The sequence below is a fragment of the Domibacillus iocasae genome, assembly GCF_001750285.1.
GTDB classification, from domain to species: domain Bacteria; phylum Bacillota; class Bacilli; order Bacillales; family Domibacillaceae; genus Domibacillus; species Domibacillus iocasae.
Map to the genome: position 1 here is coordinate 57,672 of NZ_MAMP01000002.1, position 57,671 is coordinate 115,342.

Annotated in this window: 56 protein-coding genes, 1 pseudogene and 1 riboswitch (2 of these 58 cut by a window edge); of the genes and pseudogenes, 16 read left to right on the forward strand and 41 right to left on the reverse strand. The window is 43.8% G+C overall.

The window, feature by feature from the left end:
- A protein-coding gene (locus tag BA724_RS01575) for an MBL fold metallo-hydrolase (protein ID WP_069936956.1) crosses the window boundary here: on the reverse strand, nucleotides 1-788 show its 5' portion. It extends 67 nt beyond the left edge of the window; only the first 788 of its 855 coding nucleotides appear in the window; the start codon lies at nucleotides 786-788; its stop codon lies off the left edge, out of view.
- Nucleotides 789-875: 87 nt separating this feature from the next.
- Nucleotides 876-1,049, reverse strand: a complete 174-nt coding sequence (locus BA724_RS18415; RefSeq protein WP_169818473.1) for a hypothetical protein — start codon at nucleotides 1,047-1,049, stop codon at nucleotides 876-878.
- A gap of 190 nt (nucleotides 1,050-1,239) precedes the next feature.
- On the opposite strand from BA724_RS18415, the pseudogene BA724_RS17750 reads away from it, so the two are divergent.
- Nucleotides 1,240-1,482, forward strand: a pseudogene (locus BA724_RS17750) (SDR family oxidoreductase); the annotation flags it as partial.
- A gap of 211 nt (nucleotides 1,483-1,693) precedes the next feature.
- Here BA724_RS17750 and arsC read toward each other — a convergent pair.
- The 8 genes from arsC to BA724_RS01615 all read right to left on the reverse strand — a co-directional run bounded on the left by arsC (nucleotide 1,694) and on the right by BA724_RS01615 (nucleotide 9,443).
- Nucleotides 1,694-2,113: an arsenate reductase (thioredoxin) gene (gene arsC, locus BA724_RS01580; protein WP_069936957.1), complete on the reverse strand. Its 420-nt coding sequence runs from the start codon at nucleotides 2,111-2,113 to the stop codon at nucleotides 1,694-1,696.
- Between the two features lie 15 nt (nucleotides 2,114-2,128).
- Nucleotides 2,129-3,427 (reverse strand): arsenic transporter, encoded by a 1,299-nt coding sequence (locus tag BA724_RS01585; RefSeq protein WP_069936958.1) that lies wholly within the window; start codon nucleotides 3,425-3,427, stop codon nucleotides 2,129-2,131.
- 16 nt (nucleotides 3,428-3,443) lie between these two features.
- Nucleotides 3,444-3,791 (reverse strand): ArsR/SmtB family transcription factor, encoded by a 348-nt coding sequence (locus BA724_RS01590; protein ID WP_069936959.1) that lies wholly within the window; start codon nucleotides 3,789-3,791, stop codon nucleotides 3,444-3,446.
- 101 nt (nucleotides 3,792-3,892) lie between these two features.
- Nucleotides 3,893-4,780: a PepSY domain-containing protein gene (locus BA724_RS01595; protein ID WP_069936960.1), complete on the reverse strand. Its 888-nt coding sequence runs from the start codon at nucleotides 4,778-4,780 to the stop codon at nucleotides 3,893-3,895.
- A 3-nt stretch (nucleotides 4,781-4,783) separates the two neighbouring features.
- Entirely contained in the window at nucleotides 4,784-6,133 is a 1,350-nt protein-coding gene (locus BA724_RS01600) for a sensor histidine kinase (RefSeq protein ID WP_069936961.1), read from the reverse strand.
- 4 nt (nucleotides 6,134-6,137) lie between these two features.
- Nucleotides 6,138-6,815, reverse strand: a complete 678-nt coding sequence (locus tag BA724_RS01605) for a response regulator transcription factor (RefSeq protein ID WP_069936962.1) — start codon at nucleotides 6,813-6,815, stop codon at nucleotides 6,138-6,140.
- A gap of 13 nt (nucleotides 6,816-6,828) precedes the next feature.
- Nucleotides 6,829-8,262, reverse strand: coding sequence for an SLC13 family permease (locus tag BA724_RS01610; protein WP_069936963.1), 1,434 nt, complete (start codon nucleotides 8,260-8,262; stop codon nucleotides 6,829-6,831).
- Nucleotides 8,259-9,443, reverse strand: coding sequence for a glycerate kinase family protein (locus tag BA724_RS01615; RefSeq protein ID WP_069936964.1), 1,185 nt, complete (start codon nucleotides 9,441-9,443; stop codon nucleotides 8,259-8,261). Before BA724_RS01615 ends, BA724_RS01610 begins: the two co-directional genes overlap by 4 nt.
- 216 nt (nucleotides 9,444-9,659) lie before the next feature.
- Between BA724_RS01615 and katA the strand changes: the two genes are divergently transcribed.
- Nucleotides 9,660-11,114: a catalase KatA gene (katA, locus tag BA724_RS01620; protein WP_141719844.1), complete on the forward strand. Its 1,455-nt coding sequence runs from the start codon at nucleotides 9,660-9,662 to the stop codon at nucleotides 11,112-11,114.
- 239 nt (nucleotides 11,115-11,353) lie between these two features.
- Here the strand turns inward: katA and BA724_RS01625 are convergent, their stop codons facing one another.
- On the reverse strand, nucleotides 11,354-12,076 hold the full coding sequence (locus tag BA724_RS01625) for a glycerophosphodiester phosphodiesterase (protein ID WP_069936966.1): 723 nt from the start codon (nucleotides 12,074-12,076) through the stop codon (nucleotides 11,354-11,356).
- Nucleotides 12,077-12,300: 224 nt separating this feature from the next.
- The gene (locus tag BA724_RS01630; protein ID WP_069936967.1) at nucleotides 12,301-13,497 is read right to left on the reverse strand and encodes a class I SAM-dependent rRNA methyltransferase; all 1,197 of its coding nucleotides are present in this window, start codon (nucleotides 13,495-13,497) and stop codon (nucleotides 12,301-12,303) included.
- Nucleotides 13,498-13,608: 111 nt separating this feature from the next.
- Here BA724_RS01630 and BA724_RS01635 point away from each other — a divergent pair, with 111 nt between their 5' ends.
- Nucleotides 13,609-14,892 (forward strand): purine/pyrimidine permease, encoded by a 1,284-nt coding sequence (locus tag BA724_RS01635; protein WP_083255999.1) that lies wholly within the window; start codon nucleotides 13,609-13,611, stop codon nucleotides 14,890-14,892.
- Nucleotides 14,893-15,306: 414 nt separating this feature from the next.
- On the opposite strand, the gene BA724_RS01640 is transcribed toward BA724_RS01635, so the two are convergent.
- From BA724_RS01640 to BA724_RS01660, 5 genes are all read right to left on the reverse strand, one after another.
- Nucleotides 15,307-17,454, reverse strand: coding sequence for a type IA DNA topoisomerase (locus tag BA724_RS01640; protein ID WP_069936968.1), 2,148 nt, complete (start codon nucleotides 17,452-17,454; stop codon nucleotides 15,307-15,309).
- Between the two features lie 103 nt (nucleotides 17,455-17,557).
- Nucleotides 17,558-18,277: an MBL fold metallo-hydrolase gene (locus BA724_RS01645; RefSeq protein WP_069936969.1), complete on the reverse strand. Its 720-nt coding sequence runs from the start codon at nucleotides 18,275-18,277 to the stop codon at nucleotides 17,558-17,560.
- A gap of 58 nt (nucleotides 18,278-18,335) precedes the next feature.
- Nucleotides 18,336-19,736 (reverse strand): N-acetylmuramoyl-L-alanine amidase, encoded by a 1,401-nt coding sequence (locus BA724_RS01650; RefSeq protein WP_245676114.1) that lies wholly within the window; start codon nucleotides 19,734-19,736, stop codon nucleotides 18,336-18,338.
- A 101-nt stretch (nucleotides 19,737-19,837) separates the two neighbouring features.
- On the reverse strand, nucleotides 19,838-20,740 hold the full coding sequence (locus BA724_RS01655; protein WP_069936970.1) for a catalase family peroxidase: 903 nt from the start codon (nucleotides 20,738-20,740) through the stop codon (nucleotides 19,838-19,840).
- A gap of 101 nt (nucleotides 20,741-20,841) precedes the next feature.
- Nucleotides 20,842-21,642, reverse strand: a complete 801-nt coding sequence (locus tag BA724_RS01660) for an alpha/beta fold hydrolase (RefSeq protein ID WP_069936971.1) — start codon at nucleotides 21,640-21,642, stop codon at nucleotides 20,842-20,844.
- Between the two features lie 125 nt (nucleotides 21,643-21,767).
- Between BA724_RS01660 and corA the strand changes: the two genes are divergently transcribed.
- Both corA and alaP read left to right on the forward strand, forming a co-directional pair.
- Nucleotides 21,768-22,718, forward strand: coding sequence for a magnesium/cobalt transporter CorA (gene corA / locus BA724_RS01665; RefSeq protein ID WP_069936972.1), 951 nt, complete (start codon nucleotides 21,768-21,770; stop codon nucleotides 22,716-22,718).
- A 497-nt stretch (nucleotides 22,719-23,215) separates the two neighbouring features.
- Entirely contained in the window at nucleotides 23,216-24,619 is a 1,404-nt protein-coding gene (alaP, locus tag BA724_RS01675; RefSeq protein WP_069936974.1) for an alanine permease AlaP, read from the forward strand.
- A gap of 150 nt (nucleotides 24,620-24,769) precedes the next feature.
- On the opposite strand, the gene BA724_RS01680 is transcribed toward alaP, so the two are convergent.
- Nucleotides 24,770-25,216: a DUF4385 domain-containing protein gene (locus tag BA724_RS01680; RefSeq protein ID WP_069936975.1), complete on the reverse strand. Its 447-nt coding sequence runs from the start codon at nucleotides 25,214-25,216 to the stop codon at nucleotides 24,770-24,772.
- Between the two features lie 123 nt (nucleotides 25,217-25,339).
- Between BA724_RS01680 and BA724_RS01685 the strand changes: the two genes are divergently transcribed.
- Together BA724_RS01685 and BA724_RS01690 are read left to right on the forward strand one after the other, a co-directional pair.
- Entirely contained in the window at nucleotides 25,340-25,819 is a 480-nt protein-coding gene (locus BA724_RS01685; RefSeq protein WP_069936976.1) for a hypothetical protein, read from the forward strand.
- Nucleotides 25,820-25,852: 33 nt separating this feature from the next.
- Complete coding sequence (locus BA724_RS01690) at nucleotides 25,853-26,596, forward strand: YqjF family protein (protein ID WP_069936977.1); 744 nt, start codon at nucleotides 25,853-25,855, stop codon at nucleotides 26,594-26,596.
- A 12-nt stretch (nucleotides 26,597-26,608) separates the two neighbouring features.
- Here BA724_RS01690 and BA724_RS01695 read toward each other — a convergent pair whose 3' ends face one another.
- From BA724_RS01695 to zwf, 3 genes are all read right to left on the reverse strand, one after another.
- Nucleotides 26,609-27,583: a Gfo/Idh/MocA family protein gene (locus BA724_RS01695; protein ID WP_069936978.1), complete on the reverse strand. Its 975-nt coding sequence runs from the start codon at nucleotides 27,581-27,583 to the stop codon at nucleotides 26,609-26,611.
- 163 nt (nucleotides 27,584-27,746) lie between these two features.
- On the reverse strand, nucleotides 27,747-28,646 hold the full coding sequence (gene gnd, locus BA724_RS01700) for a phosphogluconate dehydrogenase (NAD(+)-dependent, decarboxylating) (RefSeq protein ID WP_069936979.1): 900 nt from the start codon (nucleotides 28,644-28,646) through the stop codon (nucleotides 27,747-27,749).
- A gap of 16 nt (nucleotides 28,647-28,662) precedes the next feature.
- A complete protein-coding gene (zwf, locus tag BA724_RS01705; RefSeq protein WP_141719845.1) occupies nucleotides 28,663-30,120 on the reverse strand; it encodes a glucose-6-phosphate dehydrogenase in 1,458 nt (485 codons plus the stop codon).
- Between the two features lie 240 nt (nucleotides 30,121-30,360).
- Here zwf and BA724_RS01710 point away from each other — a divergent pair, with 240 nt between their 5' ends.
- From BA724_RS01710 to hxlB, 3 genes are all read left to right on the forward strand, one after another.
- Entirely contained in the window at nucleotides 30,361-30,735 is a 375-nt protein-coding gene (locus tag BA724_RS01710; RefSeq protein WP_069936980.1) for a winged helix-turn-helix transcriptional regulator, read from the forward strand.
- A gap of 168 nt (nucleotides 30,736-30,903) precedes the next feature.
- Complete coding sequence (gene hxlA, locus BA724_RS01715; RefSeq protein ID WP_069936981.1) at nucleotides 30,904-31,545, forward strand: 3-hexulose-6-phosphate synthase; 642 nt, start codon at nucleotides 30,904-30,906, stop codon at nucleotides 31,543-31,545.
- Nucleotides 31,545-32,090: a 6-phospho-3-hexuloisomerase gene (gene hxlB, locus BA724_RS01720; protein ID WP_069936982.1), complete on the forward strand. Its 546-nt coding sequence runs from the start codon at nucleotides 31,545-31,547 to the stop codon at nucleotides 32,088-32,090. The genes hxlA and hxlB overlap by 1 nt, the downstream gene beginning before the upstream one ends.
- A gap of 45 nt (nucleotides 32,091-32,135) precedes the next feature.
- On the opposite strand, the gene BA724_RS01725 is transcribed toward hxlB, so the two are convergent.
- Both BA724_RS01725 and BA724_RS01730 read right to left on the reverse strand, forming a co-directional pair.
- A complete protein-coding gene (locus BA724_RS01725) occupies nucleotides 32,136-32,879 on the reverse strand; it encodes a YqcI/YcgG family protein (protein ID WP_083256005.1) in 744 nt (247 codons plus the stop codon).
- Nucleotides 32,880-33,107: 228 nt separating this feature from the next.
- Nucleotides 33,108-33,587 (reverse strand): DinB family protein, encoded by a 480-nt coding sequence (locus tag BA724_RS01730; RefSeq protein WP_069936984.1) that lies wholly within the window; start codon nucleotides 33,585-33,587, stop codon nucleotides 33,108-33,110.
- 181 nt (nucleotides 33,588-33,768) lie between these two features.
- On the opposite strand from BA724_RS01730, the gene BA724_RS01735 reads away from it, so the two are divergent.
- On the forward strand, nucleotides 33,769-34,911 hold the full coding sequence (locus tag BA724_RS01735; protein WP_069936985.1) for a zinc-dependent alcohol dehydrogenase: 1,143 nt from the start codon (nucleotides 33,769-33,771) through the stop codon (nucleotides 34,909-34,911).
- Between the two features lie 223 nt (nucleotides 34,912-35,134).
- Here the strand turns inward: BA724_RS01735 and BA724_RS01740 are convergent, their stop codons facing one another.
- From BA724_RS01740 to BA724_RS01750, 3 genes are read right to left on the reverse strand one after another with little or no spacing between them, the layout of a single operon-like run.
- Nucleotides 35,135-35,383, reverse strand: a complete 249-nt coding sequence (locus BA724_RS01740; RefSeq protein ID WP_069936986.1) for an HPr family phosphocarrier protein — start codon at nucleotides 35,381-35,383, stop codon at nucleotides 35,135-35,137.
- A gap of 11 nt (nucleotides 35,384-35,394) precedes the next feature.
- On the reverse strand, nucleotides 35,395-36,921 hold the full coding sequence (locus tag BA724_RS01745) for a tripartite tricarboxylate transporter permease (protein WP_069936987.1): 1,527 nt from the start codon (nucleotides 36,919-36,921) through the stop codon (nucleotides 35,395-35,397).
- A gap of 20 nt (nucleotides 36,922-36,941) precedes the next feature.
- The gene (locus BA724_RS01750) at nucleotides 36,942-37,388 is read right to left on the reverse strand and encodes a tripartite tricarboxylate transporter TctB family protein (RefSeq protein ID WP_069936988.1); all 447 of its coding nucleotides are present in this window, start codon (nucleotides 37,386-37,388) and stop codon (nucleotides 36,942-36,944) included.
- A gap of 266 nt (nucleotides 37,389-37,654) precedes the next feature.
- Here BA724_RS01750 and BA724_RS01755 point away from each other — a divergent pair, with 266 nt between their 5' ends.
- Together BA724_RS01755 and BA724_RS01760 are read left to right on the forward strand one after the other, a co-directional pair.
- Nucleotides 37,655-38,695, forward strand: a complete 1,041-nt coding sequence (locus tag BA724_RS01755; protein WP_069936989.1) for a Bug family tripartite tricarboxylate transporter substrate binding protein — start codon at nucleotides 37,655-37,657, stop codon at nucleotides 38,693-38,695.
- A 29-nt stretch (nucleotides 38,696-38,724) separates the two neighbouring features.
- Entirely contained in the window at nucleotides 38,725-39,513 is a 789-nt protein-coding gene (locus tag BA724_RS01760; RefSeq protein WP_245676115.1) for a class I SAM-dependent methyltransferase, read from the forward strand.
- Nucleotides 39,514-39,741: 228 nt separating this feature from the next.
- Here BA724_RS01760 and BA724_RS01765 read toward each other — a convergent pair whose 3' ends face one another.
- Both BA724_RS01765 and BA724_RS01770 read right to left on the reverse strand, forming a co-directional pair.
- Nucleotides 39,742-40,437, reverse strand: coding sequence for a response regulator (locus BA724_RS01765; RefSeq protein WP_342669981.1), 696 nt, complete (start codon nucleotides 40,435-40,437; stop codon nucleotides 39,742-39,744).
- Nucleotides 40,438-40,461: 24 nt separating this feature from the next.
- On the reverse strand, nucleotides 40,462-42,048 hold the full coding sequence (locus tag BA724_RS01770) for an ATP-binding protein (protein WP_069936990.1): 1,587 nt from the start codon (nucleotides 42,046-42,048) through the stop codon (nucleotides 40,462-40,464).
- A 184-nt stretch (nucleotides 42,049-42,232) separates the two neighbouring features.
- Between BA724_RS01770 and BA724_RS01775 the strand changes: the two genes are divergently transcribed.
- Nucleotides 42,233-43,081, forward strand: a complete 849-nt coding sequence (locus tag BA724_RS01775; RefSeq protein ID WP_069936991.1) for an STAS domain-containing protein — start codon at nucleotides 42,233-42,235, stop codon at nucleotides 43,079-43,081.
- Nucleotides 43,082-43,325: 244 nt separating this feature from the next.
- Here the strand turns inward: BA724_RS01775 and BA724_RS01780 are convergent, their stop codons facing one another.
- From BA724_RS01780 to uraD, 12 genes are all read right to left on the reverse strand, one after another.
- The gene (locus BA724_RS01780; protein WP_069936992.1) at nucleotides 43,326-44,576 is read right to left on the reverse strand and encodes a pyridoxal-phosphate-dependent aminotransferase family protein; all 1,251 of its coding nucleotides are present in this window, start codon (nucleotides 44,574-44,576) and stop codon (nucleotides 43,326-43,328) included.
- 13 nt (nucleotides 44,577-44,589) lie between these two features.
- On the reverse strand, nucleotides 44,590-45,834 hold the full coding sequence (locus tag BA724_RS01785) for a Zn-dependent hydrolase (protein WP_245676116.1): 1,245 nt from the start codon (nucleotides 45,832-45,834) through the stop codon (nucleotides 44,590-44,592).
- Nucleotides 45,835-46,114: 280 nt separating this feature from the next.
- Nucleotides 46,115-47,134, reverse strand: a complete 1,020-nt coding sequence (locus BA724_RS01790; protein ID WP_069936993.1) for an ABC transporter substrate-binding protein — start codon at nucleotides 47,132-47,134, stop codon at nucleotides 46,115-46,117.
- Nucleotides 47,135-47,159: 25 nt separating this feature from the next.
- Nucleotides 47,160-48,014, reverse strand: coding sequence for an ABC transporter permease (locus BA724_RS01795; RefSeq protein WP_425388970.1), 855 nt, complete (start codon nucleotides 48,012-48,014; stop codon nucleotides 47,160-47,162).
- Between the two features lie 6 nt (nucleotides 48,015-48,020).
- The gene (locus BA724_RS01800) at nucleotides 48,021-48,812 is read right to left on the reverse strand and encodes an ABC transporter ATP-binding protein (RefSeq protein ID WP_083256001.1); all 792 of its coding nucleotides are present in this window, start codon (nucleotides 48,810-48,812) and stop codon (nucleotides 48,021-48,023) included.
- A 186-nt stretch (nucleotides 48,813-48,998) separates the two neighbouring features.
- Nucleotides 48,999-49,508: a (2Fe-2S)-binding protein gene (locus tag BA724_RS01805; RefSeq protein WP_069936996.1), complete on the reverse strand. Its 510-nt coding sequence runs from the start codon at nucleotides 49,506-49,508 to the stop codon at nucleotides 48,999-49,001.
- Nucleotides 49,474-51,729, reverse strand: coding sequence for a xanthine dehydrogenase subunit D (gene pucD / locus BA724_RS01810; protein ID WP_069936997.1), 2,256 nt, complete (start codon nucleotides 51,727-51,729; stop codon nucleotides 49,474-49,476). The genes BA724_RS01805 and pucD overlap by 35 nt, the downstream gene beginning before the upstream one ends.
- 22 nt (nucleotides 51,730-51,751) lie before the next feature.
- The gene (locus tag BA724_RS01815; protein WP_069936998.1) at nucleotides 51,752-52,606 is read right to left on the reverse strand and encodes an FAD binding domain-containing protein; all 855 of its coding nucleotides are present in this window, start codon (nucleotides 52,604-52,606) and stop codon (nucleotides 51,752-51,754) included.
- Nucleotides 52,524-53,216 carry an NTP transferase domain-containing protein gene (locus tag BA724_RS01820; protein ID WP_069936999.1) on the reverse strand — a complete coding sequence of 231 codons (693 nt, stop codon included), beginning with the start codon at nucleotides 53,214-53,216 and terminating at the stop codon, nucleotides 52,524-52,526. The genes BA724_RS01815 and BA724_RS01820 overlap by 83 nt, the downstream gene beginning before the upstream one ends.
- Entirely contained in the window at nucleotides 53,213-54,217 is a 1,005-nt protein-coding gene (locus tag BA724_RS01825) for an XdhC family protein (protein ID WP_069937000.1), read from the reverse strand. The genes BA724_RS01820 and BA724_RS01825 overlap by 4 nt, the downstream gene beginning before the upstream one ends.
- A 70-nt stretch (nucleotides 54,218-54,287) precedes the next feature.
- Nucleotides 54,288-54,644, reverse strand: coding sequence for a hydroxyisourate hydrolase (gene uraH, locus BA724_RS01830; RefSeq protein WP_069937001.1), 357 nt, complete (start codon nucleotides 54,642-54,644; stop codon nucleotides 54,288-54,290).
- Nucleotides 54,632-55,144 (reverse strand): 2-oxo-4-hydroxy-4-carboxy-5-ureidoimidazoline decarboxylase, encoded by a 513-nt coding sequence (uraD, locus tag BA724_RS01835; RefSeq protein WP_245676120.1) that lies wholly within the window; start codon nucleotides 55,142-55,144, stop codon nucleotides 54,632-54,634. Before uraD ends, uraH begins: the two co-directional genes overlap by 13 nt.
- Nucleotides 55,145-55,340: 196 nt before the next feature.
- Here uraD and BA724_RS01840 point away from each other — a divergent pair, with 196 nt between their 5' ends.
- Nucleotides 55,341-56,957, forward strand: coding sequence for a PucR family transcriptional regulator (locus tag BA724_RS01840; protein ID WP_069937002.1), 1,617 nt, complete (start codon nucleotides 55,341-55,343; stop codon nucleotides 56,955-56,957).
- Between the two features lie 32 nt (nucleotides 56,958-56,989).
- Here the strand turns inward: BA724_RS01840 and BA724_RS01845 are convergent, their stop codons facing one another.
- Entirely contained in the window at nucleotides 56,990-57,400 is a 411-nt protein-coding gene (locus BA724_RS01845) for a hypothetical protein (RefSeq protein ID WP_069937003.1), read from the reverse strand.
- Nucleotides 57,401-57,512: 112 nt separating this feature from the next.
- Nucleotides 57,513-57,612: riboswitch (purine riboswitch) on the forward strand.
- Between the two features lie 41 nt (nucleotides 57,613-57,653).
- On the opposite strand from BA724_RS01845, the gene BA724_RS01850 reads away from it, so the two are divergent.
- On the forward strand, nucleotides 57,654-57,671 hold the beginning of the coding sequence (locus BA724_RS01850) for a 5'-deoxyadenosine deaminase (RefSeq protein WP_069937004.1). 1,320 nt of this gene lie beyond the right edge of the window; only the first 18 of its 1,338 coding nucleotides appear in the window; its start codon is at nucleotides 57,654-57,656; its stop codon lies beyond the right edge, outside the window.

Below are 57,671 nucleotides of genomic sequence, written 5' to 3' on the forward strand. Positions count from 1 at the left end.
TTTTCCAACTCTTTGGATAACTCTTCTCCCGCCATCGGCAATCCATGTCCCGTAACGGCCACAGCCGGTTTCAAGCTTGATAACTCCTGCACAGATTCCTTCGCAGCTTTCCAATCAGTGGTAAAGTACCGTGGCGGTCCACTCACTTCCTGTTTTTGTGTTAAGACTTTATAAAGAGAATCTTGTTTAACTGTTACAAATGCGTCTCCCGCCAGCAGCGTCCTGTCTTTTTCTCTAAACAAGGAAATGTGTCCCGGTGAATGCCCGGGGGTATGAATCCAGCGAAAATCCGGCAGATGCGGCACCGTTCCATCCATTGGCAGCTTCCGTACATTGCTTCCTAAATCGACCGGTTCATTTGGAAACAGCGAAGACATTTTAGCGACCATGCCTCCTTCTACGGTTGGATCTGGTTCAGAATAACTCGTTTGCCCTGTTAAAAAAGGAATTTCCAATTCATGTGCATAAACAGGAACTTCCCAATGCTTCACTAACTCAATAATTGCCCCTACATGGTCGAAATGACCGTGTGTCAGGATAATGGCTTTCGGGCGGCTGTTTGCGCCAAAATATTTTTCGGAAACTGAAACGATCTCGTTTGCAGAACCAGGCATTCCGGCATCAATTAATACAAATTCTTTTGTTTCCGGATTTCCAGCCAAACAAATATTGACGATTTGAATTGTATGACAGAACAACTCCGGCAGTACTTCAATCGACTGGCCGCTTTTTATAGAAGTAGCGGGGACAGGTTTATAATCACTGCCATATTTCATATTTTGGTCCATTTTTTATCCTCCATTATCATAAATGACTAATAGATAGTATTCCTCTTTTTTGATGGACTATTTACGGGGAATTTACAAGCTCATTCTTCAAATAATCGTATAGGACCAATCATATCTCGGATTACAGTAATAGGGGGGTCTCGAACCCGCTTTAGGCACATGATAAGTGGAAGGGGCCGCCGTATAGACGATCTCTTCTTTTTCATCTGACTCGTTTACCAGCAACAGCTTTACTTCATAATCAACTTGACCAGAATGCATGATATTGCCTCCCTCCTGCTTCGTCTTTCCTTACTTTATTCAAATACCCCGCCAGCTTGCGTCTATCCCGAAAAAATTCATTTTTATCAAAATCTTTTATTGAAGCTGCGATTCATCGACAGCAGACATCCATCATACATAAAGTGATGTCAGCTCTTATTTATTGTAAGGAGGAATTGTCATTTCAAATATTGACATCGTAGAAAAGGCCATTAAAACATTTGGAAAGCTTGATATTCTATGTAACCACGTGGGGATCCAGTTTCAGCAATTAAGCCTGCTTGATATTACGGATGAACAATTTGATGACACCTTTAAAGTAAATATTTATTCCCACTTCTACACAACCCGGGCCGCCCTTCCATACTTAGAGGCAGGTAGTTCGATTATTAATACATCCTCCGTTGTCGCGTTTATTGGACATAAAGAACTCAGAGTAAAAGAGGATTTCTAAAAGCCTATTATCCACTCGGTATGCTGGCCTAGTATGAGTGAACGCCGATATATTTCTGATTGCGCCGGAAAGATATATACCAACGCCGAAAAACCCAGTTTTTCGGCGTTAGCGAGAAAAGGTGAATAATAAGAGGCTGTCCCCAAAATCCAGATGTACTTGATTTATAGGACAGCCTCTTTCATTTTAATTATTCTCCTGTTTTTGCAAATCGCTCAATCCGCTCTCCAATTTCGTCACGGACGCGCTGAAATACCGCCCATTTTTCTTCGTCTGTTCCCTGCGCTTTTGCCGGATCATCAAATCCCCAATGCTCGCGTCGAACAGATGGCGGTGTCACCGGACATTTATCTGCCGCGTCGCCGCATAATGTCACGGCAAGTGTCGCGTTATTTAAGATGTCCGGATCGATAATATCCGATGTTTGATCTGAAATGTCAATACCTACTTCGTTCATTGCTTTCACAGCGTTTGGATTTAAGCCATGTGCTTCAATACCGGCGCTTTTCACAATCCATTCATCGCCTAAATATTTTTTCGCCCAGCCTTCCGCCATCTGGCTCCGGCATGAATTTCCTGTGCATAAAAAGTAAATCGTTTTCTTTGACATGTAAATCCTCTCCTTTTATAAAATGATCAGTAACCAGATATACAAGCCGACAAGTGTGATAAAGAGTGTCGGAATGGTTAAAATAATCCCTGTTTTTAAATAAGTGCCCCATGAGATTTTCACGCCTTTTAAGCTTAATACATGCAGCCATAGAAGCGTCGCAAGAGAACCAATTGGGGTAATTTTCGGCCCTAAATCCGAACCAATCACATTCGCGTAAATAAGCGCTTCACGAATCGGCCCGGCCGTATTCGTATCAGCAATCGCCAGCGCATCGATCATGACGGTGGGCATATTGTTCATGACCGATGACAAAATCGCCGCGATAAAGCCCATTCCGATTGTGGCTGCGAATAACCCTTGGTCGGCTGTCGCTTGAATCATATCAGACAAAACGGCTGTTAAGCCCGCATTTCGCAGGCCATACACGACCACATACATCCCGATCGAGAAAAAAACAATTGCCCACGGCGCACCTTTTACGACAGCTTTTGTATGAACAGCGGGGCTTTTTCTTGCCATCGATAAAAAGAAAATGGCAACAATACCCGCAATGATCGACACTGGAATGTCCAGCGGTTCACTTGCAAAATAGCCGACAAGAAGCACGCCGAGCACATACCAGGACAAGTGAAACATTTTAATATCCTTAATGGCGGATGCAGGTTCCTTCAAGTCAGACAAGCTATAGTTTTTCGGAATGCTTTTGCGGAAAAACAAGTACAGTACTAAAATACTGGCACCTAATGAGAAAAAGTTCGGCACAATCATCCGTGACGCGTATTCAATAAAACCGATGCCGAAAAAATCCGCCGAAACGATATTGACCAGGTTGCTGACAACAAGCGGCAGTGACGTCGTATCCGCAATAAATCCGCTTGCCATGATAAAAGGAAAGACCATTTTTTCTTCAAACTGCAAGTTGCGCACCATTGCCAATACGATCGGTGTTAAAATCAGCGCCGCACCATCATTGGCGAAAAGCGCTGCGACGACCGCACCAAGCAGAATGACATATATAAACATTTTCACGCCATTTCCGCCGGCGGCTCTCGCCATATGTAACGCCGCCCATTCAAAAAAGCCGATTTCATCTAAAATAAGCGAAATTAAAATAAGAGCGACAAACGTTAAAGTCGCGTTCCAGACAATCGATGTCACATCGATCACATCGCCAAAATCAACAACGCCGACAATCAAGGCAGCCGCTGCCCCGATGCATGCTGACCAGCCGATCGACAACCCTTTTGGCTGCCAGATAACAAGGATAAGTGTAACTAAAAAAATAAGAGATGCTGCAATAACTGAAAACAAAATTTCTTTCTCCTTTCTACTCGCAGGAAATGCGCCGTCCTTGCGCTTCCAGCTCTCCAAACCGTTCCTGTTGATCCGGCAGGTGATTCAATAAATCTTCAATAAGCTTGGCGTATTCGCTATCCGGATTCAGCGAATAAAAAATCCATTGACCCCGGCGTGTTTCCTGGACGATGCCTGCATCTTTCATTTTACGTAAATGCTGGCTGATGGCTGGCTGGCTCATATCAAATAGTGCCGTAAACTCGCAGACGCAGCACTCATGTGACTGAAGCATCTTCATCATTGTTAAGCGGGTTTTATCGCCCAGCAATTTTAATACGTGCGCTGTTTTTTGAACATTCAATGTTATACCAGCGTTCATGATCATTCCTCCTGTCTTGAATCATCATATAATAATGTGCTTATATAAGCAATTGCGAATATAAAAACCCATTCAACATAACTGAATGGGTTTTTATGAAGTCAATCATCATCGTCTTGAGCATCGTCCCCGTCGTCCTGATCATCCTGATCATCCTCGTCATCCTGTACCGGAGCGGATGGTCCGGAGGCTGGGGTTGGTTCCGGATCTGGTTCTGCTTTTGGCATAGCAGCCGGTGCTGATGGAGCATTAACGGGTTTTGATTCTGGTTCAACAGGCGCTTCCTTTTTTACATGGTTAAATCGCGAAATAGACGACACTTTTGCGGTAGCAGCCTGGACATATACGTGAGCGCCTCCACCATCATTTTCCACTGTCACTTTGTAATGATCGCCTGAGTTTGTTTCAACCGTTTCAATCCTGGTGACATTTCCATCCACTTCACGAGCGGCGGCCTCTTTCGCAGTTAGTTCTGAAACAACAGATGGTTTTGCTTCTTGCGGGACCGACATCGCGTCCGCAACTTTGATTTCATCAGATGAGACAGTTTCTCCCGTTTCCAAGTTGAAGACAAACCGGTAGTTTGTTCCATTTTTATCCACTATTGCTTCCGCTCTCGGTTCTCCATCACCCGTTATATCACTAATCGATGTAACTACACCATTTGAATCTCTGCTAATTTGTTCTCTCGCTTCATCAAGTGTCAATGTGGTTTCGCTCTTCTCAAGCAGCTTTACATTGCTAACTTTTTTCGACTGTCCGTCAACAGACAATGCGTAGGTACCTTTATCATTTTCAAGCACAATTTCATATACCTGCCTGTCTTTATTCCACTCGATTGACTGGACTTCACCGTCATACGTTGATACGGCGAGCGATTCTGCTTCTGCTTCTGACACCGCTGCCGGACGTTCAACGATATATCCCTTATATAAAACAACAACAAGACCAATAAAGATAAACGCGATCAAAAATAATTTCATCTTCATTCTTTACGCCTCCGATTTGGGCAAAAGCACAGTAAAGACAGATCCTTCCTTTTCCATGCTGCTCATCTTAATCATGCCGCCGTGCTGCTCGGCAATGCGTTTCGCAATTGACAAGCCAAGCCCGGAGCCACCCGTTTTTCTGCCTCTCACTTTATCCACTCGGTAAAACCGGTCAAATATATATGGCTGCGCTTCTTTCGGAATGCCAATGCCGTAATCCTTTACTTGAAGCTGAATGACCTCATGATCCTGATTGAGTGACACGTGAATGACGTCGTCGCTGTATTTCCTCGCATTATCAAGCAAGATTATCAGCAATTGTACGAAGCTTTGTTCATGCACATCAGCCATGATGACCGGCCTTTGAATGGTGTATTGAATGTCATTTTCATACATGACTCGAAGCCGTTTTACTGTCTGTTCAACGAGTGGTGAGATGTTCATTTTTCCCCGTTCATTTTCAATCAGCTCTTCTGACACTGCTAACTGCAAAAGCTGCTCCGTTAAATAACGCATCCGGCTTGATTCTGATTCAATCGCTGACAGCGCTTCTTCCATCACGTCCGGCCGGGTTGTTCCCCATCGCCGGAGAAGCTTTATATAGCTGAAAATAACGGTGAGAGGCGTTTTCAGCTCATGAGAAGCATCCGAAACAAATTGTTCCTGCTTTAGGTAGCTTGCTTCAAGCCGATCGATCATCCTGTTAAACGTTGACGCTAAAATGGTCAGCTCATCTTTTGTTTCTTTTTTCACATCAATTCGTTCGTATGATTCATTTTCTTCAATTGTTTTCATCGTGTACGTCAGCTCTTGAATTGGCCTTGAGATCCACTTGCCGAGAAACCAGCTTACTAGAAACAACACGAATGCCAAAACAATAGACGTCACAATCAGCACCCATTTCAAATCATCGATTGTTTCATAGAGACGGTCGATGTTTTCGACGATCTGCAAATTGATAACCGCTCCATCATCGCCAATGACCGGCACAGATATGACAGCAAAACGGGCGTCGCGAAATGTGATCACCTGCTCGAATTGATCGTCTTTAAAAGCAGTTTGAATAAAGAAAAAATCTTTGTCGGTTGATACTTGGTCAACTGGTGTACCGTCTTCAAGCACGATACGAATAAGTCCGTTGCTAATTAAGTATGCTTGAAGCACCTGCTCGGTTGTTTGGTCCTCACGTGAATTTAATTTTTTAATGACTGTTTCGGCAATCCCGATCAGCCGGTCCTGCTCCGAGGAAATACTGCGGCTTTCAAACAGCAAATAAATGGCCGTATTGGCCGTCAGCAAAAGAAAAACAATTAATCCTGTGATCGACAGCTGGATACGTGTACCAAGTTTCATTCTTTCAATCCTTTATCATGTAACCGACGCTTCGAACCGTTTGAATGAGAGGCGCCGCTTCTGTATGATGCAGTTTCTTACGGAGATAGCGGATGTAGACATCAACGACATTTGTGTCGCCAAAATAGTCATATCCCCATACCTCATTTAAGATTTGGGCGCGTTCAAGCGCATGATTTTTATTGAGAGCCAAATAAAGCAGCAAATCATATTCACGCGGCGTTAACTCGACAGCTTTGTCATTTGCAAATGCTTCGCGCGTATTGGGATAAATGGTTACGTGCCGGATAGACAGCACATTTTCTTCTGCTTGTTTCACGTGAAACCGCAAATGTGAACGAATTCTCGCCAGCAATTCCTCGATTTCAAATGGCTTAGTCATATAATCATTTGCTCCGGCATCAAGACCGCTTACTTTATCAAAAACCGAATTGCGCGCTGTCAGCATAATAATAATTAAAGATTCATTGATCGATCGAATGCGGCGAAGCACTTCCATGCCATTCAACTCTGGAATCATGACATCCAGCAAGACAAGATCAACCGCTTCCTTCTCAATAACAGCCAGGGCGTCACGGCCGTTGTAAGCTGTACTTGTCTGAAACCCTTCATATTCAAGCTCCAGCTGAATAACACGCGCAATTTGTTCATCATCTTCTACAATTAAAATATGACCGCTCATTTTTTCACCTCGTTCAAATTGACAGACCTGTCCAGCTCCAATATGTAAAGTAAAACAGCAGCATTACTATGATATAAAGCGGCAGCAAATACAAGCTGATTTTGAGCAAATCCTTTGCTTCATAGGAAACCTCGCCTTCTTCATAAAAAATCAGCAGCGCCTTGGAGCTGACCGGAAATGTTACACAGTAATTCATGCCGATTAAACTTAGAAAAACAACGCTCGTCACGTTCGCGTTAATAGCTTGTCCAAACAGGATCAAGCTTGGAATAAAGACAATCGCGCGGGTTGTATGCGACGTAATATAAAGGTGACTTGTCGTTGTCACCAACAAAATTACTACTACCATAAACCATTCTGGCATTTGTGTAAATAAGTGCAAAATACTCATAATTTCTCGCTCAAGCCAAACGACAACGCCTGCTTCAACGAGCAAAGTGCCAAGTGCCGCCGCCGCAGCCACAAACAAAATTAAGTTCCATGAAACCGATTTAACTCCTTGATTCCACGTCATAATGCCAAAACGCGGCAGCATAAACAGTAAGGCACCGACAATCGTTGTAAAACCAAGATCGTATCCGTGTAACTCTTCTGTCATCCATGCCATGGCAATCAATCCAATAAGCCAGACTGTTTTTTTCTCTTTTTCTTTTAAAGGCTCGATACGCGTTTCTTCTATTATTAAACTTTCATCATTTCGTGCTCTTTTCGGCCAAAGCTGCCATTTCATTACATAATACGATAAAAGCGTAACGGTCACGGTAAACGGAACACTCCAAACAAGCCATTGCACAAATGAAATGGTTTCACCTGCCGATGCTTCCAATAATCCTATTCCAATCAAATGAGAGCCTGTACCAATTAATGTAGCGGACGTGCTCATTAAAATGATAACCGGCGCCATAATGGCCAGGGCTTCATTTTCCTGTTTTGAAATAGAATGCCGCAGCTGCTTTATAATCGGTATTGACAGTGCGGCTCGTCCTGATGTCGATGGGATAAAAAAGGCGGACAGTACTAAAAGCGATGCTAAACGGCCCAAAACCGAATGACCACTAGTAAGAATCATCCGGCTGAACCGCTCGGCCAGTCCCGATTGCTTGACCGCTTCCCCAATTATAAAGGAACCGACCATCAGCCAGACCACTTCCTCCGACAAAGAAGAATAAAGCAGCTCCGGCTCTGATGCTCTCATTAAAATGGCGAAAGCGAGTACTCCTACAGCAACAAGCCCCGCTGGTATTTTTGTAGCTATCCAAAGGGTCATTGCGGATAAAAAAGAAAAAAGGACGATTTTTCCGCTGTACGTAAGAGGATCAATATACACAATCATAAGCGCGTAAAAAACGTGCAAAGCTGTAATGGACAGCATCCGCGTCGAATATCGATCAAGCTGTTCCATCAGCGACGGCTTTCTCTTTGCCCGCAAAGCAGATCGCTGTATCATGTTTTCTCCTCCTGACGCACCGTTTGTTTAACGCCGATTTTCATTCCGATCGATACTTGGCGCAATATACAATCCACACTTTCTTCAATCCATTGCGGCGCTTTAAAAATTGCTTTTTCAAGTGTCGCCGGCTTTTGAATAATGCTTATATACGCATCAATACCTGCTTCGTAATTCAGCTCGGCTCCACGGCCGATTGTGCCCGTAATAGCAATGACTGGAATACCGTGTTTTTTCGCAATACGGGCGACTTCACACGGAATTTTGCCTTGTGGCGTTTGAAAATCGATGCTGCCTTCCGCTGTAATAACAAGGTCAGCACCTACAATTTTATCCTCAATTTGAATAAATTCCATAATCAGGTCAAAGCGCGGATAAAGAATCGCAGGTGTAAAAGCGAGAAGGGCCGCACCAAGTCCGCCAGATGCACCGCTTCCTGGCATATGTCCCACTTGGATCCCTATTTCATTCTCAATTAGCTTCGCATAATGATCAAATGCATCACTTAATAATTGTACTTGCCTGGGAGACGCTCCTTTTTGAGGTCCAAATACACGAGCAACACCTTTTTCACCGCATAAAACGTTTGTCCAGTTGCACGCTACATCAATTGGGGTGTCTTTCAGCCTTGGATCTATCATGGACAAGTCAATGGATTGAACGTGAAGCAAATCTTCTCCCCCGGTCACATAAATGACTTCATGATGTTTATTTAAGAACTGCACCCCGAGTGCCTGTGCCATACCTGCCCCGCCATCAGATGTTCCTGAATCACCACATCCAATCATAATTCGATCGACTCCAAGACAAAGCGCGTCTCGAATTAGCTCGCCCACACCGTATGTCGTTGTTTTCAAAGGATTACGCGCATTTCTCGGCACAAGCTTCAGCCCGGCAGCTGCAGCCATCTCGATAACGGCGGTTCGCTCATTGCCTTCTACATAAACCCCGTAATGGCTGACAATCTGTTCTCCAGTCGGACCGGTTATCTTTTTGTGAATTAATTCACCGTTTTTAATGGCCACTATCGTTTTCGCAAAACCTTCCCCGCCATCCATCATCGGCACAAGCGCCGTTTGAATGCATGGATCAAATCGCTTTGCCCCTGCTTCCATTGCTACAGCTACTTCATTCGCATCCATACACTCTTTAAATCCCGATGGAATCATAACTACCTTCATCGTATTTCCTCCTCGTTTTCTTCATTACGATTACAATAGCCAACAATTCCTAATGCTTTCTAAGAAAATCATTAAGATTTAATGAGAAAAACATTTTACATTATCATATTAGAAAATATTTTTATTAATAATTATTATAATTAAATATTGACTTTCGTATGAGAAGTGTTATCATTACGTTATAAGCAAAAAATAATTGATGAGGTGATTAATGTGATCGAAAAAAACAATCGTTTGACGACCAGCTGGGGTGCTCCTGTTGGCGATAACCAAAACTCACAAACAGCTGGACAAAGCGGACCAACATTAATTCAAGACGTTCATTTGCTTGAAAAATTGGCGCACTTTAACCGGGAACGTGTACCTGAGCGCGTTGTTCATGCGAAAGGTGCCGGCGCACACGGTTATTTCGAAGTAACAAACAGCGAGATTTCGAAATATACAAAAGCTGACTTCTTGTCAGAAGCAGGAAAACGCACACCAATGTTTATCCGTTTCTCAACTGTAGCAGGCGAGCTCGGTTCTGCGGACACAGTACGTGACCCACGCGGCTTCGCCGTGAAGTTCTATACAGAAGAAGGAAACTATGATTTGGTCGGAAACAACACGCCTGTGTTCTTTATTCGCGACGCGATTAAATTCCCTGACTTCATTCATACACAAAAACGCGATCCGCAAACACATTTGAAAAACCCGACAGCGGTATGGGATTTCTGGTCATTGTCACCTGAATCACTTCATCAAGTAACGATTTTGATGTCTGATCGCGGCATCCCGGCAACACTTCGCCATCAGCACGGCTTCGGAAGCCATACATTTAAATGGGTCAACGAGCAAGGACAAGCCGTTTGGGTGAAATACCACTTTAAAACAGACCAAGGCGTGAAAAATCTTGACGTAGACTTGGCAGCGAAATTAGCAGGTGAAAACCCTGATTATCATACAGAAGATTTATTTAACGCAATTGAGAATGGCGATTTCCCTTCTTGGACGCTTCATGTTCAGATTATGCCAGTGGAAGACGCAGACACATACAAATGGGATCCGTTTGATGTCACAAAAGTATGGTCACAAAAAGATTATCCATTAATCGAAGTGGGTAAAATGGTGCTAGACCGTAATCCTGAAAACTACTTTGCGGAAGTGGAACAGGCTACGTTCTCTCCAGGCGCATTCGTTCCTGGTATCGAAGCATCGCCGGACAAAATGCTTCAAGGCCGTTTGTTTGCATATTCTGATGCGGCCCGTTACCGTGTCGGTGCGAATCATAATACACTCCCAATCAACGCGCCAAAAGCACCAGTAAACAACCATCAGCGCGATGGCCAAATGCGCTTTGACGGAAACGGCGGCAAGTCAGTCTACTACGAGCCAAACAGCTTCGATGGACCAACTGAAACACCGGAAACAAACGTAACGCCGTTTGATATCCATGGACAAGCCGGGACACATGCTTACAGCCATGACGACCATTACACACAAGCCGGAGACCTTTACCGTTTGCTTTCAGAAGATGAGCGCACACGCCTTGTGAATAACATTGTCGGCGCAATGAAGCCGGTTGAACGCGAGGATATTAAACTTCGCCAGATCAGCCACTTCCACAAAGCGGATCCAGAGTATGGAGCACGCGTTGCCGAAGGACTTGGCCTCGCTGTACCTGCTGAGTAAAAAGCGTAATGCGCCTAGAGCTGGACAATGTCCAAAATTATATATTAATTATCTTTTGCAAATAAAAAAGAGGTATCCTGCGCGATCGCCGGATACCTCTTTCATTTTTAACATAAGGAGTGAAAAAAGATGAAAAATAAATTAATTTGCCCAAATTGCCAAACTCCCATGAAAAAACTTAAACATAGCACATTGTGCGGATGCGGTATTAAACTAACAACTATTAATCGGTCAAAACGTTAACGAAACCGTTCTGGAAAATCTGTAATAATCGCCTCAACTGGCACACCGCTTTCGTTAATCCTGTTCCATTCCTTTACCTCATTAATGGTATAAAGACGAAGCAGCATGCCGTGTTTAATCGCTTCTTTTCCGTATTCACTGAGCGCGAAAGAAGTCTGCGTGTGAAGCGCAGTCAGCCCAAGATCTTTCGCTTTCACCAAAGCATCACGCCGAATTTTCCAGACAAGGCCGGCGACTGCAATATACGGATCCAGTTCAATGACCCGTTTAATGCTGTCAAAATTAAATGAAGAAATAATCACTCTTCCCCGCATGTTATAGTGCTCAATCAAATCCAGCACTTTTTTTTCAATCCCATGATAGGGCACTTTATTTGTTTTTAATTCCACATTAATTTGCAATGTGTTTTCAGATGCCCATCTGAAAAATTCATTCAATGTCGGAATTTTTTCACCTGAAAATGCCGCACTAAACCAGCCTCCTGCATCAAGTGCCGCTACTTCTCCAGCCGTCATCTTTTCAATCGCACCTTTTCCATTTGTCGTCCGGTTTACCGTTTCATCATGAATGATGACAATTTCTCCGTCTCGTGTCATTTGCACATCGAGTTCAATGCCGTCCGCCCCTTTTTCAGCGGCAGCTTTAAAGGCGGCCATCGTGTTTTCCGGATGCGTCCCGCTTGCACCGCGATGGGCAAAAATGACCGGCTGCTGATTCATGTGAATCTCCCCTTTTCTAACATCATCCCTCTTATCTTATGTCAGAAAGACAAAGAAACGCCACTTTTGAGCAAAGACGCGATTAAACTCAAACTCCCGCTTGAAGCACGCCGTAAACCAGTCCGATGAGTAGAGGAAAAAAAGAAAGCCAGCTTCCCCTCACGGAAGCTGGCTTTCGGCTGTTGACAAACGCCCGCTTTCTGACTTTGTCTACACTCTGTTTTTTATTTCGTAATCTTCACAAAAAACACTTTCAAGTAATTTCCTTCTGGAAAAGAGGCGACCGTGCGGAAATCATCGGGGAGCGAATAGTGCTCGAGTATGTCATACCCGACCCCTTTTTCCTTGCACGCCGTTTTAATAAACTGCTTGAACGTTTTGATACTTACCGCGCTGCTGTTTGTCGAGGCGACAATAACACCGCCGTTTTTTGTTAAATCAATGGTTTCTTTTAACAGCTTCGTATAATCTTTTGCCGCACTGAACGTCCGCTTTTTTGTTTTCGCGAAACTCGGCGGATCGACTACGACAAGATCAAATGTCCGTTCCTTACGAGCGGCATATTTAAAATATTGAAATACGTCATCGACAATAATCTCATGAAGAGACGGATCGATTCCGTTCGCTTCAAACTGCTGGATTGTTTTTGGCTTACTTCGGTTGGCCACATCTACACTTGTCGTCTTTACTGCACCGCCAAGCGCTGAACAAACGGAAAAAGCACCTGTGTATGAAAACATATTGAGCATCTCCGCGCCGTGTGAATACCGTTCGCGAATTGCCTTTCGCACCTCCCGCTGATCAAGAAAAATACCCGTCATAGCCCCGTCGTTTAAATCCACCGCAAAATTTACGCCGTTTTCTTTTACAATGATCGGAAAGTGTCCTCGCTCTCCTTCGACAAAATCATCATCTTCAATATACTGACCTTTTTGATCAAACCGCTTTTTCTCATAGATGCCTTTATAGTTCAGCTTTTCGCGCATGGCCTGCAAAATATCTTTTCGAAATGAATAGATGCCTTCACTGTACCAATGAATCACGTAAAAATCAGCGTAATAATCGATGATCAACCCGCCAATGCCGTCTCCTTCACCGTTAAATATCCGGAACGCTGTCGTATCCGGATCATCCATTAATTCTTTGCGTTTCTGAACAGCTGCTCCGATTTTTTTCGCAAAAAAATCAGCATCGATGTATTCTTCTGGCTCCTGCGTAATAACCCAGCCGACACCTTTATTTTGCACACCATAGTAGCCCGTCCCGATGTAATTCTTTTTATCGTCTAAAAGACGGAGAATGACCCCTTCTTCTTTTAGCGCTTTCGGGTTTTGGACTGCATCCCTATCAATCAGTGGATAACCGGCACGAAGTTTTTCTGCCGCTTTTTTATTCACTTTTATGTTTATCAGTGTTTTCATTCTGGCCCCCAGAAGCTTTTTTCTTTATCTTATCAAAAATAGCAGCTGGACGATACGTTTTCTCTATATGGTACAATGAGAAAAAAAGGATGTTGAAGGGATTTTTACATAATGATGAAAATGATAGCGGGTTCATTGCAATGGGCAGCTTTTATAATCGCTTCCTCCATTGCCGCGCCGGTTGCCATCGCGGCGCTTTTTCATTTGGATGGAGCAGACACCGCTGATTTTATTCAGCGCACCATGCTTGTATTGGGCATTGCCGGTATTTTACAAAGTTTAGTTGGGCATAAGCTGCCGATCAACGAAGGACCCGCAGGCCTTTGGTGGGGCGTTTTTACGATATACGCGGGTTTTGCCGGCATTTTATATACAGACGCGAATGCCACTCTTCAAGTGCTGCAAAGCGGGATGCTGTATGCAGGCGTACTATTTGTCCTTTTTGCCGCCATGGGGCTGATGGATCGGATGAAAGGCTTGTTTACACCAACAATTACTTTTATTTATTTATTGCTCCTTGTTTTACAGCTGAGTGGAACATTTGTGAAAGGAATGATGGGGCTGCCAAATGAATCTGGGCGAGTAGAAGGAACGGTTATTTTCGGCAGCCTGCTGACACTCGGCTTTACGTTTTGGATCAGCGGCCACAGAAATCCTCTTTTGCGCCGTTATTCAGTCTTAATCTCTATCTGTGCCGGCTGGCTTATTTTTATTTTACTCGGCAAAGGGCAGTTTCCAGCAGTTTCGGGAAATGATTTCATTTCCCTGCCCAATCTATTTGCTTTTGGACCGCCCGTTTTGAACGGCGGCATGATGATTACATCGTTTTTTATTACGCTGCTCCTTATTGCCAATATGATGGCTTCTATTCGTGTGATGGAAGGAACACTTCGACGGGAATTTAAAGAAGACGTGCCAAATCGAATCCGGCAGGCTGGCTTTTTTGCAGGGATTAACCAGTTTATTGCGGGTGCCTTTTCCGCTGTCGGCCCTGTACCCATATCTGGCGCGGCCGGTTTTGTTTCCGCTACGAAAATGCGCTCTATCTGGCCTTTTGTCGCTGGATGCCTGCTGATCGTCATTGTTACCTTTTTCCCGGCTGCCATGCTTGTGCTTTCTTCGCTGCCGGCGCCTGTTGCTTGTGCGGTTACGTTTGTTATTTTTACCGGAATGGTGCGGATGGCTTTTCATGAATTGAGCAGTACCAGTGATTTGGAACGTTCATTAAAAGTAGTGGCGATCGGGCTGATGAGCGGTGTTGGCTTTATGTTTCTTCCGCCTGACAGCTTATCGGAGCTGCCGGCTGCGATTGCCGCAACGTTATCAAATGGTCTTGTTACCGGTACCGTAATCGCGCTTTTGTATGAACAATGGCTGCTTCGGCGCACAACCTAATCAAATCATCCAAGTGAATGAACACAAAAAAAGCAGTCCCTGCCGACTAAGTCAGGACCGCTTTTTCACTATACAGCACTACATAGTTACATCTATTGTTTTTCCTTCATAAAATTGTTCAAAATGATCAATCTCCAGCAAAAGAACATTTGATCTGAATAACTATATAAGTTAACCTTATCATTGTGCCTTCTGCCACCGAGATGATCGATCCACGCCTGCAAAAATAAGGTGTTATTTGGAAGAACTGATTCTAGAACAAATCGGTGATCATCCTTGCATCTACACGAAACGCACTAGCTCAAACAGCCACTATTTTCTAAAGCAAGAATCTTTGTTCAGCTTATAGAGGTTTACATTTTCCACTGGTAAAGAGGCCTGTTAATGAATTTGTATTAATTATTAAGGGTATTGCTATTCTGTTTTTGATGATTTGAATTCAAATTGAACAGTGCCCTCTTTTTTATCTTTCCAAACCAAGTAGGCGTCAAACGGACGCTTGCCTTTAAACCCTTTAATTAAATTCGTTTTCCCTTTATCAAGCAATTTTTTTACATTTGTTGCACTGATTGATTTGCCAAGCATCTTTTTGCCAAGCGTAAAATCACATTTTGAAGACTGGTAGGCGGAACAGCCATAAAACTTGCGCTTATCGACCACTGGACTGCCGCATTTCGGACATGAACCAAGTGGCTGATTTTCACTGGCTGCCATTGATTTCGCAGGCGCGTTAAATGCCCATGATGATGAATGCTGCACAGCATCCTGGACAATTTTTTCAGCAAGCCGCTTGGATTGTTCAATGAATACATTCGCTGGCGCCTCGCCTTTGCCGATTTCTTTCAAACGCTGCTCCCATCTACCGGTCAGCTCTGGTGAAGCGAGCAGTGTATTTTCGACAGCGTCAATCAAAATAAATGCTTTGGCTGTTGGCATGACCCGGTGCTGCTCGATCTTCATATAATCCAGCTGCTTCAGCCGTTCAAGGATGTTGGAGCGTGTGCTTTCTTCTCCAAGCCCGGAAACGGATTTTAGTACTTTACCAAGCTCTTTATCTTCCATTCCATGCCCGACATTTTTCATTGCAGTAATGAGTTCACCTTCTGTATACCGCTTAGGCGGAACTGTTTTTCCTTCTATTACTTTCACGTCATCGGCAATGCCCCTTTGCCCTTCCTTCACATCAGGCAACAGTACATCTTCTTTTTCGTTTTCAAATAAAACAGGACGCCAGCCCGGCTGGAGCAGCCGCTTACCATTCGTCAAAAAGACGTGCGAGCCAATATTCGTTTGAATACTTGAGTGCGCAAATACAGCCGGGCCATAATGAGCGGCAATGAGTGATCTTGCAATCATATCGTAAATCTTTTGCTCATCGCCGCTTAATGAATGAAGCGAAGGCACTTTCTCTGTTGGAATGATTGCATAGTGGTCGCTTACTTTTTTGGCATCCACATACCGCTTATCTACCATCACTGAACGAGTTATTTCGGACGCCCATTTTTCATAAGGCGCAAGATGGGACAGCTTCTTTAAAATATCCGGAAAAGCCGCTGCTTCTTCCGGATTCACATGATTGCTGTCGGTCCTCGGATACGTTACATACGACTTTTCATAAAGAGCCTGTGTAACCTCAAGCGTCTTTTTAGGTGAAAAATTAAATCGCTTATTCGCAAGAGCCTGCAATGTGGATAAGCTGTGGAGAACAGGCGGCGGCACCTGTTTATTTTCTGTTTTCACTTTAACGACAGCTGCTTCTTTCCCAACACATTCATCACGAATCGCTTCGGCATCTTCTTTTTGATCAAAACGCGTTTCTTTATCTTTTGTATATTTGCCCTCATAAACAGCTCCATCCATATTAAACATTGCCGTTACTTCGTAAAATGGCTTAGATACAAAATCAAGAATTTCACGTTCCCTCTTTACAACGAGAGCGAGCGTAGGAGTCTGAACTCGGCCAACTGCATATACATCACGCCCTGCTCCTTTCATTTTCGATTGAATAAGCAGCGTATAGGCGCGGCTTGCATTCATTCCGATCAGCCAATCAGCATAGCTTCGGGCCATGGCTTCATGATAAAGCGGCATCGTTTCTTCAATAGGACGCAAATTCAAAAATGCCTGCTCCACTGCTTTTGGCGTCAAGCTGCTGACCCATAACCGGCGCATTGGCTTGTTAATGCCGGACATGCGGACGACAAGCTGCACGATCAATTCCCCTTCACGTGCCGGGTCACCGGCCGCAATAATTTCTGTTACAGCCGGATTTTTAATGATCTCTTTAACCGCTTTAAAACGGCTTGTTTTTGACGGAATCACTTTATATTTAAACGTTTCCGGAATCATCGGCAGCGTTTCCAGCTGCCATCGTTTTAACTTTGGGTCCATTTCATGCGGCGGCACAATCTCAAACAAATGGCCGCTGCACCACGCAACCATTGCCCCTTCCTGAAATGTTTCACAAGGCGCGATTTCAATATACGTCCCCTTTTTCACATGGCGAAACGGGGCAGCCAGCGCCTGCGCCTGTGACGCTTTTTCAGCAATAATCGCCTGCATCAATTTCCCTCCGATCAATAAAACAAACGTTCGATACACTCATTATAAAGGGGCTTCTCTTATTTAGCAAACGTGAAAAAAACGAAGCATCAATCTGCTTCGCTTACTTCTTTCTCTTTAATTTTCTTTCAGCTTCCCCAATCGCCTGGCGAATAACGTGTTCAGGTTCGCTAATCATATCGCCATGCCCGACAGCAAGCAATGTTGGTTCAAGGGATTGAATCCGTTTGGCACTTTCAATGGCTGTCGCTTTATCCCATGTCGCGAGCGCCGGAAAGGGGAAAAACGGTTTTATTGTTCCGCTGACAGCCGGACCGCCTCTCGTTTGAAACGCATCTCCAGCAATAAGATAACCGTTCCGATGGTCCAAAAATGACATCGACCCGGGCGTATGGCCGGGTGTAAAGATTGCTTCCAATGAACCGATCTGGTCACCTTCTTTTAACCGTACATCCGGACGGGCAGTCATTCTTTTCGGCACACCCCCTTTAATCGGCTTTTGTGGTTCTTTGGGGTCGATGGAGAGGTCTCCTTCGAGCAGTCTTGTGTCACGAGCAGATAAGAAAACGGGTACATCAGGCAGAATGGTTTTTAACGCATCAACAGCTCCAATGTGGTCTTCATGAGCATGTGTTAACAAGATATGCTCAATCGGCTTCTCCAGCTTGTTCACCATGCTCATAATCGCTTTCACACTGAATGGCAGAGCCGCATCTACTAACGTGAGAGACTTTTCCTCTTCAACAATGTAGCAATTTACCGGGAAAAAGGAAGGCATAAACGAAAGCTGATACAACGATCCAGTTTTTTGAATACGAACCATTTAGATCCTCCTTAAATTTTTAAAAAAAGCCTCCAAATATAAAATGGAGGCTTTTTTCTTATTTATAAAGTTTGTTGATATCGTATCCTTTTGCTTTATAGTAATCAAGGATTCCGTTATAGATAGCGATTGACATTTTCGAAAGCGCTGCTTCATTCGTCATTTTTGCCGCGTCACTTGAGTTTGAGATAAAGCCAAGTTCAGCAAGCGCTGCCGGCATATTGTTTTCACGCAGGACAGAAAAATTTCCTTTTTTAATACCACGGTCTTTTAAATTCCAGGCTTCAAGCATCCGCGCCTGAATTTTAGATGAAAGCAGTTTGCTGTCCGATACGTGCGGATTTCCTGCCGCATAATAAAACGTTTCAGTTCCACTCGTGCTGCTCGAGTTAACTGAATTGACATGGATGCTGACAAAAACATTGCCTTTATTGTTTTTTGCAAAAGTAGAGCGGTCAGTCAGTTTAATAAAAGTATCTGTTGATCTCGTCATTTTCACTTTAAACGGTGTCTGTTCTAACAGCTTATTCACTTTCAAGCCAACGTTCAGTACAACATCTTTTTCTCTTAAACTGCCATTTACAGCACCAGGGTCTGTCCCGCCATGTCCCGGATCGATAATAATTGTTTGACTTTGAAGACGGGAGTCTGTACCTGTTGACGGCGGTGTTGTCGGCTGCGTTACTGTTCCTGAACCAGAAGAACCTGTTAAATAGTACATACTAATAAATCCAGTCGTATTTCCCGCCTTTACAAACATCCAGCCGCCAACTAAAAATGCTCCTGTTACAGACGTTCCCGCCGCAATCTTTCCAACGGACGGATAAGACGTAGACGGTCCTGTGCGTATATTCAAACCATTCGTAGTAGATTTCATATTTGAAGAAAATGTAATATTTTGTTTTAAACGAAATGCCGGATTAATGGCGCGAGCTAAAAAAACAGCAAAGTCGGCGCGTGTGATTGTCTGTGCAGAACCAAATGAGCCATTACCCATTCCACTGGCAATGCCAAGATTCATAAGCGCTGTTTCCGCATTTCCCGTATGACCAAACGCTTTGGCAATGATAACAGCCATTTCTCCGCGTGTAACGAGTTTTCCAGGAGAAAATTTCCCATTGGAAGCACCAGACATAATCCCTTTGGCAGCAATCGACTCGATATATCCAGACGCAAAACTTCCCGGATCAACGTCATTAAACCGTGTCTGGCGTTTTGTACCATTTAACTGAATCGCCCGCCCGACAAAAGCCGCGGCTTCCGCTCTTGTAATTGTTTGATCCGGATTAAACACAGTCGGTGAAGAACCTTGGACAACCCCGCCCTGAACAAGATAATTCACTTCATTTAAAGCACGTGACGGAACATCGGTAAACCCTGCAGCCTGCGCAGGAGCCTGAATACTAAAAAGGGAAAAAATCATGCAAAATGCCAAGACAAACGTCATCCACTTTTTCACATTGTTGCCTCCATTCAAAAAATATGTCGCTTTTAACCATTACATCGGTTTCATTGGTATCATTTTAACGTTTTTTTCGAGTCATTTGTATTTCATTTATGTTACAGACCTTTTATTCGACGTTTAAATGAGGCGGCATAGAAATCGCGGCGAGCATGCAAAACAGGATCATCCGTACATTCAATCCCGGCTGGAACAACGGTCGGATCAAATACAATCTGATCATCGGGATGCTCTATTTTCCCGTTTATGTCAAGGTGACCGATGGCGAATGTTGTCCGTTCTTTTGGCCAGGAGGCTGTCGAATCATCGACAAGATCTCCTTCTTCTCCAAGGGTAACGTATAAAGTAAAACCGATCGGCAGCTGCTCGTCCAGCTCTTTTTCTAAGTAGTCCATCGCATGAACGGCCGATTCTTTTTTCGCTTCTAAACTAAACGTTTCATCCGGTACCCATTTGTATTTGACCGCCTGCCGCTTCCCTTGTTCATTTACAAAGTAAAAAGCATGAATGGGATAATAGCAGCTTGTTGAGTAGCTGAGAAATGGTTTCATGTGCTTTATAATGCGAAACGCCGCTTTGCTTTCCGGGTATTTCATAAACATTTTAACCAAATCCCGTGGACCCGGTTTTTGGGCTGTGAGCCGGATGATTTCTACAAAAGCTTCCGGGGTTTTTGTTAAAAAGACCGGTACGGTTACGCTGACTAAATATGTCACCTGTCCATTTGGCAATTGAAATTGAACAGACATGCCTTTCACGGGTGACAACCCGTCCATCATTTTTGGACTTGGAGAGCTGTCTGAAAAACGGACAATGGCCTTCACAGGCTCTTGCTGCAAATGAGCCGCTGTTGTGTACGGAATTGCTTGTCCATTTGGTGTAAAAACAGCTTCATAATAGCTTCCTTTTGCATGCGCACGTCGATAGCCCGGGTGTGTCCCTGCTATTTTCTCAATGGACTGAATCGCTGTTTCGGCTAAATCCGAATAATTCTTTTCCACATGGTCCCCTCCTTCTCGTATTCATCCATACCCAAAAAAACCTTCATTGATCCAAATTCGATCAACAAAGGCTTTCAATTTTCTACACTCTTTCATTTATATTAACTTTTCAAAAAAACGAGCAGCTCTTGATTGAATTTTTCCCGTTCATCATAAAATGAACCGTGTCCACTGTTTTGAAACGGAACGATTCGTGAATTCGCAATGCCTTTATTCATTTCACCTGCAAATTCATATGGACATACTTTATCATTTTTTCCGTGGAAAATAACAGTCGGCACGAGCACTTTATCTAAATCCCCTCGTAAGTCTTCGTCCCGAAGCGCAACCGCTGACTTAATCGTTGAATGTCCGCCCGCCTGAAGGCCAAGTGACATAAACCACTGATTAAATGGATTACTCGGCTTGCTGCTGTAAAACATACCGCCGAAGTTTTCGAGCATGGCCGGACGATCTTTACACGCAGAATCAATGATATCATTTACTTCCTGTTTCGTTAAACCGTACGGATAATCATTGCGCTGTGTGAAAACAGGTGCTGCGGCGCCTGCTAATACTAATTTGGCAATACCATGACCGTTATGGCGCGCCATATAGCGGATCGCAATCGCGCCCCCCATCGAAAAACCGACAAGAACCGCATCTTTGACACCGAGTTCATCAATGATCGCTTTCACGTCATCCGCCATCGTATCGTAGTCATACCCGTCCCATGGCTTATCTGATTGGCCATAGCCGCGCATATCTACACCGATGTAACGGATTCCTTCTGCCGGCAGTGTGTTCAGCTGATATTCAAACATATTATTATTCACAGGCCAGCCGTGCAGGAAAATCACGGGTGTTCCTGCTCCCACATCATTTACAAAAAGGTTTACGCCTTTCGCTGTTTCAATAAACATGAATAAGACACTCCTTTTATTTAAGTGACAGACTTTTACATCTGTTCCCGTGTGTGGTACATCACAAACATTTCTTTTTCCTGTATACTGTTAAAGACTTTAAACAAAAAAGAAGGTGATTTTGCATGATTCGTACGGCCGCGATTACAATCGATCAAACGGTTTTACATAATATCCCTCTTAAGGAACTGCGCGGGGAAAACATTCTCTGGTATTGGGTGGATCTTGATCAGCCTACCGATGAAGAAACGATAATCCTGCAGGACTTTTTTGCATTTCACCCGCTTGCGATTGAAGACTGCCTGCAGTTTATTCAACGGCCAAAGCTTGATTATTACGACAATCACAGCTTCATGATCATTCAGTCCATTAACCGGAAAACACTTGATCCGGAAGAGATCGATATTTTTTGGTGCGCCAATTTTATCGTGACATTTCACCACAAAAAATCCATTGAAGTCGATACGGTCTGGGACCGGCTGCTTGATGCGAAAAAAATAAAAAGCTTAAATCCGGTTCAGATTTTATATCATCTTCTCGATAAAGTCGTCGATTATTTTTTCCCGAGTGTGTATCAAATCGAAGACAGCTTAATTCAGCTTGAAGCGGAAGATGCGGACCAGCTCAAAACAGATGACTTATTTGATATCCGAAAAGAATTGCTGAAGCTGCGCCGGATTGTTTTTCCGATGCGGGAGCTTTTGTATCGCGTTCTTAACTCAGAGCGTATTCAGCTAACAAAAAAAAGCAAAGTGTATTTTAAAGATATTTATGATCATTTGCTTATGCTGACTGAAATCGTTGAATCCAACCGGGAGCTGACGAAAGATATGCGGGACAGCTACTTATCCGTCAATTCAAACCGGATGAACAGCATCATGATGACACTGACCGTTATCACGACGATTTTTATGCCACTCACGTTCATCGCCGGTGTTTACGGAATGAACTTCGATCATATGCCTGAGCTGCACTGGCGGTATGGCTACTTTATTGTCCTTGGCGTTATGGCGGGCATCTCTGTCACGATGTTTGTTTTTTTCTGGCGCAAGGGCTGGTTTCGGCAGGATCATTGATAGCCGGATTTTTACAGCGGTACCTTCACGCCAATTTCATACAAACGCTATTTATCTTTTTAAAAAAAGCATCTGGTTTACAACCGGTGCTTTTTCCATTTTTCAAACCCTTTTTTCAAAACTTGCCGGTTACATATTCCATCAAGCAGGTAAAACAACAGAGCCTGTCTCTTGAAAATTTCTTTCGCTTTTTGTTTTTATAACCAAATAACCCGAAAAAATTTTGATTTTCCCACAAATATTTTTTGGAAAATGAGGGTTAAAATGAGCACGATCAGAAAAAAGAAAGTGTTAACAAATCAATATTCTTCTGGCATCAGCCATTTTGATGTTCATTTAAGAGCCATTCTGTGCGTGGAATAAAGTGAAGGTTACTGCTTTTTTCCTTGCAAATCAAAACTGCTCAACGCTAAAATGAGTAGGTGTGTTAATTTCTTGAAGCAGCACAAAATACTTATTTCCATTTTTAGCTCTATTTTAAGGAAAGGAAGAACATCATGACACAACAACTAGACTCAAAGAAACTAACACCTAAACAAAACGGGCAAACGGAATTGCACCGTGGATTGGAAGAAAGACATATTACGCTGATGTCACTCGGGGCAGCCATCGGAGTCGGGCTATTTTTAGGCTCAGCTACCGCCATTCAGTTGGCCGGTCCCGGCATTTTACTCGCGTACGCATTCAGCGGTATGATTATGTTCTTTATTATGAGGGCACTTGGCGAAATGGCCATTCAAAAACCGGTTGCTGGTTCATTCAGCAAATATGCCCGTGATTACCTGGGGCCTCTTGCTGGTTACATAACAGGCTGGAATTATTGGTTTTTATGGGTTGTTACATGTATGGCAGAAATCACAGCAGTCGGCGTTTATATGGGCCTCTGGTTCCCTGATGTTCCCGCCTGGATTTGGGCATTAAGTGCACTTATCATTATGACAACGGTTAACTTTCTAGCTGTAAAAGCATACGGAGAATTAGAATTTTGGTTTGCACTTATTAAAATTGTAGCCATTCTTTTTATGATCTTAATCGGTGTCTTGATGATTGTATTTGGCATCGAAAATGGCGGCGTCGCAACCGGCATCAGCAATTTGTGGGACCACGGCGGCTTTTTCCCGAACGGCATCGAAGGAATCCTTTTGTCGCTGCAAATGGTTATGTTTGCTTATCTTGGCATTGAAATGATTGGGGTTACAGCCGGTGAGGTGAAAAATCCGGAGAAATCTTTATCGAGAGCGATTGACTCTGTTTTTTGGCGAATTTTGATCTTTTATGTGGGTGCTTTATTTGTCATTATGTCCATTTATCCGTGGACTGAAATTGGCACACAAGGAAGTCCTTTTGTGATGACATTCGAAAAAATCGGTATTCCTGCAGCGGCCGGCATCATCAATTTTGTCGTGCTGACGGCCGCTCTTTCTTCTTGCAATAGCGGAATTTTCAGTACAGGACGGATGCTTTTTAATCTCGCGGAGCATGAAGAAGCGCCCGCTTCTTACAAAACGCTCACAGGAAATGGTGTGCCGGGTAAAGCGGTTTTAGCTTCTGCGTCTGTTTTGTTGATTGGGGTTCTTTTGAATTATCTGGTGCCTGCCAAAGTTTTCACGTGGGTAACAAGTATTGCAACATTCGGCGCTATCTGGACATGGGCTATCATCTTGCTTTCTCAAATCCGTTACCGGAAAAGCCTGCAGCCCCACGAGCAAAAAAAGTTAAAGTATAAAATTCCGTTTTTCCCATATACATCTTATTTGTCGCTCGCTTTCCTTGCAGGAGTAATTATTGTGATGGGATTTAGTCCGGATACTAGAATAGCGCTGTTTATCGGTCCGCTCTGGCTCATCTCTTTAACAGCGGTTTACTATGCAAAAGGGTTCCATCGAAAAAACGGTCAGTAATCCTTAATCCTTCATTCAAAGCACAAGGATAATAAAATAATGGCCGGCTTTCTTTTTGAAGCCGGTCATTTCTTTTCAAAAATCTCCTGTTTACAGGCTATTTTATTGAGAAAATCCTTTACCTTATCTTCTTGTGAAATAAAGGAATGTTTAGCCATACTTTTTCTGATGCGCTTTTTTCAGCTTTAAATAATCCTCATCTTCGCGTACCTTTTTCCATTTCACTTCGAAAATAGCCGCGGATTTTGCTTTTTCATCATCAATATTTCTTTCGTTTACATTTCCTTCTTTATCGTACTTCCGCCCGCCTTTGTAATTCGTGTAGCGGCGTGCGCGCGTATACCCCATCTGCAAAAACTTCCGGGTCATATCCATGCCAACAAAATCATCGTTTTTTTTATATTTAAGAAACAGATCATAAATTTTCTCAGACGATTCTTTTGCAATGTCCGGCGTTTTAAAGCGCCAATGCGGCAGAATTTCACTTTTATACGGTTCTACCATCAGTACCCCCTGCTCCCCCCGGCCGACACGGTATTTTTCCGGTTCTTTCCGAAAATCAATGTTGTCGAAATCAAGTGAATAATCAAATGCCATAGCAGCTCTCTCCTTTCCTCTTTTTTTTACCCGTCTGTTAAAAGGTCAAACGGTATGAAAAATATGTTTAAAACTGTTTCATTCGTCAATATTAGTAAGAAAAGAATATAAAGGAGAGTCTCCATGAAAAAACCTTATTATACTGCGGCTTCTTTTTTATTAACAGGAATGCTGGCTGCCGGATGCGGAACAGACGAAAGTGAACAGCCTGTGTTGGATACAGAAACAGACACGATCGAGGAAACAGCACGTGATTTACCAAGTAAAATTCAAAATGTCCAAAATACGCTCATAAAATTACAAACGCACATTGATTCTTCCGAAAGCAGTGAAGACATTCAAGAAACCGGCAAAAGCTTGGAAGAACATTGGGATTTAGCCGAAGCGGAAATTGAAGAACAATATCCGGAAGATTATGCTGCGATTGAAGGAAGCCTGTACCCGCTGATCGATGAAACAAAAAAAGACAGTCCGGACACGGAAAAAATGAAACCGTGGGTGGAAGATTCAAATGAAAAGTTGACGGCTCTTTTAGAAAAAGCATCAGAACCGAAAAAAGAAGAAAATGAATTGGAGTTAGACCTTGACAAAGGAACGCGTTAAAGCGTTAATGACTGCGGAAAGGAGCTTTATGGATTGCCTTTAGAATTTAAAGAAACAAGTCAACGCCCTTTTCCGCTTCCCGCTTCTCCATGGGTACTGAAACAGCGCTGGGATTACATGCTTTTTCTTCATTGGCCAGTCTCTGAAAAGATTTTGGCGTCCCATATCCCGACCGCTTTTTCACTCGATTTGTTTCAGGGCAGAGCCTGGATCAGTATTGTTCCTTTTTTAGCCCGGAATACCCGGCTGCATGGTTTGCCGCCCTTTCCTTTTTACCATTCGTATTTGGAATTAAATATACGGACCTACGTCACGTACAATGGCATCCCTGGTATTTATTTTTTCAGTCTTGGTGCGGATAAGTGGCCGATTGTGATTGGAGCAGGAGCGGCTTCCTTTCTCCCTTATCACCATGTACAGATGAAGATGTCCGTACAAAATAATACCGTTTATTTTCAGTCTGAGTGCCTGGGGTCTAGAAAAATGCCGGAATGGTTTCGAGCGTCTTATTCTCCTTCTTCCCCAATTTTCCTGCCGGAAGAAGGGACCTTGGACTGGTGGCTCCTGGAACGCTACTGCTTTTGGGTGCAAAAAGGCAGCCAGGTTTTCCGCGGAGATATACACCATAACCGCTGGCGTGTGACAGAAGCCGCATGTGTTATTTATGATCAAACAGCACCGTCCTTTTTACCGCATCATGTTTTGAGCGATAAACCGTTGGCTCATTTTTCCCATCAAAAAAACGTGTTTACCTGGCCCTTAAAAAAAGAGCGGTAAACACGTTTTTTCTTATTCTGCTTCTGCCCCAAAAACAATCTTATTTTGCTTTCGGGCCTCTTCTGTGATCTGAAGAACAATTTCACTAACATTCCGGTAATCCTGGTACATTTTCCGATCATTTGACTCAATAGCTAAAGCAACGGCTTCCGCTTCATACATCATGTCGTTTTCTTCTTCCGTAATAGCCAGCTGTTCTTTTTCACCGGAAAGACGGCTGCTAAACTCAATGCTTGAAATTGGCGCGACGTGATCAATGACGATTGTTCCGTTTTCTCCGCTGATTTCACCCGGCAAATAAGAATCCGTGATTTTTGAAAACATTGTTGTGCATGTATGCGTGCCGTAATCGAGAATAACCGAGCCGCTGCCATCCACACCCGTTGGCAGCATCGTCACATGTGCGGATATCTTTTCTGGTTTTCCGAATAATGAGACGGCCAGACTGATCGGATACACACCTAAATCAACGAGAGCACCGCCTGAAAACTTAGGTGAGAAAATATTCGGCTCTTCTCCTGCTAAAACGTTGTCGTAACGAGATGAATATTTCATGTATTGTAAAAATGAATGGCGGACCGGGCCGACTTTCTCGATGGCGCCTTTTAATCGGTCGTGGTTCGGCGTATATAAATTCCGGAACGCTTCGAATAAAAATACATTGTTTTCATCTGCTGTTTTAAAGGCTTCCGCCAGTTCTACAGACGTTGAAAACATTGGTTTTTCGCAAATAATATGCTTTTTATGCTTCATCAAAAAAAGTGCCTGCTCAAAGTGAAGCGAATTGGGCGAAGCGATGTAGACAACGTCGATGGATGCATCATCAGCCAGGTCCTTAAGATCAGTAAAGATTCGCGGCGCCCCCAGTTTTTCCGCTTTGTCTGCCGTACGTGAATACGCCCCGGCAAACGTCAGCGCATTTGTTTTGCCAATCGCATCAACAAATCGCTCCGTAATGGTACTCGTCCCAATTGTTGCAATGTTCATATGATTCGTCCTCTCTTTTCACAAAAGTCAGTTCATTCAAGAACTTCAATACAAATAAACCTGATAATATGTTTTGTCATTCATCATTCTATCGTACCTGTCAGTATAATGAACAGCACAAAAAACAAAAAAGCCGTTCTGAATAAGCAGAACGGCTTTATATTTATTTTACTGCTTTTTCTGTACTGTGGCCGCCAAATTCATTTCGCAGAGCAGCAACCACTTTTCCGGTAAATGTGTCTGTTTCCATCGAACGATAGCGCATCAGCAGCGACATCGCGATGACAGGTGTGGCTGTTTGTAAATCCATCGCGGTTTCAACCGTCCACTTGCCTTCACCGGAAGAATGCATCACGCCTTTAATTTCTTCTAACTTCGCATCCTTTGAAAAAGCACTCTCTGTTAACTCCATTAGCCATGACCGAATGACCGAGCCGTTATTCCAAACCCTGGCTACTTGTTCATAGTCAAAATCAAAATCACTTTTTTCCAAAACGTCAAAACCTTCACCGATTGCTGCCATCATCCCATATTCGATTCCATTGTGAATCATTTTCAAGAAATGGCCGCTGCCTGATTTCCCTGCATAGTAGTATCCTTTTTCCACCGCCGTATCCCGAAAAAGTGGTTCAACCGTTTTCCAGGCTTCTGGATCTCCTCCGACCATATAACAAGCTCCATTTCTGGCTCCGGCCATACCGCCCGATGTCCCGACATCCATAAAATGGACACCGGCTTCTTTCAACTGTTCAGAACGCCGTATGGATTCTTTATAATGTGAATTCCCAGCTTCAATGATGATATCCCCTTCATGCAGCAAAGGCTTAATATCACTTAAGACAGAGTCAACAACCGCATGTGGCACCATGATCCAAAGAACCCTTGGCTGCGGCAATGATTGGACAAGTGCAGCTAAACTGGATGCTCCCTCTGCTCCATATTTTTTCATTTCTTCAACCGCTTGTTCATTCAAGTCGAACGCGGCCACTTCGTATTGATGATCGATTAAATTTTTTCCGATATTCAAGCCCATTTTTCCTAAACCAACTAATCCAACTTTCATGTCCTTCGTCTCCTGTCTACTTGTTTTGCTCATATACGTGATCCCACCAGCTAAATCCATCTTCTTTTAATAATTGCTGAGAGGCATCCGGTCCCATCGATCCTGCCGGGTACACATGAAGAGGAACCTTGTCTTCTTCGAATACATCTAAAATGGGCTGAACCCATTCCCATGACAATTCAACTTCTTTCCAATGCGCAAAAAATGTCGGGTTGCCGCGTAAAGCATCTGACAATAAAAGTTCATATGCTTCCGGCACGTCTTTTGAATTGGCTGAAAAATCGATGACAACAGGCTCAATTTGATTATTAAATGGATTTTTCATATTTAATTGAAATGAGACGCCCTCGAATGGACTAATGTCTATCGTTAACAAGTTAGGGGCGGCATCCACTTTTCCCGAATGTTTAAATTCAATCACGATTCGTGTCGATTTATCCTTCATTCTTTTTCCTGTACGGATATAAAACGGAACACCCGCCCAAAAATCATTATCCACCCATAAACGGGCCGCGATAAATGTATCGTTTCTTGAAGACGCCTCTATCCCGGGCTCTTCAAGGTAACCACCTGCAGGAGCACCTAAAATTTCCCCAGGTCCATATTGGCCTCGGATCACATTTGCCTCAACATCTTCTTTTTGCAGCGGACGAAGATATTCCATTACCTTTCTTTTTTCCGCTCTGACCTTTTCCGCATCGCTATCTTCAGGCAAATGCATGGCTGTCATCATGATCAGCTGTAGCAAATGATTTTGAACCATATCCCGTATAGCACCAGCTCGATCATAATAACCGGCTCTTTCTTCAACACCAACCGTTTCGCTGGCCGTAATCTGTACATTGGTTATATGGTCCCTATTCCACAAAGCCTCAAGAGCTGGATTAGCAGATACCAGTGCTTCAAGATTTTGAACCATTGGCTTCCCGAGATAATGATCAATTCTGTAAATTTCCTTTTCTTCAAATGATTCACTGAGTTTTGCGTTTAAGGTCCGCGCAGATGCCAGGTCATGCCCGAACGGTTTTTCGATAATGAGCCGCTTCCATCCATTTACCGAACCAAGTCCGCTGCTCTTAATATTTGCTGTAATGGTATCTACAAGATCAGGTGCAACCGATAAGTAAAACAGCCGGTTTTCAGGGATGCTTAACTCGTTCTCCTGTTTTTGGATATCATTCAGCAGCGTAGTATATGCCTGCTGGTCTGTTATATCCACAGCACTGTAATGAAATGCATGAAGAAATTGATTCATTTTTGGGTTGTCTTCCATAATACGTCTGGAAAAAGATCGAATCGATTCCTCCACATGTGTTTGAAATTTCTGATCTGACCACTCTCTTCTCCCAAGACCAATAATTGAAAAAGAATCAGGCATCTTTCCATCCAGAAATAAATTATATAATGCAGGGAAAATTTTTCTTTTCGCCAAATCCCCTGTTGCCCCAAACAAAACAAATGTCATCGGACTCACTTTCAATGTTACTGGATCAGTAAAAGCAGTGTTCTCACGATTATGATGATTGGAAATCGTCATGTTATTCATTACATCTTCCTCCTGCTGTTTTTAACGACTTTATAATAAGGCCCTCGTTAGTATTGGCTTTCTTGTGTACATTCATGATTATATTTCGTATAATTAATAAAAGTAAGTACGCACTTATAATTCATATAGTATCAAAAAATATACTGTTAAAATTTTGGAGGCGGTAATATGGGACATGTTTGCGCAAAGGAATTTAATTGTGAAAAAGAATTAACGCTTGCTGTAATCGGCGGCAAATGGAAAATGCTGATTTTGTGGCATTTAGGGAACGAAGGCACAAAACGCTTTAATGAATTGAAATCACTCATGCCAGGCATCACACAGCGGATGCTAGTCAATCAGCTTCGCGAACTGGAATCGGACTTTATTGTTCACCGTGAAGTCTATCCGGTTGTTCCTCCAAAAGTGGAATATTCTCTAACAGAGCAGGGGAAAACATTAATGCCAATCCTTAAGTCCATGTACGACTGGGGAAAAAATTATAAAGTGTTCGTTGAAGAAAACTGGGAAGAGCCTGACTTGAAAACAGGGGCTGATGAATAAGTTACGGAAAAACCCGCAGAATATACTCTGCGGGTTTTTCTTTTTGAAATCCCCTCGGCTTCTATACAGTATACTTTTTATCACTATATGTTTTTAAAGTGCGTACTTCTTTTTTTTTCGACAATGTTTTACAATGAACAGGAGACCAAACAAAAAGGAGAGACAAACATGAAATTACAATTAGCACTTGACTTAGTAAACATTCCAGAAGGTATTGAGCTTGTGAAAGAAGTACAGGAGCACATCGATGTTGTGGAAATCGGTACACCGGTTGTTATTAACGAAGGCCTTCACGCAGTAAAAGCAATGAAAGAAGCGTTCCCGAACTTAGAAGTTCTTGCGGATCTTAAAATTATGGACGCGGCAGGCTATGAAGTATCACAAGCGGCAGCGGCCGGCGCTGATATCGTTACAATTCTTGGCCAAGCAGAAGATGCATCCATTAAAGGCGCAGTAGAAGAAGCGAAAAAACAAGGCAAACAAATTCTTGTTGATATGATTGCGGTTAAAGACATTAAAACACGTGCGCAAGAACTTGACGCACTTGGCGTTGACTACATTTGCGTGCATACTGGCTACGATTTGCAGGCAGTTGGCCAAAACTCATTTGAAGACCTGCACACAATTAAAAGCGTTGTGAAAAACGCAAAAACAGCTATCGCTGGCGGAATCAAGCTTGAGACACTTCCTGAAGTGATTAAAGAACAGCCAGACCTCGTTATCGTTGGCGGCGGCATCACAAGCAAAGACGATAAAAAAGCGGCAGCGGCAGAAATGCAAAAATTAATCAAAGAAGCGGTTCACGCTTAATGACAAAGCAACTGGAACGCATTTTACAAGAGATTCAAACAACAGCTGACCTGATCCGTGATGAGGACGCTGTACAGCTTGTGAATGGCATTCTCGAAGCGAAAAAAATATTCGTTGCCGGCGCAGGGCGCTCCGGGTTCATGGCAAAATCATTTGCGATGCGCATGATGCACGTCGGCTTAGACCCGTACGTCGTTGGCGAAACCATAACACCGAATGTAGAAGAAGGCGATTTATTTATCGTTGGCTCTGGTTCCGGTGAAACAAAAAGCCTTGTCGCAATGGCGGAGAAAGCTAAATCGATCGGCGCATCAGTAGCAGCCATTACGATTGTGCCGAATTCATCGATCGGCCGGCTTGCTGACATCGTCATTGAGATTCCGGCCCAGACGAAAGCCGACACAAGCAATAAATCGATCCAGCCAATGGGTTCTTTGTTTGAACAAATTCTGTTGTTATTTTATGATTCGCTGATTTTAGAGATCATGGAGAAACGCGGAATGGACTCAGGCAATATGTACGGACGCCATGCAAATTTAGAATAGATCCAAAAAGAGGACTGCCTGATAATCCGGCAGTCCTCTTCTTCATTATTTATGTTGAAATGGACATTTTCCTAAAATCGGTTCGCTGTCATCCCCGATGAAAAACTGCTTCCATTCATTATGAGTCGGATCACCAAAGTGGCTAATGTCCGGATGTTTCGGAAGCTGGTCCCATTTTTCAACCCGTTCGCGCACTTTTTCACGCGACATAACTCCGCCAGGCTCCGTTCCAGTCAATCCTTTGAAAATTTTCCGCGGCTGAAAACCAAGTACCATTGCATTGCCTAAATCCCTTGTTTTCCGTTGTTTATAAGCCGGAGTATTTCCAAAAACAAAGATTGGCTCGCCATGGAAATGAAAATCCCACAGGTAATGATCCGGATCTTTTGGACTTTCAGCAGGCCACTCCTGATCATCCTGTTCATGTAAATATTGAAGAATGGACCAAAATTGTTCCCTGTACTGTTCAAGCTCCCCTTCTTGTTCAAAAGGCTCGACGAATAAAAATAAACCGTGGCGAACAAATGGAGGTTCTTTAAACAGTTCGAGAAATGAACCAACAATTTCAGGTAACTTCGACCAATCCTTTTGTGTAATATATCCATACCTCAATTCGCCTTTTCGCTCACCATTCATGCCGAAATAACAAGGAAACGTGGGATCCATCACCGTTCGGTGGAATGTTGCGTATTCGTTCTTCAACCATAAAGGCAGATCTTCACATGTTTCCATATCCTCTTTCGTCAATAAAGCCGTTCGGGTTTTCAGCAAGGTTCCGCCTCCAGTCATTGTCGTTAGACTTACTTTCTCTTTTCTTACCCTTTCAAGCTGCTTTAAAACGCTATCATGTTTGAATGATGACAAAAAAGGATACATAAAGTGTATCTGTCTGCTGAAAGGATGTGTCTGTATGAGAGGATTATTATTTATTATCATTGGCATCGTTATTGTATTCGCTGCTTACACATTACTGAAAAATTTTAAAAACCGACGCTAAAAAAGCAGAGCCTGACCCAATCAGGCTCTGCTTTTTTCTATGTCGCGCAAAAAATAAATGTAATCGGTCGGACAGCTTCTGTATCCCGCTTCTCTCAGCATAACCACGACATTGCCCCGGTGAGATGTCCCGTGATTCACAACGTGTGTCACCAGGTCGGACAATGTGTTTTGAAATGACGTTCCTTCCGTATTTTCATAGAAAATCATTCTATCCCCATCTGTTTCAAGCGCTAAAAACTGGCTCATTTTCTTATACAAAGCAGCAAACGCTTCTTTTGCTTCCTGCACATTAGAAAATTCCGTTTCCCCTACTGCCAATAAACTTGTTCCCTTCATACGGGCAAACCAAAGTTGGTCTACATCGTATATATGGCCAAATGTTCGTGCAATCATTGAAAAAGGACCAGCAGACGGCTTTTTAAATACATCAGGAAATTGAGAGATATGATCGAGCATTCGTTCGTTCGCCCACATATGGTAATGGTGCAGGTTTTTCATTTTTTTCTTCTCCTCTCCATTTTAATACTTTCGCTAAAAAAACTTTCTTTTTTTTTTCACTATAGCAGGCGAAAAAGATAATGTAATTGAAAATGAGTAAAAAGACTACTCTTTTTCAGAATAATGTTTTTATTTCCTGGGTAAAAGAAGACTATTCCAAAAACACAGGAGGTTCTTTTTCATGAGAGCAGTCACATATCAAGGTGTCAAAAACATGAAAGTGAAAGATGTAGCTGATCCGACCATTCAAAAACGGGAAGATATTATTGTTCGAATTACGTCCACGGCAATTTGCGGATCCGATTTACATATTTATCAGGGAGCATTGCCGCCGGCAGAAGAAGACTACGTAATTGGGCATGAGCCTATGGGAATTGTAGAAGAGGTGGGGCCTGACGTGACAAAAGTGAAAAAAGGCGACCGCGTCGTTTTGCCGTTTAATGTTTCCTGTGGCCACTGCTTCTACTGTGAAAATGATCTGGAAAGCCAATGCGACAATTCGAACGCAAATCCTCATATTGATACAGGCGGCTATTTCGGCTTTACAGAACGATATGGAAACTTTCCGGGCGGCCAGGCGGAGTTTTTACGTGTACCGTATGGAAACTTCATGCCTTTCGTTATTCCTGAGTCATGCGAGCTCGAAGATGAAGCCCTTCTGTTTATGTCCGACGTTCTGCCAACTGCTTACTGGAGCATTGAAAATTCCGGTGTGAAAGCTGGTGATACTGTGATCGTGCTTGGCTGCGGGCCGATCGGCTTAATGACGCAGAAATTCGCCTGGATGAAAGGCGCCAAACGGGTCATCGCGGTTGATCACGTGCCATACCGCCTTGCGCACGCGAAGCAGATGAACAATGTTGAAACCTTTAACTTCTCGGATTACAAAAACATGGGCGACCATTTAAAAGAGATTACAAACGGCGGCGCTGATGTTGTCATTGACTGTGTCGGCATGGATGGTAAAAAGTCGCCGGTTGAAGCGATTGAGCAAAAACTGAAATTGCAGGGCGGTACGTTAAGCGCGATCCAAATCGCTATTAAATCCGTGCGCAAATTCGGTACGATTCAATTGACCGGCGTTTACGGATCGATGTATAACATGTTCCCTCTTGGTAACTTGTTTGAACGGAACATTACGGTTAAAATGGGCCAGGCACCAGTTATTCACTACATGCCGGAGCTGTTTAAGAAAATTACTGCAGGAGAGTTTGATCCAACAGAAATTGTGACGCATAAAATACCGCTTGAACAGGCTGCAGAAGCGTATCAAACGTTCAACGATCATGCGGATGAATGCATTAAAGTGGTCTTGAAGCCATAAGCATATACAAGCCGCCCTTTAAAGGGCGGCTTGTATTAGTTATAGGATTGCTGCAGAAGGGCAATTTTCGGATCATCTTCTACAATCACGATTTTTTGTTTTTAAATCAACCTGCTTTTATTGTGGAAGAAACCGGGATTTTTTTTTGAAATATTGTTTTGTTCTATAATTTTGTTGAACGACTAAAAAGGCTGACTTGAAAATGGAGTCAGCCTTTTTTATGCTAATTTACTTCCACCGGAATATGAAAGTCCCGAAATACTTGAACCATTTCTTCCTTCGCTTTTTCTTCATCCGATCCGTGAATTTCAAGCTGAAATTTTTCGGATGTAAGAATGGAGTGCGTTAATCCTAAAATACTTTTCACATCGATGCTGCGATGGTCTGTTTTCAACACAATGCTGGATTGAAACGGCTGAGCAGTTTTATTTAATTCAACCACAAAACGGGCAAACGTAGGTCCGAGTTCCATTTCTTCTCTCCTTAATCTTCTTCATTAATAATGACTGAACGGCCGCGCATTTTCATGATGAGCGGAACGCTGATCCAGAGAGCGCCAATGACAAGGAAAAGCAATGAAACGGGACTTGTGACGAATACCGAAAAGTCTCCGTTTGAAGATGTCAGCGCACGGCGCATATTGTTTTCGATCATCGGTCCGAGCACAAGAGCTAAAACAAGCGGCGCAACGGGATAATCGTTTTTCGTCAAAAAATAGCCGAACAGTCCGCAAATGAGTAGCAGCGTTAAGTCAAATGTATTAAATTGAACAGCATATACGCCAAATATTGAAATCGCGATAATAATCGGCAGCAAATATTTAGCCGGCGTTTCAATAACTTTCGCAAATACTTTTACAAGCGGCATATTCAGCACAAGCAGCATCACATTCCCAATAAACATACTCGCAATCAGTCCCCACGCTACTTCCGGATTGTCTTCAAACAAAAGCGGACCTGGCTGTACGTTATACATAATGAGTGCGCCCATCAAAATAGCGGTCGTTCCGGAACCTGGGATTCCCATTGTCAAAAGCGGAATCATGGCCCCTCCTGATGCACCATTGTTGGCCGATTCCGGCGCGGCTACTCCCGCAATGGCACCGTGGCCGAATTTCTCGGGATGTTTGCTTATTTTCTTTTCGGCAATATAAGAGAAAAAAGAAGCAAGTGTGGCACCGGCTCCTGGAAGTACACCGATAAAAAAGCCAAGAAGCGAACCGCGGACGATTGGTGCGGTGCTTTCTTTCATATCCTGCTTTGTCGGTAAAATACGTCCAACCTTGGTAATATTTCCATTCTCTTTGTCCCGGTCCAATATGGTCCGGAATACTTCACCAAGTGCAAAGAGACCAACTGCGATCGTTAAAAACTCAAGGCCCGAATACAAATACGCATTGTTGTACGTAAACCGGGAAACACCTGAGACATTATCCATACCAATGGTGGCCAAAAGCAGCCCAGCTACCGTCATGATCAATGCTTTTGTAATCGAGCTTCCTGCTAAACCGCTGACCGCGCACAAACCAAGAAGCATTAATGAAAAATATTCAGCCGGTCCAAAGGATAGAGCTAATTCCGAGAGTGGTTTAGCCAGTAATGTCAAACCAAGAAGCGATACAATCCCTGCCACGAACGAACCGATGGCAGAAATTGATAACGCTGCTCCTGCTCTTCCTTGTCTCGCCATCTGATAGCCATCCAGTGCAGTCACGACAGAAGATGATTCACCTGGTGTATTTAATAAAATCGATGTTGTCGATCCTCCATACATCGCGCCGTAATAAACGCCGGCGAGCAGGATTATCGAACTGGCCGCCGCACTTTGCGGATCAAGCCCTGACGTCAATGTCGCGGTAATCGGGATAAGCAGTGCCACCCCGCTCATCGGACCAATACCAGGTAATACACCTACTGCCGTGCCGATCAGCACGCCGAAAAAAGCAAACAATAAATTCTGCCACTGCATCGCGATGCCGAAACCATTCATTAAAAACTGTAATGTATCCATTTCTCAGCACCTCCTTTTATTTAAATTGGAAAACCAGGCAGCGACCCTTGTAACACATGAACAAAAAGATAATAAACACCAAACGAAAAACCTGCTGCAATTAAAATCGTTTTCAGCCAGCGGCCTTTTTCCAAAACCTGAAACCCGACGACTAAAAAAAGAAATGTCGTGATCACGTATCCAAGCGGCTCCAGCAGCACTACGTAAAGAACCGCCGCCGCAAAAATGGTTAAAAACCGTTTGTAATCCGGCTTTTCTCCTTTTGCTTCTTCTTTTTTCATTTTTGTTGTTTCAATAAAAAGTTTAATGCTTAACAAAATCAATAAAAGGCCAAGTCCAATTGGAAAGATGTCAGGTCCTACGTTGCTTCCATAGGAGCTGGCGGCTATTTTTCGGCTTTCTACCATAAAAAGAACTCCTATTAATATAAAGACGATACTTGCATAACGGTCAAACGTTTTACTCATTTCATCCACCTCCACTTTCACCAAAAATCCTTTTATAATGTAACCGCTTTCTAAACGTACCAGTAAAAAAGATTTGATAGAAGCTTTTATCCATAACTTGAATAACGATCATATTTTCTACGAAAGAACAAACCAGCATGGAAAAAATGATCTTAACTTCTTTTAATGACTTTTATGAGATGAATGATGGCAAACTGTTCGTACTAAAACGACAATGGTACGATGCATTTATGAAAGCGTTATCAATTTTAAGGGGGGGTAAAACAATGAAAACAGCATTTAACGTAAAAAAATGGGGAAGCTTGTTCACAGCTGGTGTACTTGCGCTCAGCTTAGCAGCATGCAGTGAATCGACTACATCTTCGTCCGGAGGCAGCAGTGAAGAAGGAGCTGCTTATCCAGAGAAGCCAATCGTGATTAACGCGCCATCAGGAGCAGGCGGCGGTCTCGATACAACCGCCCGGGCATTGACGAAAGTATTAAGCGACACTGGTTTAAATGAACAGTCCATGACGGTTGAAAATAAGCCAGGTGGCGGTCAGGCAGTGGGTCTGGCCGACTTTATCAGCCAGGACCCGGCAGACCCGTACCGCTTGTTCCTCCCATCTGTTCCGCTTCTTATTAATAATTTGAAAAAAGAAGGAAACAGCCCGCATTCTTATAATGATTTAACGCCGATCGCCCAGCTGACAAAAGATTATGGCGCAATTGTCGTTCCAGCTGACTCGAAGTATAAAGACTTAGCCTCATTATTCAATGATTTGAAAGCGAATCCGGACAGCCTGACATTGGCCGGCGGCTCATCTCCCGGCTCGCAGGATCATTTAGTCGCTATGCTTCCTGCGGTAAAAGCAGGCGTTGACGCAGCTAAAATCAAATATCTTTCTTATGATGGCGGCGGCGAAGCCATGACCGCGCTGATCGGTGGCAATGCTGACGTACTTGCAACAGACATATCCGGCACTGGTGAATATTTAAAAGCAGGAAAAATCCGTGTGCTTGGCGTATCTTCTCCTGAGAGACTAAAAGGCACATATGAAGCCATTCCAACATATAAAGAAGCAGGAATTGATGCGGAGTTCACGATTTGGCGAGGTCTTTTCGGTCCAAAAGAAATGCCAGAATATGCAGTTGAATACTGGAACAAAACACTTTCAGAAATGGTCGAAACACCGGAATGGCAGGAAGTCCTTCAGACAAACGGCTGGGAAGACGGATATAAAAATTCTGAGGAATTCACTGATTTCTTAGCTGAACAGGAAGTGTTAGTACAGGAGATTTTAGAGTCGCTTAACATGCAAAAATAAACTCAACTCGCTTAAGAGGGGGATCTGTTTTGAAAGGACCGTTGGAAGAAGCAAAACAAAAAGTAAAAAAACAATTCGGCCAATCAGCTGAACAATATGTGACTAGCCGTACGCATTCTACAGGGAAAGATCTCGCTATCCTTACCGAATGGCTGCAGCTCAAGCCGGATTCTGTCGTGTTAGATATTGCAACTGGAGGAGGCCACACAGCAAAAGCGCTGGCCCCTCATGCTGCTCATATTTTTGCAACAGATTTAACAGTGGAAATGCTGGCAGCGGCAAAACGGCACTTGAATCAATCTGCCGACAACATTTTTTATGTGGCAGCGGATGCAGAGAATCTTCCTTTTTTGCCGGATACATTTGATGCCGTTACGTGCCGAATTGCCGCCCATCACTTTCCAAATCCAGAAGCGTTTGTGCAGGAAGTCGTACGCGTATTAAAGCCCGGCGGCCAGTTTATCCTTATTGATAATATTGCTCCCGAGGATAACGTTTTGGACTCTTTTGTCAACCGCCTTGAATCATTGCGGGATCATAGTCACGTGCGCAGCTACACGGTTTCAGAATGGAAAAAATGGCTTGGTGAATCAGGCGTTTCTGTCGTGAAGGAAGAAATTCGCAAAAAAACACTCGGCTATCCAGAATGGGTGCGCCGTACCACTTCTTCTCCTGAACAAATTCAGGAAGTCGATGCTCACCTTCTTTCTGCTGATCTATCAATTTCCAGCTATTTTTCTATTCAAGCAGAAAAAAAAGAAATTCAGTCTTTTACGATTGATGAGTGGATGGCCATGAGCCAAAAAGCAAAAAAATAATTCAAGCAGGACTATGCCAAAAGCCAGGAAGATTGGCTTTTAGGAACAACTTTTTTGTTAACCCCTGCATCATTATACTAAAGCTTAAATAGTAAGTGCTGATACCGGAATATTTCTAATACCGATGGAATCACTGCGGCTAACGCCGGAAAAATGTTTTCCGGCGCTAGCCAAAATAAATCGGCGTTATCACTTGTAAAGTGACGAACGGAATTAGAGGCACTCTCATTATTTATTTCGATACCTTCGCTCCGGCCGGCCGATCGTTCCGTAAATGATGTCTACTTCTGCCTCTTCTCGTGCAACAAGGTACTCCAAATACCGCCTGACGGTCGAGTTACTCGCACCAATCGCTTTCGCCGTTTCTTCCGCATTAATGTTGCCTGTCATTTTTTTCATTTGTGTACGAACTTTTTTCAACGTATGTTTATCAATCCCTTTTGGTAATTCTTCCGGCTGTTCTAAATGATTCGCGCCGCTGCTGGAGTTTTTAATGCCAAAAAAACGATTGACGTCCCCTTGCTCCATGACAGCTGAATGGGACAGCTTATCCCGCGTCTTTTTATATTGTTCCAGCGTAGATAAAAATTGATTAATCATAATCGGCTTCATCATGTAACTGAAGGCGCCGCCACGTATGGCCTCACTGACTGTATGTACATCATTTGCTGCCGTAATCATGATAACATCAACACTCCGGACTTCTTTTCGAATCTCCCACAGCAAATCGGTTCCTTTTATATCCGGCAAATACACATCAAGCAAAATAAGATCCGGGGTAAACACATTCAATAAGTCCAGCGCCTGCTTCCCGGTACTTGCAGATGCGATAATATGAAATCCATCCACTTTTTGCACAAACTTTTTATAAATATTGATCGTTGTTTCATCATCCTCAATAATCATTACGTTTATGAGTTTCACGATATGTACGCCCCCTTTTTTGTTTTACAGTTTTGGAATGGTAATCGTAAATTGAGCACCATTACAGTGTCCTTCAGAAATGTAAATGTCCCCTTTTAATTTCTGTAGTGTATTTTTTACAATTGCCAGCCCGATTCCATGATTTTCCCCATCCTTCGTCGTAAATCCTTCTGTAAAAATTTCCTCCTGCTGTTCTGGCGGAATACCAGGACCGTTGTCTTCGATATCAAAAATAAGTTCATGGCCAAAGTCAGTAAACGAAACATTTACAGTTGCTTCTTCACCTTTAAAACGGCTTGCTGCTTCCATGGCATTATCAATGATATTGCCCAAAACGGTCACAAACAGTTTCGTATCAAAAGAAGGCGGTATACAAAACAGATTGCTGTTTTCATCAATGTTGAGCTGCACTTTTAATTCTTTTGAACGATGAATTTTACCAAGCAGACACGCAGCAATATACGGATCTTTTACCGAAGAAGTTAAAAAGACAACCATATCCTGCCGTTCCTTCACTTCACCTGAAATAAAGGCCCTCGCTTCATCATATTGCTCCAAAACCATCAGCCCATATATTGTATTTAGTTTATTTAAATATTCATGGTTTTGTGCTCGAATATTATCCGTAATGCTTTTAACAGCCGACATCTCTTCTTCCATTTTTTCAATTTCAGAAACAGGACGGATCGTTAAAACTGCGCCTATTGTTGTATTGTTCTGCCAAATAGGAGAACCGTCTACTATGTAAAGGTGATGTCCAAATAGAAACCGTTGATGCACGACACTTTCTCTTCGTTCGATAATATATTTCACCATATCAACCAGGCGGGAATTCAATACTCTTCCATCTAATTCAATCTGACCCTGAAGTAATTTCCTCGCTCTTTTATTCATCGATGTCACCTTATGATCGTTGTTCACAGCAATAATCGCGTCTCGAATCGATTCAAGCGTCGCTTCTTTTTCCTTAAATAAAAATGAAATTTCTTCCGGTTCAAGGTCAAAAATCAATTTCTTTACACGCTTCGCAATAATAATGGCGCCCGTTATACCAAGGAGGCTAATAAACAAAGCGAAAACAAAAAGCTTAAATTGATACTCGTCCATTCTTTTCTCAGCTTCTGTTGTTAGAAAACCGACAGATGAAACACCAATTATTTCTCCGTCTTCATTGTAAATAGGTGTTTTTGCTTTAATAGCTGAACCCGATATCCCGGTACCCTCATAAATAACGGATTTTCCTTTTTCTATAGCCAGACTACTGCTTGTTCCCATCGTTTTCCCGATATTTCTTTCGATGTGATGAGAATAACGGACGTTTTCCATGTTTCCGATCACGACATAACCCGCACCCGTTAATTTTCTTATTTCTTCCGCGATCGGCTGGATATGAATGGATGGTTCGGGTTCATCAAACGCTTCAATAATCGCATCTTTTTGAGCAGCCATCTTTGCCACTGTCATAGCCTGATTACCCAGTGCTTCACCTGTTAGATCATTAATCATCGTCAATGAGATAGCGCTTACAAAAATAACCGTTAAGCAAACGACTATTGAAATCAAAACGATCATTTGAGTAAGAAGCTTTGGTTTTTTTAAAAAAGTCGCCATCCATCTTCCTTCTTTCCGGCTTCCAATGCCTTTCTTGTTTCTTCTATTAATCTGCTATCCTTCGTTTATTGTCAATATTATGTTCATTTTATTCATAAAAATTAATTGTTTATTTTTTAAAAAAACAGGGTAAACATTGTGTATATTTGTGCCTATAACTATTTTACTTCTGGAGGAAAGTGCCGTGAACGATGAAATTCGTGTTCTTGGAGAAGAACTGATTGAGCAAAAAGAGCAAATTGCGAGGATCGTTTATAAAAAACAGCATCAAACAGATGTGATTAATGAAGAGCAGACAGAGACGAAGCAATCTCTTGAATACAGCATTCATTTCATTCAAATGTTTGGCGATGTTTTAGTGGCGCAGCCTGAAAAAGCATCCGCTGTTAAAACATTCAATAATTGGGGAAGAAACACAGGCGAAATTGCCTGCAGCATGGGGGCGTCGATGGATGAAGCACTTCGAGGCACAGGCATGTTCCGGGCCCTTATATTGGATACCTTAAAGGCTAAAGCAAAAGAAAAACAAATGTCGATCGATTCCATCTTCGATGCTATCGCCATGATCGATCCACTTCTGGATGAAGCTGTTTATGCGTTCAGCCTTTCATATGTACAGTATCACCAAAAAACCCTTGAGGATTCGAATCAGGCCTTGTTGGAATTATCTGTTCCGGTTGTTCCGATTACAAAAGGTGTAGCGGTCCTTCCTTTGATCGGGAGCATGAATACGGAGCGTGCGAAATTTTTAATGGAAGAAGTGCTTCAAAAAGCAGCTCAATTTCATCTTTCTCATTTGCTTCTTGATTTGTCAGGCGTTGTCACCGTCGATACAATGGTAGCAGACCAAATCTTTAAGATCATTAACGCATTGTCCCTGCTTGGGGTAGAAGCATCGTTAATCGGGATTCGGCCGGAAGTGGCTCAAACGATGGTCACAATCGGTATTAATATTGGTGAAATGGATGTAAAAGCAAATTTGGAGACCGCTTTAAAAGATTTACAGCAAGCCTCACACTTATTCTCATACTAATAGGAGATGTTCTAAAAGCTTATGATCCATCTTGTGTGCTGGCCTGTTATGAGTTAGCGCCGAAAAGATATGTACTAACGCCAAAAAAAAACAATTTTCCGGCTATAACACCCGTTATTCCGGTTTTATCCCTTCTATTCTATCGTTATCCCCCTTATTTCGTCTTTAGCAGGGAAGAGCGAATGATAAAAAGACTGTCCTCAAAATCCAGATGCGCTTGATTTATGAGACAGTCTTTTTTCACTTATATGTTAACCGGATCCTTCACTGCCGGCTTCATATAGCAGTCGAGCGCCGCCTGAACCGCTTCACCCCGATGAACCCGAACGCCGTGGCGAATCAAAACTGCTTCAAAAGCACCGAGCACCGCAAGCACGTTTTCACGACGGCAGCTATAGCCCATTGTCCCAATCCGCCAAATTTTCCCGTGAAGCGGCCCGAATGAGCTGGCAATTTCAATGCCGAATTCCGTTAAAAGCATATTGCGGACAGAATCCGCTTCAACTTCCTCAGGCACCTTAATACACGTGACCGTCGGCAGCTTTACCTCTCTCCTGCCAAATAATCCGAGACCCATCGCTTCAATTCCTGCTATAAGCGCTTTTTCATGAAAAGCGTGACGAGCAAACCGTTCTTCCAACCCTTCTTCAAGTAAAATCCGCAGTCCTTCACGAAGCGCGTACAGCATGGAGGTTGCTTCTGTATGATGGTTCAGCCGACGCGGGCCCCAATAGTCTTGAAGCATGCTGAGGTCAAAGTAATTACTGCGGATAAACAGTGTATTCTGCCGCCGCAGCTCTTCATCTGTTGCAATGCCGCGCTCCACCTTTTTTCGGCTCGCAATTCGTTTTTCAATTCGTTCATTATACGTAAGTGGTGCCATACCGGATGGAACGGACAAACATTTTTGCGTGCCAGCAATCAACCCGTCAATACACCACTCGTCCACCCGTACATCGGCACCGCCAATTGATGCAACCGCATCCACAATAAACAGAATATCCATTTCACGGCATGCTTGCCCAATCTCTCTTAAAGGCTGCATACACCCTGTTGATGTTTCCGCATGAACCATTGCCACAATATCCGGCTTTGTTTCCTTTATCTTTTGAATCACATCTGCCGGGTCAAAAACCGTGCCCCACTCTGTATCCATCGCTTCTACTTCCGCGCCATAACGTTCACAAATTTCCATTAATAAATGACCGAATCGCCCATAGACTGGCACGAGAACGTTATCGCCCGGCCGGATCACACTCGCTAACATCGCTTCAATGCCGGACCTTGATGTGCCGTCTACAGGAAACGCCCACTTGTTTTTTGTTTTAAACAGGACGCGAAGCATATCCATTACTTCATTCATCATATGAGTAAACGCCGGATCAAACTGGCCGACAATCGGTGTAGTCATTGCGCGCAGCACACGCGGGTCCACCTCCACTGGTCCAGGTGTCATGATGGTCCGGATCGGTGTATTTAAATCTGTATATGTCATCTTGCCTTCCTCCTTAAACATAAGCGAGGGTATAAAGCTCACCCATCAGCATTTGAATGCCTTTTTCAAGATCGTCCGGTTCCGTCCATTCATCAGGTGAATGGCTAATACCATGCCGGCTCGGTACAAATAACAGCATTGTCGGGCAATAGCCGCCAAATACTTGTGAATCGTGGCCTGCTCCACTAATCAATGTTTCATAAGACAATCCCAAATGCTTCGCTTGCCGGGCAGCGGATTTCATCATGGCCTGATCCAGCTTAACGGGTTCAATGCTCATCCATCGCTGGGTACTCATTGTCATACCGCGGGTTTTTACATGCGTTTCAAACTCTTCTATTTTTTTCTCAAAACGGTCCAATACGGACGAATCATAATGCCGGGCATCAAGGCTGCATTCTACCTCACCCGCAATTACATTCGGCATGTTCGGCTTTGCAGTTACCTTCCCGACTGTGGCAACAAGTGATTCATCCAGTAATTCTGCTTCAGTTAAAAGAAAGACCGTCCACTCTGCCATTAAACGCATGGCATCTTTACGCATTGACATCGGCGTTGTCCCCGCATGATTGCTTTCTCCCTTAAAGTGAACGGTATAACGCCGCTGGCCGACAATATGGCTGACGATCCCAATTGATTTTTTCTTTCTTTCAAGAACAATCCCTTGCTCGACATGCACTTCAACAAACGCTTTCGGTTTTTTTCGTTCAATAGGCATCGGTTTGGCGCCGAACCCCGCTCCTTCCATTGCTTCTTTTAAGGAAATGCCATCTTTATCATAAATATGCTCGGCCTGATCCAGGTTGTACCGTCCTGTTATCCACCCTGATCCCCAAAACGTGAGGGGAAAACGGCTTCCTTCTTCTTCAGCCAGCGAAACAATATCAATCGTCCGCTTCGGCGGTCCATATTGTTCATACAAACGCTGCACGGCCATGAGACTGGCAACAATGCCGTATGCGCCGTCGAATTCCCCCCCATCTTTTACCGTGTCTATATGCGATCCTGTTAAAATAACCGATTCCGGCTCTTCCACACCGATACGCCGGCCAAATAAATTCCCCACCTCATCGAACCGGACATCCAGCCCTTTTGCCTGCATCACCTTCTTTAACGCTTGCTGTGCTTGAATCCATGTATCTGAATATAAAAGCCTTGTTACACCCCCGCTCGCGGTCCCCCCAAACGCTGCCAGCCATTCCAGCATGTCATTCGCTGTCTTGAATCCATAATCTGCTTCCTGTACTGGAATTGTCACATGAACGCCCCCTTCTTCTGCATTATCTTGTCAGCTTTTTTTCGGTAGTTTATTTTTGTGTGCATACCACACATCAGTGCCAACCCAGCCCGTTTCTTCCATTAGTTCCAGTGGCCGAAGCCCGAGCTTTTCGCGGCAAAATCTTTCTTTATCTTTTGTTTGAAATAATATTTTGGGCATTTTTGATTAACAATGTACTCATTTAATCCCCTCGTTCATTCATCATTAGAAAAGAAAAACCTTAGCATCTAGGAGAAACTAAGGTCTTTCCAATTCGTTTTTATTCCTGTTCCGGTAAAAACTCAGTTGTGAAGATATCACTTGTTTCAAAATCTTCCTCAAGCAGCCCGATATCAAGCAATTGGTTCTTCAACGTATCCCAGCGTTCTTCTGTCATATAGCCGATTCCATGCTCAGCGGCATCCTTGCCGTAAACGTAGTCATGCTGCGTTTCTGTTTCAAAGTTTAACGCTTCAAGCTCAATATTTGGATTTTCTGCGATAATCACTTCATTAATTGTATCAGCTGTTTCTTCGTATGACCCCCATCCTTTTACATAAGAATCAACAAACTGCTCAACCGTTTCTTTGTTGCTTTCCAAATAGTCCTTCGTTACAAATAACACAACATTATACGGATCATACCCGGATTCTGAAACGAGCAATGTTTCAACTGGCACATTTTCCTGTTCCATGAAAAACGGCTCGGATGTGACGAAGGCCTGCGTGACCGATTTTTTATTATCGATAAAGTTAACATGCTGGCCATTGTAACCAAGTTCTGCTGCATCACTTAAATCATATTGGTTCTTTAAAAAGTCCCAATACGTAATGCCTGGCTGAACAAAGACTTCCCGGCCATTTAAGTCTTCAAAGTCTTGAATATCTTCGCCTTCATGGAACATAAATGCCTGCGGGCTGCCTTGCATCGTTGCTGCGAGCGCAACAAGTTCAATCCCCTGATTGCGCGCAATCAGCAATTGGTCCGCATGTGCAAGACCAAACTGCGCATCACCGGCTGCGACGATTTGAACAGGCGATACTTGTGGTCCACCCGGTTCCACATCTACATTTAAGCCGTTTTCTTCAAATGTGTTTTCTTCAACCGCGCTGTATACACCGCCGTGCTGAGATTTAGGGAACCAGTTTAAAACGAGCTTTACGTCTTCTGTTTTGCTCTCCGTGTCCGCTATGTCACTTTCTGTATCTGATGCGCTTTCCCCACTGCATGCTGTGAGCATTAAACTCATCACTAACATAGAAGCGAGGACCCCTTTTTGTTTCCACTTTACAATCTCCATTTCATTTCCTCCTCTATCTATCTCTTTATTTTTCTGATTTCATTGCGGATTCATGCCAGCTGCCGAGCATCATTTTAGAAAACAAGCTGACGAGAAGGTAAAAGCTGATCCCGAGAATCGCCGCCGCAATCCCGCAGGAAAATAAAAATGATGTTTTCACTTGAATAGCCGCCACCGTAATCGCATAACCCAGACCGCCGTTTCCGCCGCCTATGCCGGCTACATATTCACCAACAATTGCGCCGACAATCGATAGCGTACAAGAAATCTTCAATCCAGCCATAATAAATGGCATCGCTGCAGGGATGCGCAGCTTCCACATTCTTTGCCACTTTGACGCGTTGTAAAGCGTGAAAAGCTCATCCATATTTTTATCAACAGAATTAAGGCCCATTAACGTATTCGAGATGACCGGAAAAAAGCCGATTAAAAAGGAAATGACCACGATCGAATTAAAACCGGCGCCAAACCAGATAACCACAATCGGCGCTACCGCTACGACCGGAATCGTCTGTAAAATAATCGCGTACGGGTAAATGCTTCTTTCTAATATTTTCGAGCTGGCCAAAAGAACAGAGACGCCAATGCCAATGACAGCACTTAATAAAAAACCAATGACTGATTCAAAGACGGTAATGCGAATTGCTTCCGCGAGCAGTGCCCAATCAGAAACTGTGGCTTCCCAGACATCGGTCGGTTTCGGCAAAATATAATGCGGAAGCCCAAGCACTAACGGAATAAGCTGCCATAATGAGATAAATAAAACGAATGCGGCAATCGGTCCAAGATACATTTCTTTAAAGGTAGCGGCAAATGGTTTTTTCTTTTTTCCTGCGGCCGCTAAAGCTGTTTGCCGCTTCATCATTTCCACTTCTGACATCGCCATTTATACGGTCTCCTTCCGCGGTTCATGATTTTCAAGGCTGGCTGATGCAAGATCAACATATTTTGAAAAAGCCGGGTCTGTTCTCATGGCTAATTCACGCGGATATGGAAGATTTACATCTATAACCGATGACAGTCTCCCCGGCCGGGCGGACATGACCGCAATTTTAGAAGATAAAAAGACAGCCTCATACACGTTATGTGTTACAAACAGGACGGTCATTTTTTCTTTTTTCCATATGTCGAGCAGCTCCATTTGAAGGGTCTGCCGGGTAATTTCATCTAGGGCCGCAAACGGTTCATCCATAAGCAGAAGCTTCGGCTTAGCTGCTAGTGCCCGCGCAATCGATACGCGCATTCTCATTCCACCGGACAGCTGTCTCGGATAGGATGTTAAATGGTCTTTTAACCCGACCATTTCAAGCACCTTCACTGCAGCTTCTTTTTTTTCTTTTTTATTACCGCCCCGAAGTTCGAGGGGCAGCAAGACATTATCGAGTACGCTGCGCCACGGAAGAAGGTTTGCATCCTGAAAAACAAATGCAATGTCATTTGTATTTTTAATAAGGTCTTCCGGTGTGTTGCCGAAAACAGTCACGTCTCCTGTCGTTGGCGATCCGAGCCCGGCTACCATTCGCAGCGCGGTGGATTTGCCGCAGCCGGACGGTCCAAGAAAACTGATAAACTCTCCTTCTTCGACCGGAAAATCAAAATTGTTAAGCGCAATCGTACCAGTATTATAAACTTTGCTAACATTCCGAAAATAAACTGCATGATCTTGTACTATTTTCACGTCGATCTCTCCTCCCGAATGTTCACTCTTTTAGAATGAGGTTTTCAGTTATGTGATATCTACTAACATCATAATTGTGGCACCGAATAACCTCAATGTGTATTATCACTAAAAATTGTTTTATTTATTGGTGATAAAATAGAAAAAAGACTTAACCCTTATAAGATTAAGTCTTTTTTCGTTAGATTATCTAACACCCTCTTGATTCGAGGTTGCACATCGAACGGACCGAATAATGCCGCCGTAACCGGTACACCTGCAAAGATTTCCAGAAAGTGCTTCTTGTATCGCATGCTGGTCAGGTTCAGCATTTGAATCAAGCAGATATTTCGTTGCCAGGACCATCCCGGGTGTACAGTAACCGCATTGAAAGCCGCCTTCTTCAAGAAATGCTTTTTGAATAGGATGGATCTCGTCTTGGCTTGACAGCCCCTCGATCGTCGTCACAGATGTTCCATCGAGCTGATAAGCCAAAAGGAGGCATGAGACCATTAATTTTTCATTCACTAAAATTGAGCAAGCTCCACAGCGTCCGATGCCGCATGAAATTTTCGTTCCGGTTTGATCGAGCTCGCCCCGAATCAAGTCAACCGCTCTTGCAACTGGCGAGACGTTCAGTTGAATGTGCTCACCATTTAATAGAAAAGAAACAGACATTGTTTCATTTCGCCCCGCTGTTTGATGATTGACTTCCATGCAAAACACCTCTTTCTTTCGTTGACTTCAACACGGCTTCCGGCTTGACCGGCAGTTGGCTGACCCGCAGACCGATCGCATCCCAAATAGCATTGGCGATCGCCGGGGCCACAGCAACAGTACCAATTTCACCGACTCCACGCGGACCATGGTGATCTTCTTCCGGCAGTGATTCTATCGCCTTCATCTGCAAGTCAAATGGCACATCCTTAATTCCGGGAATTAAATAGGAATCCAAGTTTTCTGTCACATAATGACCGTCTGCCATTATCACATCTTCCATTAACGTATAACCGATCGCCATGACACCGCCGCCCTCAATTTGTCCCAGATAGCCCATTTCATTTACCACTGGACCGGCAGAGATTGACTGATGCAGTTCCCCTACATTTATTCTGCCTGTTAACAGATCCACTTCCACCTGCGCGACAACACCGCTGTATGTGTATAAAAAATGAGCGGAGTCAATCGGGTCCGGTGAAACCGGAAAATCAAACTGAGTCGAGATAATGATCGGCTCCTGTTCAGACACAAGCTCTCGGAATGACAGCCTGCACTCTCCATTTTGCCAAATACCGCCTGGTCCGATTGAAAGCTGTTCTTCTTTCATTCCCATTATACCTGCCGCCCGAGCCAGCAGCTTCTGTAAAAAAGGCTTTTTCAATCGCTGCAACGAATGCCAAACCATGCTCGTTCCGCGTGATGCAGTTGTTGATCCAGATGAAGGCACAAGCGATGTGTCACCAATTACAATAGAAATATCTTCTTTTGCGCAGCCTAGTTGCTCTGTCGTAATCGCTTCAATGACTCCAAGAATGCCCTGACCCGCTTCTTCAAATCCAAATGAAATTTCAATTTCCCCGTCTTCTTTCAGCGAAAGCCGACCGCCGGCAGGATCCAGCCGTCCAAACCCGAGCCCACCGCCATGCATCGTAATAGCCATGCCTGTTCCTATCCTCTTCCACGGGTCTTGATTGGATAACAGCCTTTTTTTCTCGGCATATACAGCCGCCGCTGATTGAAGCACGTCTGACGCGCCATTTGTTTCGGCGATCCGCTGCCCGAGGGGACCAAGGTCATGCTCATTCCGGATATTGCGGCGCCGCATATCTATACCATCTATTCCGATTGCAGCAGCAAGCCGGTCGATTTGGCCTTCAAGAGCAAATGTAATTTGATTGCCCCCAAATCCACGAAATTCCCCTGAAACACCGTTGTTTGTAAAGATAGAAACTCCATTCGTCTTCACAGCCGGAATCAGATATGGACCACACGTGTGCTCAACTGCAAAATCCAAAATGGCCGGGCCAAGCGTCGCATACGCACCGGTATCGGCCACAATTGTCGTTTGATGGGCACGCAGCTTCCCAGCCCGGTCAACACCGGTTTTCATTGTAATCATCATCGGATGCCGTTTAATACTTGAACGCATGGATTCCTGTCTCGTTTGATGAATTTTCACAGGCTTGCCTGTTGCAATAGCCAATAACGCACCGTATGGCTGGATATTTAATTCATCTTTCCCTCCAAACGAGCCGCCCATCGGACTTGAGACGATGCGAATGTCCGCTTCAGACACCCCTAATATACGGGAAAGCTGAAACCGGTCTTTAAAGCCGTGCTGCGTGCCGACATAAACGGTAAGACCACCGCCTTTTTCTGGGACTATCACTCCGCCTTCCGTTTCCATATACGCATGCAACTGGCGCGGCACGTGATATGTTTCCTCTACGACTGTTGTACACTTTGAAAATTCCGCTTCAATATCTCCTTTTTGGAAACTGGCCCGATGCAATACGTTACCGTCCGGATGGAGAAGCGGCGCTGATGCTTCCAGCGCTTTTTCTGGGCTGTCGAGCACAGGAAGCGGTTCATACTGGACATCAATCAGTTCGAGCGCCCGTGAGGCAATCTCAATCGAATCTGCCGCCACAGCCGCGACAGCGTCACCGACGTACCGGACAATGTCTTTGCATAATACCGGCTGATCGGGTCTCACGATACCAAAGCCGTTTAACCCTGGAACATCTTTGTGCGTAATGACCGCTTGCACACCCGGAAGCTGCTTAGCTTTATCTGTAGAAATCGAAAGAATACGAGCGTGGGGATAAGGACTTCTTAAAATCTTGCCGTATAGCATATTCGGAAAAGCGAGATCGGTTAAATATTTTAATCTTCCCGTTACTTTTTCTTTACCGTCCGGCCGTATATTTTTCTTCATTCCAACTCTCCTCCCTCCCATTTCACCGAAGCGACTGCAGTTCTGAGACGAGCAAGTTAGCCGCCACAGTACGCCGGTAATCCGCTGATGTAAAAGCATCACCAATCAAAGCGGATTCTTCTTTTAGTTTACTTGAAAGCACTCTCAGCAACTCATCCGTCAGTTGTTTTCCCATCAGCATTTTTTCACACTCTATTAAGCGCCTCGGCGTATTCACTCCTCCTCCTGCCACAAGCCGGATCGATTGGATCGAAAGCTGAGCTGTCAATTCTACATACATTGCCACCGTGACAACAGATGGAATAAACGTTTCCCGGCGCCCGACTTTGCGAAAAAAGCAATGCCCTTCGACTAGAGAAGGAATCGAAATATCCGTTAAAATGGCGCCTTCTGCCGGGAGTTCCTGATCGCTCATGTAATCCAAAAGCCACTCAGATCGAATGCCATTTTTACAAAACCATGAAAGACGCGCATTCATCGCCAGCAATGCAGGAACTGCATCACCGACCCCGTATAAAATATTGCCTCCGATTGTGCCTTTGTTTCTTACCGCCGGCGACGCAATGGTTCCAATCGCCTCTGATAAAGCAGGACACCCTTCTTTTACCAGCGGGTGTGTCCTGCATGTTTCAAGGTCAGTTAAGGCACCAATCCGCACCGAGCCATCTACCGTTTCCTCAATATCTGTCAGCTCACGAATTTGCTCAAGGCTGATTAAATGAGGCGGAAATGCAACACCCTGCTCCCGCTGCATTTGCATGAGCGTCCCGCCTGCGATAAAACGAGAGGCACCATTAAATTCTTTCTTTAATGATCGGGCTTCTTCCAAACTCCCGGGCTGCCAGACAGACGTCGGCACTGGCATTGAAACATCCATCCCATCCCCTCCTCATTACTTGTTCGTAATCATGCTTTGTATCAATATCCAAAAACAGGCGTGCTGTTTCAACATCCACCATCGCGCCTTTTCGTCCAAAAGATGGCTGCTTCAGTAAACTTCCCGCTCCCCGATCTCCCTGCAATCCTTGCAGCATCGGGAAAAGCCGTTTCGAAAAAAGCACAGGCGGACGCGGTGTTCCGTTAAAACGGGACGCTACAAATAACGAGGGCGTTTCTTTATGCATCTCTGTCATGTGATCAACCAACCTAAAATCAACAAACGGCTGATCCGCCAGCAACACGACCACTGCTGAGGCATCCATTTTCTCTGCCGCTTTTAAACCCGCAGCAAGTGAATGCGCCTGTCCGCGAACCGCGTCTTTACACCCTGCTTGTGACCATTTTTCTTTTTTGAGAAAAGCAGAATGAATCCAGCGGGCTTCTTCTTTTTTCTGAACAATAATGACATGATCGAGCATTGAAGAAAGCGCCGCTTCTAGTGACGCACCGCCAATTGTTGTGTCGCCAAGCGGCAGTGCCAATTTGTCTGCTCCCATCCTCCGGCTGCTGCCCGCCGCAAGCAAAATGCCAACAACCGGTCCATTCATAAGCAAGCCGCTTCTTTCAATCGAACCGAGTGGCTCACTTGAATAAGCTGGGCCACTATGCTGATCGCAATCTCCTCCGCTCCCTGCGCTTGAATGGCCAGCCCAGCTGGTGACGTAATCCCTGGAGGAATCTGATCCACACCGAGCAGGCGGGCTGTTCTTTTTTTCGAACCAAGCACACCAAGATACCGAAGCTCTTTATCTTTTAAAACGCGGATTAACTCTTGATCCCGTTTAAAATTATGCGTGATGATTACCACACAATCATCCGATTTTACATCTATCTCTTCAAGCACTTCTCCCGGAAAACCAGTGACATGCTTTTCTGCTGCTGGAAAATAAGCAGCCGTACAAAAAGCAGGGCGCCAATCAGAAACAGTGACAGAAAACCCTGCCCCTGCCGCAAACGCGACAAGCGGACGCGCGTCCGGCCCTGCCCCGAATACAAAAAGTCTGCGCTTCGGACGAATTCGGTGTACGTATACGTCACTGGCAAGCGCTTTGCTGAAAAATACGCCACGTTCAATCACACGGCAGTCGTCCGGTACGCCTCCTTCCCAACAGCCAAATGGTTCGCCTTCGTCTGGAATAAGCAAATAACCCGGACACTCGCCCTGTTTTTTGATCATCAAAACGGACTGGCCTGACCGAAGCACTTTTTTCAATTGAAGTAAATCCGCCACGTACGCTCCGCTTAATTTTTCCGCCCACACATGGATGACACCGTTGCAGCCGGATCCTTCTCCCCACGACAGATCATCTTCACCACGCATGTCGTAAATAAACTCCCCATTCGGCTTGTTGTTCTCTTTAAGCCGTTCGGATAAGTCTTTCTCCAGGCAGCCGGCACTCAGCAGGCCCACTTGTGTTCCGTCCGGCTTAAACAGCATCGCCGCCCCTTCTTTTTTATACGCGGAGCCTGTAACTTTAACGACCGTCGCCAATACACCGCCAACAGAAGACGAGTCAATGGCATCCAGCAAATCATGAATGTCTTCCATGCTGATTCCTCCATTCGAATTCACTGTGCGAAAAAAAGGGCGCTGATTAAAAAATCATTGCCCTTTTCCATCAGCTTCCTCTATATACTTGATAACCCCACGGCGAGATAAGAAGCGGAATATGATAATGCGCTTCAGCCTCCGACAGACTAACTCTTACAGATACCCGATTTAAAAAAGGCGGACCCTCACTATTCATTTCCTTTTGCCCGAAATAAGTTCCAATGTGGTACAGAAGTTCATATTCTCCCGCTTTGAATTCATCCGCTGAAACGAGCGGTTCACTTACCCGCCCATCAGCATTGGTAACCGATTGTGTGATTTTTTTCTTTTCCGCCCCACTTCCGAAAAAAAAGACCTCTACGGCAACCCCAGCTGCCGGCTGTCCGTGAGTTAAATCCAAAATATGCGTCGTTAACGCAGGCATTTGCTCGCCTCCTCTTCCATGACAATATCTGTTATTCGAAAATAGGCGATTTTGAATACTTCATTTAATGCGGTGTCAAATTCAGTATTCCTATCATTTTGTAAACGCATTTCCATCTGACGATAAATTTCTTCTTTCGTTTTGCTTCGCACAGCAATAATAAAAGGAAAAGCAAATTTCTCTGTATAAGCCTCATTCAGCATTGAGAATTGGTCAAATTCGGTTTTGGTCATTGATGTTAATCCAGCATCTGTCTGTTCTTTTACTGATGCATCGGTCATTTTTATTTTCGCTCCAAGATTCGGATGGTTCCGCAGCAGGGACAGCTGGTCAGAAGCAGTGGATTCCTGTACGATCGATGCCATCTTTTCGTATAAAGATTTCACCGAATGAAACGGACGGTCACGCGCAGCCTGCTCCGCCACCCAGAGCGAATGCTCAAATACTCCACCAAAATGCTGAACGAAAGAAACTTTCTTCATTTGATTCACAGACTGCATCGTCAGCAATGTCGAACACCCTCTTTTTATAACTTTATTGTGTAATAATATATAACATAACATAAGTTTACAAAGAAATTCGTGTATTGTCATTAGTTATAATCACTAAATAATAAATTATTTTCTGCTTTTTTTACAAAAAAGCCTTAATTTATGTTATAAATTATAACATAAATTATTTTTCGGAGGGATTTTAGTGAAATTAAAAACACTGCTTGCCCATGCCCCCTTTCACGATTTAAAGTTGACTGCTGGTGAAAAAGGCGTTTCAAATGATATCACAAACATCACAATGATGGACGCTCCTGATATTCTCCCTTATTTAAAACCGAATGATTTACTTGTCACAACAGGCTATCACGTAAAAGATGAGCCTGCTGAATTAACCCGCCTCATTGAACAAATGGCTCAAAAAAGTTGTGCTGCATTGTTTATCAAAACAAAACGCTTTTTCGGTGAACTTCCCTCTGAAGCTATTCGACTTGCAAATGACCTTAAGTTTCCCATTGTTGAAATTCCTGAAAGCTGGTCACTTGGCGAAACCGTCAATCAAATGCTGAATGTAATTCTCGACAAACGAACAAGTGAATTGCGCAGTGCGATCGATACGCATAAGCTTTTTTCAAGTCACATTATGAGTGGAAAAGGCTTAAATGCGCTGCTTGCCAATTTAACTGAACTGACCGGCCACCGCACATTTTTATGCACATCTTACTTCAGTCCTATCGCGGGAGATCGAACGCTTGCCGAGGTGCTTTCTCCCTTTAAAAAATGGTCATCACAGCACGGCTCTTTTTTATCGCCCAGCGCCGCTTTTACTGCTTTCAGTACACTGGATCAAAAAGAAGACTATACGTTGTTCCCTGTTTATACATACGAGAAAAAAGCGGCACTGCTCTTGATCGAAGGACCTATTTATATGACAGAACATGTAAAACTGCTAACGATTGAGCAGGCACTGAACGTAATTTCGTTTGAACTTCTAAAGGAAGATGCCGTTAAACAGTTTACACGCCGCATCCGTAATGAATTTTTTTCAAATTTTTTAGATGATGCTTTTTCAAGCGAGGAAGAAGCCATTAGCCGGGCGAGAGAATTCGACTTGCCACTGAAGCAGAAATACATTTGCGCCGCCGGGCGTATCGATGCACCGGAAGAAGAATGGTCTTATTACACAAACCAAAAAGAGCTGGACGCGATTTATTACTTTTTCGAAAAAGAATTACACACAATGGATGTGCCGTGTTATTTATTCACAAAAGGAGAAACGCTGATTCTTTTATTAAAAGCGCCAGAACACGTGAAAGATACCCACTCGTTTACCGCTTCTTTTTTGCAAAAGCTGCAAAGCCGAATGAGCCGCGAACTTGATGCAACGATGTCATTTGGTGTCAGCCATCTTTGCTCTTCGCTTCTATTTATCCGCCAGGGGTATAAAGAAGCGCGCGACGCCTTGAAAACGAATCGGCTGTCAAGCGGGCCGTCATCGGTTCATTTCCATCGGACAAAAGATGTGAGTGAGTTGCTGCGCCTGCTGCCGGCAAAAGACTTATCACAGTTTTATAAGCATACTGTTCAGCAGCTCAAGCTCAGCAATTTAGAAGAAGAGAAGTCCCTGCTTGATACACTATTTGTTTATATGGAAAGCCACTGCCACATTTCCGAAACAGCCAAACGGCTGTTTGTTCACCGCAATACGGTCGTCTACAGGCTGGAAAAATGTGAGGAACTGCTCGGTATTTCACTGAAGGATCCCGACTTTTCCCTGCAAATCCGCCTCGCTTTACGCATTAAACACTTATTGAATGCATAAAAGAAGCCCGGAGATTTTTCTCCAGGCTTCTTTTACATATAATAGTAATATCGTTCATCGTTTTTTTCTTTATCAAGAGGGCATTGAATTCCAGTGCGCCGGACAATAATAGCATTGAGTGCCAGCCTCAGCTGATCATCACTTAAACCATCCATTAAGTGAAGCGGTGCTGTCGCTTTTACATTGCTTAAAAACTGTAGTGCCAGTGTCAAAAGTGCGTCGCCGCCACTCGTTATACTCTGATCTACTAGTGTATCGGGCCACAAAAAACGGCCGTCTTTTAAGTGGATATACGGACTGACTTTTTTTCGCAATTCTCGGTCTCCCGTAATTAAAAACACAAACGCAAGCTTTGACCGCTCCGCCTGCTGCATAGCAGGCATCGAGGACCGCGCCAGCTCAAAACGGCTCTGATGCTGTTCATTTAAAAACTGTATATTCATGATGCAGCCTCCTTATGATCGTCATTATTTTAATTTAATCATGATTTTATATTTCTAGCCGAATTAATGTGAGGTTTCCTCACACAAAAGTTGAACCTTAATGTATAACTCCCTATGATGAACATATACTTTTCGTATATCCTTAACGATACGGGTTAAGGGTTTCTACTCGGAACCGTAAATTCCAGGCTACGAAAAAATTGGCACAGTGCTGATTTTTTCGTGGCTTTTTTTAATGAACTGGAGGAATAAAATGAGCAGATTATTAATT

Bases quoted from the DNA above. Each gene is read 5' to 3' on its own strand.
- BA724_RS01730 (WP_069936984.1), bottom strand. From the start codon at position 33,587: ATGAAAAACCTGCACCATTACCATATGTGGGCGAACGAACGAATGCTC.
- BA724_RS01745 (WP_069936987.1), bottom strand. From the start codon at position 36,921: ATGGATACATTACAGTTTTTAATGAATGGTTTCGGCATCGCGATGCAG.
- BA724_RS01805 (WP_069936996.1), bottom strand. From the start codon at position 49,508: ATGGAAGTCAATCATCAAACAGCGGGGCGAAATGAAACAATGTCTGTT.
- BA724_RS01815 (WP_069936998.1), bottom strand. From the start codon at position 52,606: ATGGATGTTTCAATGCCAGTGCCGACGTCTGTCTGGCAGCCCGGGAGT.
- alaP (WP_069936974.1), top strand. From the start codon at position 23,216: ATGACACAACAACTAGACTCAAAGAAACTAACACCTAAACAAAACGGG.
- BA724_RS01820 (WP_069936999.1), bottom strand. From the start codon at position 53,216: ATGAATGGACCGGTTGTTGGCATTTTGCTTGCGGCGGGCAGCAGCCGG.
- arsC (WP_069936957.1), bottom strand. From the start codon at position 2,113: ATGTCAAAGAAAACGATTTACTTTTTATGCACAGGAAATTCATGCCGG.
- BA724_RS01605 (WP_069936962.1), bottom strand. From the start codon at position 6,815: ATGAGCGGTCATATTTTAATTGTAGAAGATGATGAACAAATTGCGCGT.
- BA724_RS01795 (WP_425388970.1), bottom strand. From the start codon at position 48,014: ATGTCAGAAGTGGAAATGATGAAGCGGCAAACAGCTTTAGCGGCCGCA.
- gnd (WP_069936979.1), bottom strand. From the start codon at position 28,646: ATGAAAGTTGGATTAGTTGGTTTAGGAAAAATGGGCTTGAATATCGGA.
- BA724_RS01755 (WP_069936989.1), top strand. From the start codon at position 37,655: ATGAAAACAGCATTTAACGTAAAAAAATGGGGAAGCTTGTTCACAGCT.
- BA724_RS01790 (WP_069936993.1), bottom strand. From the start codon at position 47,134: ATGGAGATTGTAAAGTGGAAACAAAAAGGGGTCCTCGCTTCTATGTTA.
- BA724_RS01770 (WP_069936990.1), bottom strand. From the start codon at position 42,048: ATGGCGACTTTTTTAAAAAAACCAAAGCTTCTTACTCAAATGATCGTT.
- BA724_RS01750 (WP_069936988.1), bottom strand. From the start codon at position 37,388: ATGAGTAAAACGTTTGACCGTTATGCAAGTATCGTCTTTATATTAATA.
- BA724_RS01685 (WP_069936976.1), top strand. From the start codon at position 25,340: ATGAAAAAACCTTATTATACTGCGGCTTCTTTTTTATTAACAGGAATG.
- BA724_RS01710 (WP_069936980.1), top strand. From the start codon at position 30,361: ATGGGACATGTTTGCGCAAAGGAATTTAATTGTGAAAAAGAATTAACG.
- corA (WP_069936972.1), top strand. From the start codon at position 21,768: ATGATTCGTACGGCCGCGATTACAATCGATCAAACGGTTTTACATAAT.
- uraD (WP_245676120.1), bottom strand. From the start codon at position 55,144: ATGCAGTCTGTGAATCAAATGAAGAAAGTTTCTTTCGTTCAGCATTTT.
- BA724_RS01590 (WP_069936959.1), bottom strand. From the start codon at position 3,791: ATGAACGCTGGTATAACATTGAATGTTCAAAAAACAGCGCACGTATTA.
- BA724_RS01680 (WP_069936975.1), bottom strand. From the start codon at position 25,216: ATGGCATTTGATTATTCACTTGATTTCGACAACATTGATTTTCGGAAA.
- hxlA (WP_069936981.1), top strand. From the start codon at position 30,904: ATGAAATTACAATTAGCACTTGACTTAGTAAACATTCCAGAAGGTATT.
- BA724_RS01600 (WP_069936961.1), bottom strand. From the start codon at position 6,133: ATGAAACTTGGTACACGTATCCAGCTGTCGATCACAGGATTAATTGTT.
- BA724_RS01695 (WP_069936978.1), bottom strand. From the start codon at position 27,583: ATGAACATTGCAACAATTGGGACGAGTACCATTACGGAGCGATTTGTT.
- BA724_RS01780 (WP_069936992.1), bottom strand. From the start codon at position 44,576: ATGACATATACAGATTTAAATACACCGATCCGGACCATCATGACACCT.
- uraH (WP_069937001.1), bottom strand. From the start codon at position 54,644: ATGCCTGCGTTAACGACGCATATTTTGGATTTAACTCACGGACAGCCG.
- BA724_RS01625 (WP_069936966.1), bottom strand. From the start codon at position 12,076: ATGAATCAGCAGCCGGTCATTTTTGCCCATCGCGGTGCAAGCGGGACG.
- BA724_RS01615 (WP_069936964.1), bottom strand. From the start codon at position 9,443: ATGAAGGTAGTTATGATTCCATCGGGATTTAAAGAGTGTATGGATGCG.
- BA724_RS01630 (WP_069936967.1), bottom strand. From the start codon at position 13,497: ATGAAAACACTGATAAACATAAAAGTGAATAAAAAAGCGGCAGAAAAA.
- BA724_RS01660 (WP_069936971.1), bottom strand. From the start codon at position 21,642: ATGTTTATTGAAACAGCGAAAGGCGTAAACCTTTTTGTAAATGATGTG.
- pucD (WP_069936997.1), bottom strand. From the start codon at position 51,729: ATGAAGAAAAATATACGGCCGGACGGTAAAGAAAAAGTAACGGGAAGA.
- BA724_RS01645 (WP_069936969.1), bottom strand. From the start codon at position 18,277: ATGGTTCGTATTCAAAAAACTGGATCGTTGTATCAGCTTTCGTTTATG.
- BA724_RS01735 (WP_069936985.1), top strand. From the start codon at position 33,769: ATGAGAGCAGTCACATATCAAGGTGTCAAAAACATGAAAGTGAAAGAT.
- BA724_RS01610 (WP_069936963.1), bottom strand. From the start codon at position 8,262: ATGATACAGCGATCTGCTTTGCGGGCAAAGAGAAAGCCGTCGCTGATG.
- BA724_RS01595 (WP_069936960.1), bottom strand. From the start codon at position 4,780: ATGAAGATGAAATTATTTTTGATCGCGTTTATCTTTATTGGTCTTGTT.
- BA724_RS01825 (WP_069937000.1), bottom strand. From the start codon at position 54,217: ATGGAAGACATTCATGATTTGCTGGATGCCATTGACTCGTCTTCTGTT.
- BA724_RS01725 (WP_083256005.1), bottom strand. From the start codon at position 32,879: ATGACTGGAGGCGGAACCTTGCTGAAAACCCGAACGGCTTTATTGACG.
- BA724_RS18415 (WP_169818473.1), bottom strand. From the start codon at position 1,049: ATGCATTCTGGTCAAGTTGATTATGAAGTAAAGCTGTTGCTGGTAAAC.
- hxlB (WP_069936982.1), top strand. From the start codon at position 31,545: ATGACAAAGCAACTGGAACGCATTTTACAAGAGATTCAAACAACAGCT.
- BA724_RS01740 (WP_069936986.1), bottom strand. From the start codon at position 35,383: ATGGAACTCGGACCTACGTTTGCCCGTTTTGTGGTTGAATTAAATAAA.
- BA724_RS01640 (WP_069936968.1), bottom strand. From the start codon at position 17,454: ATGCAGGCGATTATTGCTGAAAAAGCGTCACAGGCGCAGGCGCTGGCT.
- BA724_RS01635 (WP_083255999.1), top strand. From the start codon at position 13,609: ATGATGAAAATGATAGCGGGTTCATTGCAATGGGCAGCTTTTATAATC.
- BA724_RS01845 (WP_069937003.1), bottom strand. From the start codon at position 57,400: ATGAATATACAGTTTTTAAATGAACAGCATCAGAGCCGTTTTGAGCTG.